Here is a 57,671-nt window from a genome sequence, read left to right as displayed (position 1 = left end):
GCAAAAACAATGGCGTTAGCAAAACGTTGCAGTTCCTGTTCGTCTAGCGACTCCCTGTCCCTTTTGACCATGTGCCTTTTAAAATTCTCGAAAGGGTCATGGCTCATCCAGTTATTCTTGATTGCGATTCCGATGAGTTTCTTCAAGCGTTCCATATGCTTCATCACCGTATTGTTGGTACAGGGACGCTGCCCCTTGTCAGGGGTACGCAGACGGAGGAACAGACCGAAGTCGGTGATGAACTTATAATCCAGCTGGGCCAGGATGAGGTTTTTCTTTTTACGCTTGGCTTGAAGGAATTCATAGAGGAAACGTTCGGAGGTGTAATAATTTTTCATGGTGCCCTCCGAGAGGAGCTTGCCAAGTTCTTGGTTGTGATAGTCGAGCAGGTCTTTTAAGCTGTGCTGCTGCTCGTCGGTGCCTTCGACCTTGGCTTTAATGGCTTCGGCGGTAAGGGGCTGTTTGGCGTAGCGGATTTCGTCGTAGGCTTGATTGATCTCGCCGGAAAGTGTGCGCATTTTTTCACGGACGTCATTTTGGTGGTCTGAGTCTCCGCTGATTTTTTGTTGCTTTTGGTTCCAGTCGCTAATGGCTAGCCGACGTTTTGCGGATAGATGGGTGAACTGTCCATTGACGGTGATCTTGGCGTACAGGGGAGCGTTGCCGTTTGTTTGTTTGTCCTTCTTCAGAAAAAATAATGTTGTGAAGGTGTGCTGCGTTTTCATAAAATCCCTTTCTTTTTTCTTACCCTTTTCTACCGTTTTAACTGGTGTGCAAGTCAAAGTGTATCAAATGGATGATTTAATTCAAATATTAAGACAAGTATAGGAAGAAAGAACAGGGTGTTAAATAGGGGTAATTTTCTTTGGTTTTGGTTACTCTATCGTGATATGACTTAAACGAAAAAACCCTCTAACTGATGTAATTAGAGGGTTTTTAATAGAGTTTGCACGCTATGTGGTCGGGGTGGCAGGATTACCTTCGCTACGCTCGGTGATCCTGGGGAGGGAATTTAGCGCAAAATCAAGCCCCCGCTTCTCCTTCGTCGAAGCTTGCTTTGTTGCTTACAGTTCGTGCTTCAAGCGAGCTTGGCACTTCCTGAAAACAATAAAGCCCCGATAAATCGGGGCTTTCGTTTGTCGGGGTGGCAGGATTCGAACCTACGACCTCCTGCTCCCAAAGCAGGCGCGATACCGGGCTACGCTACACCCCGAACTGGTATCGATCTTTTAAATGTTATAAAACCTTTCGATTTTATAAGCAGCGGAGGAAGAGGGATTCGAACCCTCGGTACCGTTGCCAGTACGACAGTTTAGCAAACTGTTCCTTTCGGCCACTCAGGCATCCCTCCAATTCTCAAAATGTCCCTTTTGAGGATGCAAATATAGCAATTCATCTAAGTTTGCAAAAAAAAATTACGTTGTTTGTTGATAATCTATTCGAACATGATAAATACTCATCAGCATCGTCTTGAAAATCAGCTTTATAGTTTCTAGATCTTTTAACGTTAAATCGCAATTATCTAATTGATCTTGATCCAATTTATAATTTATGATCCTTTCAACAAGGTCATTTATACTCTGGGCATCGGGATTTTTCAAACTTCTCGACGCAGCTTCCACCGAGTCCGCCAACATCAATACACCCGTTTCCTTAGAAAATGGAATGGGTCCTGGATAACGGAAAATATTTTCATCAACAAACTTTTCTGGAGAATTCTTTAAAAAAGACTGATAAAAATAATCAACCCTTGTATTGCCATGGTGTGTTCTAATAAAATCAATAACATTTTCTGGCAATTTATGGCGCCGTGTAATTTCAATGCCCTTATGTACATGCTTAATGATAATTTGAGCGCTTTGTTCATAAGGCAGCTTGTCGTGCGGACTTACAGCAGTATTCTGGTTTTCTATGAAATATTGCGGGTTTTCCATTTTACCAATATCATGGTATAAAGCCCCTGCCCTTACCAATAACGAATTACCCCCAATTTTAAAAATTGCTGCCTCTGCCAAATTAGCCACCTGTAATGAATGCTGGAATGTACCTGGCGCCTTAAATGCTAACTCACGGAGTAATTTATTATTAGTGTTGGTGAGCTCAATTAAAGCAACATCAGATGTGATACCAAAAACCCTTTCAAAACCGTAAATTAATGGGTAAGCCAACAAAGAAAGTAAAACACTAAAAACAAAAGGCAAAAATCTCTCCCATTCAATCTGATTTAAAGATCCTTCCCTGAGCAATGCGATCCCAACAAACGAAACAAAATAAGCAGCCAATATAAAAGATGCGGAAATGAGTAGTTGTTCTCGCTTAATTAAATTCTTAATGCTGTATATAGCTACCATACCAGCGGTAGTTTGGTAAAACACAAACTCGAAGCTATTAGGTACAAAAAAACCAGCAATCAAGATTACCAATAAATGGAGGTTTAGCGCTAAACGGGTATCAAATAAGATCCGGATGATAATTGGTACAATACAAAAAGGGATGTAATAAAGACTTGGTAAATTAACCTTGATAGCCCATGTTAAGGCAAATAACATCGATGTGATCACTAATAAAAGCAACGACAATTGCCTATTATCGCCAAAAATATCCTTCCTAAATAGAAAGAGAAATACCATTAACAAGGTAATAATAAAACCGACAAGAAACACCTGCCCAACGTAAACTAACCTATTATCTCCGATAGTTTTTGTCTGAGCTTCATAGGTTTCTTTAAAGGAAAGCAGTTTTTGATAGACTTCGTCATTAATAACCATTCCTTTAGCTACAATCAGTTCATCTTTCTGGACCATGCCTTTTGTAGTAGATAAGCTATTGAGTGTATTCCGCTGCACAATAGCCGTAAGATTTTCATCAAAAAGAAGATTTGGCTTTAAATGACTTTCTATTAAATCTATGACGGCATCTTTGACTTTAAGGTTTGTAGATTTAAAGTTATTTTTAAAATAATTCAGTGCACTTTCAGTAGTATAAACATCCTGAGAACTGCTTTTTTTGGAAACATTTTGCTTAAGTAGCGAAAAGTCATAATATTTCTGCCCTTTCTGATGTTTGGCAACTATGCCAATAATTCCCTTCTCATAAACCGACCGCAACATGTTAAGGGCCTGCTTCTTGGTGCCCTCTTTTTCAGTCTCTGCTAGGTCATTCGACTTCCATTTAACATCAAACTCATTCAAAAAAGCCTCATTTTGGCTCTCAAAAACCTCGCTGTTATACTTATAAATAGGTAAAATGTTATCTAAAGCCTCAGTTTTATCGGTCGTTAACTGGGGATCAGTTTTTAAAATAGCAAAGCTGAAAGGCGAAATTAAATCCTTGTTTAACCAAGTCTTTCCCTTTTCAAATTCATACCTAAATCGCGGTTGTTTGGGTAAAAAAAGGGTAACAGCAAGCACACAAACAATCATCATTAAATACTTAATATTTGATGAATACTTGCGATAAAGTACTTTAGGATTTTTTCTGATTTTAGCCAAAAGATTATAAATTGATTTAATTCAAAAATAAGATTATTTCATCAAAATTAGCTAAATAACTAATTAGCTACTGAATCAATTAGGAAATCTCAATTATTATTCCTTAATTTATGATATCAAATTAATATCAATTATGTATCAGGAAAAAATTATAAAGCCAGTATCTGGTTATTTGGCAGCTGCCATGTTCTTTGTGCTTTTATGCATAGCCGTTATTTGCTTCACCTCCGAGAACTTTGCTTTGGGAGGAGTCTTGCTAACGGTGAATTTTGTTCTCGTTATGCCAGGGTTAATCATTGTAAACCCAAACGAATCGAAAGTGCTGACTTTATTTGGACAATATGTTGGCACCGTGAAAACAGATGGTTTTTATTGGGTGAACCCTTTTACTAGCAAAACAAAGCTATCATTAAGAGCTAGAAATTTAAACGGGCAGCAATTAAAGGTAAATGACAAAATGGGTAATCCTATTGAAATTGCTGCGGTAATTGTTTGGCAGGTAAACGAAACCGCTAAGGCAACGTTTGCGGTGGAGAATTATTTGCAGTATGTTAATATACAAAGCGAGGCAGCGGTAAGGCATTTAGCTAACAGTTTTGCATACGACCATATGGAAGATGAAAGCGCAGAAATTACCTTAAAAGACGGCGCCGATAAAGTGAGTGTACTTTTAGAACAAGAACTAAATGAACGTTTGTCTAGAGCTGGTATTGACGTAATTGAGGCCAGAATATCTCACTTAGCTTACGCACAGGAAATTGCTAGCGCCATGCTACAGCGTCAACAAGCAACTGCAGTTATTGCCGCACGTAAACTAATTGTTGAAGGAGCGGTTGGCATGGTAGAAATGGCTTTAGAACGTCTATCGGAAAAAAATATCGTTGATTTAGACGAAGAACGTAAAGCTGCAATGGTAAGTAATTTACTGGTTGTATTATGCGGAGACAGGAATGTACAGCCTGTTGTAAACACGGGCACATTATACAACTAAATGGAATTCGAAGAAAAACAACAGCTTAAATTATGGTGGCTATATATCCTCCTCGCTATTGAATCGATAGTGATAGGAAGTATTGTATTTTTAGATAAGGGAGGAATAACTTTAGAAACCTTAAAAGAGAGTTATTTTGCGCCTATCTGGGCTTTACTACTCCCGTTTGTTATAATTTATTTTGTGACCAAAAATTCTCTAACACTCATAATAAACCCGGCTGGCGTTATTTATCACTATTGGCCATTCTCCAAAAAAAGGATGATCACTTGGACAGACATCGACAAGATCTACCTCAGAAGATACGATGCGCTGGGGGAGTATGGCGGCTGGGGTGTAAAACATCGCCTGTGGTTTAAATTTAATGACAAGGCCTATATCTTTAATGACGAAAATATAGGTTTACAACTAGAACTATCCAATCGTAAAAAAATTCTCTTCAGCACCGCAAAAGCAAATGAACTTAACCTCTTTTTAATTAATTTAAAACGAACCAACAACATAGGAGCCATTGAAACCGATGTCAGAGAAAGATAAAAAAGCCTTTGTGCTACGCATCAATCCAGCACTTCTTAAAGAGATTGAGCGATGGGCAAGCAGTGAGTTTAGAAGCACGAACGGGCAAATAGAATTCCTTTTGAATGAAGCGATAAAGAGGCAAAAAAAGACTAAAATTTCGAAGATCAATAAAACTGAAGAATTGTAGCATTACTAGGATTGCGTGATTAATACTATATTTGCCCCACCAAATATTAGAGAAAGACATGAAAGAAGTAGTAATTATAGCTGCGGTTAGAACACCTATTGGCAGTTTTGGCGGGTCACTTGCCTCATTTTCAGCTACCCAGCTAGGGGGTTTTGCTATTAAGGCAGCAATTGAAAAAGCAGGAATAAAATCGGAAAGCGTTCAGGAAGTATATATGGGTAATGTATTATCGGCCAACCTTGGCCAGGCCCCAGCAACCCAGGCTGCAAAATTTGCCGGATTACACGACTTACCTACCACTACGATTAACAAGGTTTGTGCATCTGGCACCAAAGCAATCATGCTTGCCGCGCAAAGTATTGCTTTAGGGCAAAATGAAATTGTGGTAGCGGGCGGCATGGAAAGCATGAGCAATGTTCCTTATTATTTAGATAAAGCACGGAATGGTTATCGCCTCGGCCACGGACAAATTACGGATGGACTGGTAAAAGATGGCCTGTGGGACGTGTATAATGATTATCATATGGGGTCGGCAGCAGAACTTTGCGCCGAAACCTGTAATATTAGCCGGGAAGCCCAAGATAATTTCGCCATAGAATCATATAAAAGAGCGCAAGCTGCACAGACTTCAGGTAAATTCACTGATGAAATTGCACCGATTGAAGTAAAAGACCGAAAGGGGGAAATAACCTTAATCAGCAATGACGAAGAGCCCAATTTGGTGAAATTTGATAAAATACCAGGTTTAAAACCTGTTTTCAAAAAAGATGGAACCGTAACAGCCGCGAATGCATCGAGCTTAAATGATGGTGCAGCAGCGCTGGTACTTATGAGTGCAGAAAGAGCCAGTCAACTGGGTCTAAAACCTTTAGCGAAAATTTTAGCTTACGCTGATGCGCAACAGGCGGCAGAGTGGTTCACAACAGCCCCCTCAAAAGCTATTCCCCTCGCTTTAAATAAGGCTAATTTAACTATAGCGGATGTGGATTATTTCGAGATTAATGAAGCATTTTCGGTTGTATCATTAGCTAATAACCAAGAGTTAAATCTTAAAAACGAACAAGTTAACCTAAACGGCGGAGCAGTGGCTATTGGGCATCCACTAGGTGCTTCTGGCGCTCGAATAGTAGTCACCCTCCTTTCAGTATTGGCACAAAACAATGGTAAAATTGGTGTGGCTGGAATTTGCAATGGTGGCGGTGGCGCAAGTGCAATAGTTATTGAAAATCTGCGTTAGTATATATGGTTAAACAATTTATGTTGCTAGTTGTAATTGTATGCTGTGCATTCAAATCGGATGCACAGCATACTTACAATAACGTTAACAGTTCTCAGTTAAATAAATACCAGGATTCTCTCCTTATTTTAAGCGAAGAGACTTTTGCGCCGCAGGAAGATTTTTCACGTTTAGAAAAGAATGCGGCATTCATTAAGAAATTTATAACTGCACTAAAAATTACTGGATCATTCGATTATGGATTCGATTCATTAAAAAGAATATCCATATTAAAGCCTTCCGACAATTCATTCAGAATTATTACTTGGTTTGTTCCATTAAATGATGGCACCTATCGTTATTATGGAACCATTCAAATACCTACTAGTGATGGCGCATTAAAACTCTTTCCTCTTAATGACGCCACAAACACCATCAACAATCCAAATGCCCTAACCACCCATAAAGAATGGTTTGGCGCCCGCTATTATGAAATAATACCCGTATCAGCAAAGGGCAAACAACCTTACTATGTTTTATTAGGTTGGAAAGGGAACACCTTAAAAACTTCTAAAAAAGTAATTGAAGTATTATCGTTCGAGAAAAATGAACCGGTGTTTGGCAAGAATATTTTTGAAACCGAGAAAAACAAACCGCTAAAAAATAGGGTAATCTTTGAATACAGCAAGCAAAATGCGATGACATTAATCTGGGACAAAAAGGTAAACATGATTGTTTTTGACCATTTAGTTCCTTACGAGCCAAAAATGACAGGTAACTTCGAATTTTATGGCAGTGATTTAACTTTCGATGCCTATCCAATTGTATGGGGCAAATTGTCACTCTCTGAAAATGTAGCTTTAAAAAATGAGGCTACTGCAAATGAAGATTTATACAAAGCACCAAAAAAAGCTTCTGAAGTAATTGTAAACCCTAGACAATAACGACATCCCTCACACAAATTATGGCTCAAGCAACTTCGTTAAAACACCCTAAAGGTCTGAAATTTCTATTTCTCTCAGAAATGTGGGAAAGATTTGGTTACTATTTAATGATCGGAATTTTTACACTCTACTTAAAGGATGTAAAAGCTGGTTTTGCGATGACGGAAGCCGAATCTGCAGATCTTTATGGAACATTTATAGCGTTAGTTTTTTTGACACCGTTTCTGGGAGGGTTAATTGCAGATCGATATCTGGGTTACGCGAAATCTATTATTATGGGTGGCTTAATGATGGGCGTTGGCTATTGCTTAATGGGTGTACACAATTTAGCAGCACTGTATGTTGCAATGACGCTCGTGATACTGGGAAACGGTTTTTTTAAACCCAATATCTCCACTTTATTGGGAAATATTTACTCCACACCGGAGTATCAGGATAAAAAAGACGATGGCTACAATATATTTTACATGGGCATAAATGTGGGTGCCTTCATCTGCAACTTTTTTGGCGCTGCTTTGTATATTTTATTAGGTTGGGAGTATGCCTTCCTGGCTGCTGGTATTGGAATGTTTATTGGCGTAGTGGTGTTTATAAGTGGGTTGAAACATTATCGTGCCTTTGATATTAAAAAAGGCGTGCAAGAAGGCGACATGTCATTCACCAGAATTACAATGCTCATCCTCGCACCTGCCATTTTAGCTGGTATTGTTGGATGGATATTACCGCAAAAACTGCTTGGCCATGCTTTAGTTGGGTCGAATTCTACAGACGCTTTTATATTTGCCTGTATTCCAGTAATATATTTCTATAGCACCCTTTACTTTAAGGCAAACAAAATAGAAAAACGTCCGATAGCTGCGTTATTAACCATTTTTATGGTAGTAATTTTATTTTGGGCGGTATTTAAGCAAAATGGTTCAGCTCTTAACACCTGGGCCGATCGTTATACAGATAGGGAGGTAAGTAATCCAACTGCAAAGCAAATATTTTCAGGTCTAAGCTTGTCGCAAAATGTAACTTATCAAAAAGACAGTATTGCGCTTTATGATGATGCCTTTCGATTACAAAAAAATAATGGAGTAGTTATGAAAGAGTACAATTACCCTCCTTACTTTAAAAATGTACCTTCCGAAAAACTACCTGCAGAAGGTGCAGAAATTGAACTCTGGGCTACAAACCTAACCCAATCTATAAATCCAGCTTGGGTAATTATCCTTACTCCGCTCATCGTAGCATTTTTTACCTGGCTTAGACGCCGAGACAAAGAACCTAGTACAGCTACAAAAATTATCTTTGGAGTGTTCGTATCTGCAATTTCCGTACTGGTGATGGTAGCCGCTGTTTACGCAGGCAACAATGGTTCAGAAAAAGTTTCTGTACTATGGCTTATGGCGGGTTATGGGGTAATTACCATAGGTGAACTTTTGTTAAGTCCGATGGGTTTATCTTTAGTGTCAAAACTAAGCCCCGTAAGAATTACTTCGCTCATGATGGGAGGTTGGTTCCTATCAACATCCATTGGCAATAAACTCTCTGGCGTATTGGCAACACTCTGGGATACTTATAGCGATAAAGCGAATTTCTTCTGGGTTAATTTTATTTTACTCCTATCTTCCGCTATCATAGGATTTATCCTTTTAAAATGGTTAAATGGAATTATGAAGGAAATGGGTATAAAATAGTTACGATGAAATACGAATAAACTTACTTAATTTGCATACAACTAAACACTCATACACACTAAATTAAAAAAATGGCAAATGAAACTACTAGCCTAAGTCAAGATCAGGCACTAGATTTACACCTCCAAAAAAGTGGTGTCGAAACAGATAGATTAATTAACCACCCAGTTGGATTATTTGTCTTATTCTTTACCGAGATGTGGGAAAGGTTCAGCTATTACGGCATGAGGGCACTTTTGGTTCTTTTCTTAGTAAGTGAAGCAAGCAAAGGCGGTTGGGAATGGACTAGACCTGAAGCTTTGAGCTTATACGGATGGTATACGGGCTTGGTTTATTTAACCCCAATTATTGGTGGATTAATAGCAGATAAACTAACTGGATATCGTAAAGCCGTTATTTTAGGAGCTTTAATTATGACAATGGGACATGCCTCAATGGCAATGGAAGGAATAAGCATGAGCTTCTTTTATGCTGGTCTGGTTCTGATGATGGTGGGTAATGGGTTGTTTAAACCAAATATCTCCTCAATGGTAGGGAAATTATATCCTGCAATAAGCGATAAGAAAGACGCAGCTTATACAATTTTCTATATGGGAATTAACTCTGGTGCCTTTTTAGGAATTTTAATGTGCGGTTATGTTGGTGAAAAAATTGGCTGGCATTGGGGATTTGGATTAGCTGGTATATTTATGTTCTTCGGAATGTTGCAATTTTATTTCGGACAGAAAATATTTGGCGTTATTGGTCAGAAAAATGATAATAAAGCAAAAGTTGTTGCCGGTGAAGCAGAATTGCCTAAAAAAGTTGTAACTGAGCGATTGATGGTCATCTTTGTACTTTCTATCTTTACCATTTTCTTTTGGATGGTATTTGAGCAGGCTGGTGGTTCAATGACGATTTTTGCAAAAGATTATACCTTACGAAGTTTAACTGGAAGTTCCGGAACCCTTTTTAAATGGGCGGATGCAGCGCTGACTATTTTCCCGCTAATTGCAGTAAGCGTTGTTTTATTCGGGTTAGCAAAGAAAATTGCAAAAAAATATCCTGCAACGATATTGTTTACTGGTCTCAGTTTTGTAATTATGTGGGGTTTAGCTATCTGGAAAGTAGAGAAAGAGTTCACTGCGGTGAGCACCGAAGTTCCAGCATCTTGGTTCGGGATTTTAAATTCATTCTTCATCGTTTCATTGGCACCATTTTTCTCTAAACTTTGGGAAGCTAAGTTCAATCCAAGCGGACCGATTAAGTTTGGATTAGGTTTAATATTTGTAGGCTTAGGCTTCGCCGGATTAGCCTATGGCGGATCTGACATACCTCAAGGTGCAACAGTAGCACAAGTGAGTATGTTCTGGCTAGTCTTCGCATATTTCTTCCATACTATTGGCGAATTATGTGTTTCTCCGGTAGGATTATCATATGTTAGTAAACTAGCCCCAGCAAAATTAGTGGGCTTAATGTTCGGCGTATGGTTTACTTGTACGGCTATCGGAAACTGGCTGGCGGGAGCAACCGGAGGTTTAATTGACAAAATAAGTACTGAATATTCGATTTCCTATTTCTTCTTGATTTTTACCATCATCCCAATTATAGCAGGTTTATTGTTATTTGCGCTAAACCCATTGTTAAAAAAATGGATGAACGGAGTTCATTAAAATATTTAACATCATTTAACCAAAAGCCCGTGAAGAAATTTCGGGCTTTTGGTTTTTAATAGGTATTTTTACCAAACAAATAAACCAACCCGTGCCAGATAGCCTAGTCATTATTCCGACCTATAACGAAAAAGAAAACATTGAGAAAATTATTCGAAAAGTTTTTTCCCTTTCCTTTGCCTTCGAAGTTTTAATTATCGACGATGGCTCGCCGGATGGCACTGCAAGCATTGTAAAAGCTCTTCAAATAGAATTCCCAGAACGATTGCATCTCGAGCAACGAAGCGGCAAACTGGGCTTAGGTACAGCTTATATTCATGGATTTAAATGGGCCTTGGCGAGAAAATACGACTATATCTTTGAAATGGATGCTGATTTTTCTCATAACCCAGAAGACCTCATCCGACTAAGAGAAGCTTGTGTAAATGGCGCCGATTTAGCCATTGGTTCACGGTATGTAAGAGGCGTAAATGTAGTAAATTGGCCTATGGGACGTGTTTTAATGTCTTATTTCGCCTCTATGTATGTAAGATGGGTTACACGCATCAATATTCAAGATGCAACAGCGGGATTTAAATGCTACCGTAGGGTTGTATTAGAAACTATCCCAATGGAGAAAATCAAATTTGTGGGTTATGCTTTTCAAATTGAAATGAAATTCACCGCAATTAAATATGGTTTTAATGTGGTAGAAGTACCCATTATATTTACTGATCGTACGGAAGGGGAATCTAAAATGAGTACCAAGATTTTTAGGGAAGCCTTTCTCGGCGTAATACAGATGAAGATTAATAGCTGGTTCCGTTCCTATTAGCTCTTAACATACCTCCAAAATCCAATTTATTGGCCATTGCATTCACGATCATCACTAACCTCTTTGTACGGGTTGCTTCTGTTTTCGCAGTATTTAGCCAGTTGATAAAATAGTTTTGATGTGATTTTGGCATGGCTAAAAAGTTCTTTAAAAGTACTTCTTCATCTGCCAAACAGATTTCAAGGTCATCTGGCATATCGATTTTAAAATCAGCATCAAACGCCAACTGTAATACCGCCTTTGCACCAGCCTCTTTTCTTAAAAGCCTACGTAAAGGCTTATTGAGGGCCATGATAAAATCTCCGTGTCCCATTGGCATTAAACCGATGCCGCTAATCTCAACATCATCAATTTTACCTTTTACCCTAATACTCCTGCGTTCGCCCGGCCTAATTTGTTCGGCTATCTCATGGGGTATAAAAATATAAGTCCAACCGGTTTTCTCGCCATTGGCTTCAAATCGTTCTATTTCGGCTTCTAGGGTTATCATGTAGCTAAATTAAGAAGAAAATAGAATATATATAAAGACAGAGGTTAAGATTGCTAGGTTCCTCGCAATGACGCACCTAAAAAGATTTCCTTAATCTTACTTTTCAAAATTTCTCCTCTACCCCCAGCCCAAACAACGCAAAATCGTATTTTACCGGATCATCGGCATCAAATTCCTTTAATTTCTCTGTTAATTCAACAGCAGTTAGCCAATCGGTTTGTTTACGTGTAATGAGTCCAAGTCTTCTGGAAACACGATCTACATGGACATCGCAGGGACAAACTAAAGCTGAGGTAGGAATAGCATTCCATAAACCAAAATCAACGCCACAATTGTCCTTTCTAACCATCCATCGCAAAAACATGTTTAGGCGTTTACAGGTCGATTTTTGTTTGGGAGAGGAAATATGCTTAATCGTTCTTCTTGGAAAATCTTCTAAGCTGAAAAAATAAGCTCTGAAATGATTCAAAGCCTTCTCGGCCGTAAAATATTCCAGTTCACCTAACATACATGCTGAAGAAGAAAGTTTTACTTCTGATTCCAGCTCTCCTGAAAGATATGCAGGATTAAATTCTTGTTGTGGAAGAAATGCTGTTTCTAAACTTGTTGAGTGTAGGTAATGCTGCTTAAAGAAAGCAACAAAGTATAGCAAATCAGTATCATTAAATGTGCGGTGCTTAAAGCCGAGCAAATTTTTCAGATCAGTATCGCTATGATTGAGCATAAACTGATGAGGATCGTTATCCATCCTAGCCAACAATTCATTGCACTTGTTGATGATGGTTTTACGTTGCCCCCAAGCTAAAATTGCTGCAAAAAATGCAGCAATTTCGATGTTTTGTTTGCCGGTGTATTGATGTGGAATACAAATTGGATCATTAACAATAAAATCGGGTTGGTTGTATTGATCAACTTTAAAATCCAGAAAGTCTTTTAGTTCTGAAAAATCCATTTTTTGGTTACCAGCTGTTTTTTAACGGGTTAACTGTGAAATTATATAAACTGGTTAAGAAAGTGCCTGCTCCAAATCTGCCAACAAATCATCAATATCTTCCACGCCAACGCTTAAACGTAATAGATTATCTGTTACACCCACTTTTTCACGTTCTGCTTTTGGAATAGAACCATGCGTCATCGTAGTTGGGTGATTTATCAACGACTCAACTCCTCCTAATGATTCAGCCAAAGAGAAAACTCTAAAACGAGAAGCAACTCTAAATGTCTCTGTTAAATCGGCTCCTTTCAAAGTTATAGAGACCATACCACCAAAGCCCCGCATTTGCTTTTTCGCAATAGCGTGATTAGGATGATCTTCAAAACCTGGCCAGTAAATTTTATCAATTTTCGGATGATTTTTCAAATAATGTGCAACTTTTTCTCCATTCTCACAATGTGCTTTCATTCTCAGATGAAGCGTTTTAATTCCTCTCAAAACCAAAAAAGCATCTTGCGGACCAGGGGTAGCCCCACAGGCGTTATATACAAAGAATAAATTTTTATATAGCTGTTCATTATTTGTTAAAAGTGCTCCCATAACTACATCAGAGTGACCTCCAATATACTTAGTTACCGAATGCATCACGATATCTGCCCCCAAGTCAATTGGATTTTGAAGATAAGGGGAAGCAAAGGTATTGTCGACCGTTAACAGTACATTATTTGCTTTGGTGATTTTAGCAACACCCTCAATATCAATAATCCGCATGGTAGGATTCGTTGGCGTTTCTATCCAAACAAGCTTCGTATTTGCATTAATATAGGGTTTAAGATGCTCTGGATCCGACAGATCTATAAAATGAAACTTGATGCCATAATTTTCATATACCTTGGTAAAAATTCGGTAGGAGCCGCCGTACAAATCGTTTCCAGTTATTACTTCATCACCTGGCCTCAACAACCTTAAAACGGCATCTGTAGCTCCCATCCCACTGCTGAATGCCAATCCATATTTACAATTTTCAAGGGCAGCTAAGCAATCTTCCAATGCCTTTCGCGTTGGGTTCGTACCTCTGGAATACTCATAACCTTTATGTGCACCTGGCGATTTTTGCCAATATGTTGAAGTTTGATAAATTGGCGTCATGATCGCACCTGTGGTAGGATCTGGCTCTTGACCGGCATGAATCGCTTTGGTTGCAAATTTCATCTCTTTTATATTATTCATATAACTATAACGTATTATTTTGTATCTCCGAATTAAACAAATATCCTAGACGTTTCCCCGTCGGATAACCACTTGCAGCCACGATTGATTGCTTCTGATGAAGCGTAACATCTTTTACCTGAGCAAAAGTAGGCAGTAATAAATCCGTATTGATACAGATAAGGATTGCTCGTTCCAGAATATCGTTTAGAATTTCCTCTGTAACGATATTCGTAGCAAGATCATCATATAAAAAACCTAATGCACCTTCTCCTTCTACAATAAAATGTTTTTCTTTATTAATTAGTATTCTCGCTATCAATGTCCCTTCGTCTGAAAGGCGATTATATTTGATAGAATCTGCTAAAAAATTATGGACATAAATAACGCTACAATAACTTAAATCTTCATTTGCTTTTACGTACTGACTTTGTAAGATGGAATGTCCATCGCTAAAGTTGAAAATGTTACTGTGCATAGAAATCATCAATACATCGCCAGAAAACTTTAAATGCGATTCGAATTGATTAATTTCTTTGTAACTCACTTCTACTGAAGGATCTTTAATCGTATAATCTTGATACAACTTGGCTGCAATCTTGGAGAGCGCTGTCTTCATTTGCCCAAACACCTCTGAGGAGCTCCTATATATTGCTTGTTTTAAGGAAGCTTTGCGCTCTAACTTAGTCAGTATTTCTTTATAGTTTTCTTCTAGCATTTTCTAAAATTCTTAATAGGCTCTAGCAAAAAGTACCCGCTGTGTAGAAGGTTTTCCTGTTACCATACAAACGCCGTCTTCCTGTTTATTATTTAAAGGAATGCACCTAATTGTTGCTTTTGTTTCATCCTTAATCCTTTTTTCTGTTTCAGGTGTCCCATCCCAGTGCGCAGCTATGAAGCCTGTCTTGTCATCGAGTAACGATTTAAATTCTTCGTAAGAGTTAGCTTCTGTAATGTGCTCATTTCTAAACTGAAGCGCCTTATTAAAAATATTAGCCTGGATCTCATCAAGCAGATTGGCAATATATAAATCTAATCCTTCCTGAGGTACAGTAGATTTTTCCTTCGTATCTCTTCTTGCTAGCTCAACAGTGCCATTTTCCATATCTCTACCGCCTATAGCTAAACGAATAGGCACTCCTTTTAGTTCATATTCAGCAAATTTAAAGCCCGGACGTTGGCTATCTCTGTCATCATATTTAACTGAAATGCCTATGCCCTTTAGTTTAACAATTAATTCATCAACAAACAATGAGATTTTCTGAAGATCTTCGTCGCCTTTATAAATTGGCACAATAACAACCTGTATTGGTGCTAATTTCGGAGGTAAAACCAGACCTGCATCGTCACTATGGGCCATTATTAAAGCGCCCATTAGTCTGGTTGACACTCCCCATGAAGTGGCCCAAACATGTTCTAACTTCCCTTCTTTACTGGTAAACTTAACATCAAAAGCTTTGGCGAAATTCTGCCCTAAAAAATGAGATGTACCTGCTTGTAATGCCTTTCCATCCTGCATTAAAGCTTCGATACAATAGGTTTCTAAGGCGCCGGCAAAACGCTCATTTGCGGTTTTCTTACCTTTTACTACTGGAACAGCCATCCAATTTTCAGAAAAATCTGCATAAACATCTAACATTCTTTCCGTTTCTTCAATCGCTTCTTGAGAAGTTGCGTGGGCAGTATGTCCTTCTTGCCATAAAAACTCTGTAGTACGCAGAAATAAGCGTGTTCTCATTTCCCAGCGAACAACATTTGCCCATTGATTAATTAGCAAAGGCAAATCACGATATGATTCAATCCAGCCTTTATAAGTGTTCCATATGATGGTTTCTGAGGTCGGACGAACAATGAGCTCTTCTTCCAATTTTGCAGTTTCGTCGACCACAATATTTCCATTTCCATCATTTTTTAAACGATAGTGCGTTACAACCGCACATTCAGTTGCAAACCCTTCAACATGAGCAGCTTCCTTTGAAAAATAAGATTTAGGAATAAATAAGGGAAAATAGGCATTACTGTGTCCGGTATCTTTAAACTTTTGATCTAAAACGGCCTGCATTTTTTCCCAAATGGAGTACCCATATGGCTTGATCACCATACAGCCCTTCACGGAAGAGTGCTCAGCTAGGTCGGCTTTTATAACAATTTCGTTATACCACTGTGAATAATCATCATTTTTACTTGTAAGGCCTTTGCTCATAACTATTTGGAACGTTTTTTGTGTTAAATTACTTGTATAATAGATTACAAATCTATAAATTTATACCTACAATTTGGTTGCACACACAAACAAAACACACATAATATGAAACCTAACCATTTATTCACCAGTATGCTCGTAGTAACGGCCTTGTTCGTTGCTTCGTGCTCAACATCAAAATTGGCACAAAATGATGCCATTCAAGATGATGTTTATAATACAACTGCTCAGGCAAAAGAGTATAAGGAGGTGGCACAACCACAGATTTTAGCGCAGGATAATACCCAGGCAGACGATTATTACGGAACCAGTGATCCTTATTATGACATGGATTATGCTACAAGAATTAATCGATTTTATTACGCCAATCCATGGAGAACATATTATGATGGTTATTACGGCTATAACTCCGTTCTATTTAACCCATACTTCGATTCGTATGCCTATGGATTCGGAATGGGGGTATTTGGAGGTTTAAATAGTTGGTTCAGCCCCTATTCGTATTGGGGTTTATATGGATCGCCTTACTACAATAACTACTGGGGGCCATATTCTTATCATAACCCATATTATGGGGGAGGCTTTATCGGCGGTGGTGGATATTATGGTTCTATTGGAGGTAGGGGAACGACCAATGGCAACTATGGTCCGCGCCCAGCACGAGGTAGTGAAAATGGGGTAAATAGGGCAAATGGCACAAGATATAATGGAAATCCCAACGGCATAAGCGACAGAACCTCAGCTAGTAGAGCAGAGCGCTATAATCCAAATAATAATGGTTCAACGGGCAGTGCACGCCGTCCTACCGGAACGACAAGTTCTACGCCAAGTAGAGCATCAAACGGTTCTGATTCTCGACCAACACGACAAAACGACGCTCCTCCACCGGCAAGAACATACTCTCCACCTCGTCAAAGTACTCCTCCTCCTTCCAGCAGTAGTAGTGGCTCTAGTTCTAGAAGTGGAAGCGGTAGTTCATCATCAAGCAGCGGTGGCGGCCGTCCAACCAGAGGTGGTGGCAGATAATCTAATTAACTTAATTGGAAAATTCCTATAAGATTTAATTAATCTTATAGGAACAATCCTATCTTTTCAAAAACAGACCGTAAGACTGATGAAAAAAATTATAACAATAGTACTGGTAGCTATAGTAGCCACCACTAGCTCTACTTATGCCCAATATGCAAGTGATGCATTACGTTTCTCCCAAACTAATTATGGAAGTTCTGCCCGTTTTAAAGCAATGGGTAACGCTCAAATAGGTGTCGGAGGTGATATGAGTTCTCTAGGAGGGAACCCTGCTGGTTTGGGTCTTTTTACTAAATCTGAGTTTAGTTTAACACCCGAGTTTAATCAAACAGGCGTTAATGCAACTTATCTTAGTCAAAATCAAAATACCGATAAGAATCAGTTAAATGTAAACCAACTGGGTGCAGTATTTTTTAGCCCGGCTTATAAAAGAAAGGGACAGGATACGAAAAACGGATTGGTAAGTATGGTGTTCGGCTTAGGATATCATAGAAATAATGATTTTAGCATGGAAAGTAACTATGGGGGTTCAAATAATGTTTCTTCAATTACAGATTATTTCGCTGAAATTGCAGGCTCCTCTAATCCAAATTCTCTGATTGCAGGTACACCTGAACGAATTGCGTATGATGACTATTTGATAAGTTACGATAATGTAGCGAATAATTACTTCTCTGAAACCTTTGCCAACGGTTCTGATTACAATACACAAAGCAAAAATGAAATGAGAACTGGCTCAGTGTCAGAATTTAATTTTGCTGCAGCTGCAAATATCAGTAACCAAATCTACATTGGAGCTAGCATAGGTCTATTAAATATCAGGTATAATAGCGATGCCCAGTACATGGAAACAGGAAAGGCTAGAGAATATTTGAATGATAATTTAACAGGTAACAACATTAATTATAAATTATTATTTAATCAAAACCAAATTACCAAAGGCTCGGGTATAAATGGCAGATTGGGTTTAATTTTTAGAGCAGCTGAAGGATTAAGACTTGGTGCAACTTTACAAACACCGTCTTGGTTTGTAATAGATGATAGTACAACTGAGCAGCTAGATAATAGAGGAACGATTAGAGGCAGTAGCGATAGCAAAACTTATGATTTCACCTATAATTTAAGAACTCCGTTAAAAGGTTCATTAGGGGGCAGTTATATTATTGGCGGCCAAGCCTTAATTTCTGCCGATGTAGATTTTATTGATTATAGCAGTACTCGTTTTTCTTCAAATGGCGGCGGTTATAGCGATGTGATTAATGATAATAATGCATCCGTTAGAAAAAATTTCCAAAGTGCTATAAATTACAGATTTGGACTAGAGTATAAGATTGATTTAATAAGTTTAAGAGGTGGTTACGCTGTAAATGGAAGTCCTTATAAAACGGACGAAACCGGAATGTTTGATACTAAAATTTATAGTGGTGGTATAGGTTATCGAACTAATAAATACTCGTTAGATTTAGCCTATCAAAGATTAGAGAACACCAATATACTGAGTCCCTATACCTTAAATAACGGAAATGAGCCTCTTGCTACCACCATAAATACAAAAAATAATGTATTCCTAACTTTTGGATTGAGGTTTTAGGTTGCGTCAACTATTTATTTGTCAATTGTATTAAAATAATTTATCCTTTTATATTGAAATTGTTATCTTCACTGTTTAATTTAATAATAAGAAGTTATGACAGGTACAGTAAAATGGTTTAACGATGCTAAAGGCTTTGGTTTTATAACCCCAGAAGAAGGCGGTAAAGATATATTTTGCCACCATTCTGCAATTAAGGCTACAGGACAAAGATCGTTGCAAGAAGGACAAACAGTGGAATATGAAGTGAAAGAAGGCAAAAAAGGTCCAGAAGCTGAAAACGTAAGAGTAACCGGATAATAAGTAATATTTTTTATTTATTTATTTGATGCAAAAAATGCCACTAAAAATTAGTGGCATTTTTGTTTTTATGATAAACCTACCACAGCCAGGGACACTAATAAGGCCAAACCAAAGCTTAGTAAAGTGCCTATTAACACATATTCGGTCAATTTAATATCGTGTGCTTCTTTTAAATCTCCAAATCTAAAAATCGACTTTGCTGCTAATAAAAAACCCACTGCCTCAAAATGATGGGTACAAACAAATAGGAAAATGAGCAATCTCTCCAACATGCCAATATATCTCCCTGCTTCTTGTAAAGAACTTGCTTTTTTACTATCGCCAGTAGGCAGCCATTTCGCTATAATCATTTTAATGACCATGGCGGTTGGTGAGGTAAGAACCAATGCTCCAACAACAAAAACCCATATCTTCTGTTCATATATAAACAAACTGCTTAAATCTGGTTGAATATAATTTATCCAGCATGCCAGAATTACCAGTAGATGTAAACCCTGATCGATGAAGAACCAACGTCTTTTAGTTTTTGCCCGTTGATAAATTAACTTAATGCTATCGATTACCAAATGAGTAATTCCTATTGCTAGGGCTATTTTCCAAACTCCAAACGAAAGAAAAATTAAAAAAACCAGTACCGTATGAATGATTACGTGCCAATAGAGCTTAAGTGATTTTAATTTCTTCCTTTCTTTTTCCAGCACCCATGAATTTGGCTGAAAGAAAAAATCACCAAGTATATGAGCTAATAAGAGCTTGAGCAAAGTAATTTCCATCTCTATTTTTCTATCAAGTTAGTAATTTTACTCCTGTATTTACCTTCCACTGCTAAAATTTCTGTATAGTAGGCTCTTTTTAGAGCTTCACTTACAGAAGATTGGCTCCTACCCGATATCTCTGCGATTTTATCTTGCTTCATGTTTTTGTTTTCAATCGCATATTTTACCATTTCTGCCGCTATTTGACCCCAGTTGTCCATTGCAATTAACGCCAGTCGTAAATAAAGATTAATTTCCTCATCAAAATCTTGCCATGGTGTTACAAAAGCCATGTTTACCTTTGCAGTCTTTAAATTATCGAATGCTCTCCCCGAATTAATGAATGCTTCACCATTAGCCTCGGTTAGTTTTGGAGCGTTCCCGCTTTTTTTCCCTAGGCCAATCCCTATTCTAACATCTCCCTTTTTGAAAGTTTTGATACAAGCTTTGATGTAGATAGCATTTAACAGAGCATCGTCAGGATCCAGTTCGATTTGAAAACTATCTCCTCTAAAAATTTCCCATTTATTATGTCTGCCCTTTAGGTTTGTTAAAGAACTTTTCAAGACGTTAATCCAACCTTCTGGTAACTTTCTCGAATTAATAATATCACCTGTTATTACTGCTATCATACTGCTAATATCGGGTATATAACCGATAAATCAAAATATCGGTCAATTAACCGATAAATAACAATATCGGGTATATGACCGATCTCATGGAGAAAACTAATTTAATCAAATAACTGTTATATTGAACATGAGCCTAATTAATTTCACAAACAAAGGAATATATTGCAAACAAGGTAACTTTTACATCGACCCCTGGCAACCAGTAGATTACGCTGTTACAACCCACGGACATGCAGATCACGTAAAATGGGGCAACAAACATTACCTTTGTCACGAGTTAACAAAGCCCATTTTAAGGCAACGATATGGCCTTGAAGAAAACGTCCAAACGCTCCCCTATCATCAAACAATCAATATAAATGGCGTAAAACTAAGCCTGCATCCAGCGGGTCATGTCATAGGATCTTCCCAAATAAGATTAGAGTATAAAGGCGAAGTTTGTGTGGTTTCAGGAGATTACAAATTAGAATATGATGGGATTAGCACAGCATTTGAGCCCGTTAAATGCCATACTTTTGTATCTGAAAGTACTTTTGGACTCCCAATATATCATTGGGAGCCGCAATATCAAATTTTCGAACAAATTAAAAACTGGTTATCAGCCAATAATGCTAAGCAAAAAACCAGTATACTGATCGCCTATAGTTTAGGAAAAGCACAACGGTTAATTAAAAATCTAGCTGGAAGCTATCCAATTTATGTACATCAATCTGTAGCCAAATTAAATGAAGGTTTTGTAAAAGCAGGAATTAACTTACCTGAAACGATAACCATAACCCCTCTGATTAAAAAAGAAGAACTCCAAAAAGGACTAATCATCATTCCCCCTGCACTCGCAGATGGTAAATGGGTTAAAAGCTTAATCCAGCCTGCTACGGCAATATGCTCTGGGTGGATGATGGTTAGAGCTGGAAGAAGATGGAGAAGCGCAGATGCTGGATTTACCCTAAGCGATCACGCTGATTGGCCAAGCTTACTCGAAGCAATTAAAGCAACTCAAGCCGAAAAAGTTTTTGTAACGCACGGTTATACAGCCATCTTTTCGAAATACCTGAATGAAATTGGGATAACAGCAGAAGAAGTTAATACAAAATATGGTTCGGAAGAAAATGATGACGATAACCAAATTAAACAAAACGAAATCTCTTGAAACACTTTGCAGCATTAATACAGCAACTTGAACTTAGCAACAAAACGAACGACAAAATTGCCGCGCTCGTGGACTATTTTAGTAGTGCCAACGAAAAAGATAAACCGTATGTTATCGCAATGTTTACTGGTAAAAAGCCAAAACGTCCGGTTAGTACTGCACTAATTAAAGAATGGGCAATCGCAGAAAGTAACATTCCATCCTGGCTATTTACCGAAAGTTACCATAATGTAGGAGATTTAAGTGAAACCATTGCATTGGTTTTGCCACCCGCAAAAACTGAAATAGATAAGCCGCTGCAAGAATGGATGAGCGACCTTGCAGCTATATCGTCACAAAATGAGGAACAAAAAAAAGAATATATCTTAAGTACATGGAATGGATTAAATACATCAGAAAGATTTATTTTCAATAAGTTAATTTCTGGCAACTTCCGGATTGGCGTTTCCAATAAAATGTTAGTGAATGCGATTGCAAAACAAAGCGGCATCGAAAGCAGTAAGATTATGCATGCGATTATGGGAAAATGGGACCCCAGCAAAATTACCTACCAACAACTCATTGATGGTGCACACGTAAATACCGACAATTCGTGGCCATATCCTTTTTGTTTGGCTTATGCACTCGATACTGAACCAGAAAACATAGGAAAACCCTCCCAATGGCAAGCAGAATGGAAATGGGACGGCATTCGTGGACAAATCATCAAGCGAAACGGGGAACTTTTTATCTGGTCGAGAGGAGAAGAGCTCGTAACAGATCAGTTTCCGGAGCTTCACTTTTTAAAAAACGAACTACCAGATGGAACCGTTTTAGACGGTGAGATACTCTCCATTAAAAATGGGCAGGTACAATCCTTTAGTACGCTTCAACAACGCTTAAATAGAAAAACAATTACCAAAGATCAGCTAATTAATGCACCCATTGGATTTTACGTCTATGATATATTAGAATATAAAACAGAAGACATTCGGTTAAAAAAATTACAAGAGCGAAGAAAGATTTTAGAAAAGGTTATAGCTGATTTAATTACTACTGATATTGTAAAAATCTCTCCCGTAATACCCTTCGAAACCTGGGAAAATCTAGGGGCACTTCGACTAACTGCAAGGCAAATAAATAGCGAAGGCATCATGCTAAAAAATATAAACTCTACGTTTCATAGTGGGCGAAAGCGTGGAGACTGGTGGAAATGGAAAATAAACCCTTATACCATCGACGCTGTAATGATTTATGCACAGAAAGGAAGTGGCAGGCGTGCGAATTTTTATACTGATTATACTTTTGCAGTGAGTGACGGTGAAAAATTAATTACCATAGCAAAGGCCTATTCAGGGTTAACCGATAAAGAAATAAAAGAAGTAAACGCGTTTGTAAATAAAAATGCTATAGAAAAATTTGGTCCGGTAAGAACCGTAAAACCTGAACTTGTGTTTGAAATAGCCTTTGAAGGAATCGCAGAAAGCAAACGCCACAAAGCGGGTCTTGCCTTACGTTTCCCCCGTATCGCGAGATGGCGAAAAGATAAAAAAGTAAGCGAAATAAATACGTTAGATGATTTAAAACAGCTAATTTCCTCGGTGAGTTTAGCACCTGAAGAAAAATAATAATTCATTATGCAACAAACCATCGGCTATAAAAAAGTACAAGACTGGCTAAAAGCCGATAAAAAAAAGCCATTTGATTTTCAAGAGGAAGCCTGGCAATATTATGCCGATGGTTACAGTGGATTGGTAAACGCACCGACCGGGTTTGGCAAAACTTTTTCCTTGTTTTTAGCGGTTGTGATGGAAGGGTTGAGTCAAGAAAAGTCAAAGAAAAATGCAAAAGAGAGATTACAATTAATTTGGATCACCCCTCTTAGATCACTTGCAAAAGATATCGCCAGAGCAATGAATGAAACGTTGCAAGCATTAAACCTAGATTGGCATGTCGGTGTTAGAAATGGAGATACTAGCCAAAATGAGAAATTAAAGCAAAAAAAATCCATGCCTGAAATCTTGCTCATTACTCCTGAAAGCCTCCATCTCTTACTCGCCCAAAAAGGTTCTTCCATTTTATTTAATAATCTTAAATGTATCGTTGCGGATGAGTGGCATGAACTACTCGGCAGCAAGCGAGGTGTAATGGTTGAATTGGCAATTTCGCGGATCAAAGCATTAAATAAGAACAATTTATTAAGAATATGGGGGATTTCAGCGACAATAGGAAACTTAGATGAAGCCCTGGATGTAATAGAACCAGATTTAACGGCAAAACGAGTCATTATTAGAGCAAAACTATCTAAGAAGATTACGATTAAGTCTATTTTACCTGATGACATAGAAACTTTACCATGGGCCGGTCACCTAGGCTTAAAGTTAGCTTACAAACTGCTGCCCATTATAAAAAAAAGCAAAACCACGCTTATTTTTATCAATACCAGGGGCCAATCAGAAATGTGGTATCAGCACCTGCTAAATATAGAACCTGATTTAGCAGGGCGACTTGCGATCCATCATGGATCGATAGACTTCGAGCTACGCAACTGGATAGAAGAGTCATTACATACAGGTTTACTAAAGGCTGTGATTGCGACTTCATCTTTGGATCTGGGGGTGGATTTTAAGCCCGTAGACACGGTGGTTCAAGTCGGATCTCCGAAAGGCGTTGCGCGCTTTCTGCAACGGGCTGGTCGGTCAGGCCATTCTCCTGGCGCTACTTCTAAGATCTATTTTTTGCCCACCCACGCACTGGAATTAGTTGAAGCTGCAGCAATTAAAGAAGCAGCTAAAAACAATAACATAGAAAGCAGAGAACCTATGGTTATGGTATTTGATACTTTAATCCAATATCTGGTGAGTTTAGCCGTAGGTGATGGATTTGATGATCAACAAATCTATCAAGAGGTAAAAAATACACATGCCTTCAAATTATTACTTCCTGAAGAATGGTCGTGGATAATGCAATTTATAACAACTGGTGGCGACAGCTTAACAGCCTATCAAGAATTTAATAAAGTAGTTAAAGACGAACAAGATGGCCTTTGGAAAGTAAAAAGCAGACAGATAGCCATGCGCCATCGGCTGCATATCGGAACGATAATAAGTGATGCCATGCTAAAGGTCAAGTTCCTCTCAGGAGGCTACATAGGGATGGTAGAAGAATATTTCATCTCTAAGCTTAAACCGAATGATAGCTTTACGCTTGCAGGAAGAATTTTAGATTTTGTACAGCTCAAAGATATGACGGTAATTGTACGCCGAAGTAAGAAAAAAAGGGCGATGTCACCGAGTTGGTTAGGCGGGCGCTTACCCTTATCTTCCAATCTGGGGGCGGTACTGAGAAAAAAATATAACGAAGTTTTGGATCAACACCATGAAGACGAGGAACTGGATACCGTTTATCCATTATTCTTAAAGCAACAGGAAAAATCTCATGTTCCAAAAGAAAATGAACTTTTAATTGAATTAATAAATAATAGAGAAGGCTTTCATCTGTTTTCATATCCTTTTGAGGGAAGATTAGTGCATGAAATACTTGCTGCTCTGGTTGCTTATAGATTGAGTCGCTTGGTGCCTATCACCTTCTCAATTGCCATGAATGATTATGGTTTTGAATTATTGAGTGACACCGAAATACCAATGGATGATGCTATTGCCTATGATATTTTTTCACCAGTTAATCTGGCCCAAGATATTAAATTGAGCATTAATTCAACTGAAATGGCCAGAAGAAAATTTAGGGATATTGCCTGTATTGCAGGTCTTGTTTTCCAGGGATATCCCGGGAAATATGTGGCAAATAAACACCTCCAATCTTCGGCTGGATTATTTTTTAATGTGTTTAGCGATTTCGATAAACATAATTTACTTTTGCGTCAGGCATACGATGAGGTGTTTTACCAACAATTGGAAGAACCACGTCTGTTGGCAGCACTACACCGGATACAGCAAAGCAATATTGTAATTACACATCCCAAAAGCTTTACTCCGCTCTCATTCCCTATTAAAGTAGACAGTTTAAGAGCTAATATGAGTTCAGAAGAATTAGATAATAGAATTGAAAGAATGAAGGCAGAAGCAGCAAAATTTTAAATAATGACGATTACAGTTTGCGACGAAGAGTTTATTTTAATTAAGGAAAGGGCACTATTTTTACCTGAAAAGCAGCTTTTGGTCATCAGCGATTTGCATCTTGGCAAATCAGCTCATTTTAGGAGAGCTGGCCTACAAGTACCTTCTACAGTAGCACAAAGTGATTTACAACGGTTGTCTTTAATCATTGAGCGTTATGCGCCGCAAACATTACTTATTAATGGCGATATGTTTCATCATCAACTAAATAGCGATGTTGATGATTTTAGCAGATGGAAGAGCTATTATCGGAACCTTGAATTTATATTAGTCAAGGGTAATCATGATCGATTGGCAGATAAACATTACCAAGATTTAGGCATCCATGTGTACGAACCCAGTTACTGCACGGATAAACTTTGCTTTATTCATGATTCTACAGCTTGCAAAGAAGAAACCTTATATCCTATTAGTGGTCACATCCATCCTGGAGTAACCATTATAGGTAAGGCTAAACAAAGACTACGATTTCCTTGCTTCTATTTTGGAAAAGAATATGCCATTTTACCTGCATTTAGTGCTTTTACGGGGCTTTTCAACATCAAGCCCAATAAAGGAGAGGATGTTTATGCGATTACCCCCACAAAGGTATTAAAGGTATAACTGTTATTTAAAAAAGCATCAAACGACTTTTTTTTATAATCCGTGCAACAATAATAGAGAAATTGCGACTACCTTATAGAAACAATTTTATTTATATCCACAATACTAAATCATTGGCATCCACAGAGAAAAAAACGGATCTTGAATTAATTGCACTGTGCCAAGCCAACAATGACTTGGGGTATAGCGAATTATATGGAAAATATGCTAGACGTATCTATAATTCGATCCATAGAATCGTTTCTCATACTGCCGAAGCTGAAGACATTCTTCAGGAAACATTTCTAACTGTTTTTAAGGAAATTAACAAGTTAAGTAATGTGGTGAATTTTGAGGCTTGGGTAAAACGAATTGCTATCAATAGAGCTATATCTCATTTAAGAAAAAAGAAAATTGAATTTTCTAATATAGATACCACGGACATAGTAGCAGAAGACGAATATGACATACAGGAAAATGAATTATTTGAAACCCGAATAGAAGATGTTAGAAACAGTATAGAAAATTTGCCGCAAGGTTATAAAACGATAGTTTGCTTATACCTATTTGAAAATATTTCTCAAGAAGATATAGGTGCTATGTTAGGAATATCACATAACACGGTAAGAACCCAGTACCATCGCGCAAAAAAGAAAGTTTTATTATCACTAAAAGATAAAATTTATGAATGACCCTTTAAAAAAATATATCCAAGAAAACCGTGAGGATTTTGATCATCTCGAGCCCTCCGTGGATATTCTTTTTAAGATAAAAGCACAACTAAAAAGCTCCCCAAAAGAAAGGAAAGGAGTAACACGATTAATTGTGCAGCATAAATGGTTGGTCGCAGCTGCTATCTTATTATTGGTGTCGGCAACTTACTTGCTTGTTTCTAATCATAAGGTGCGGAACGAGCAGCTCGTAAAAAAAGAAGTTACTAAAGATAACAGCAGACTATTAGCTAAAAACAAAAAAGATATTGGAGTCAAGATTGTGCAAAAGGTTTCAAAACCTACTATTAATTACCTAAAGAAAAAGCGTAAAAAACTATTTCAACATAACCCCTTACTAGCAGCCTATCGTAATTTAACAGACAGTAGTTCAGCAAGCACTAGATTAGCAGCAATACTTGAAATTCAAGAATCAACAATGATGAGTTATGACATCATTGATAAGTTAACACAGACATTAAATCACGATTCCAACAGTAATGTTCGTTTAGCTGCACTTAATCTGATGAGCAAATATGCACAAGATAATTATGTTAACAATGCATTTATGACATCACTTTCAAATCAGAGCGACCCCTTATTGCAATTGAACTTAATCCAATTACTTAGTCAAACCGACAACCCTAAGCTAGATGATAAATTATACGCCCTTGCAAACGACCCTACAACGTTTGCACAAGTTAAAGATCAAGCTTATTTAGTATTACTTAATCAAAACAAACTTTAAAAACATACAACAATATGAAAAAGCAATTTATTATCCTCTTAGTGCTCTTAAGTGCAAACTTCATTGTTAAAGCTCAACAAGAGTATCGATTAGCAAAATCAAGTGGGAACCTAAAAATCAATATGTCTAGTGTCAACGTAGAAGGCTATGATGGCAAAGAGATAATCTTTTCTGGTCAAAAAATCGTAATAGACGAGCCGACTGATGAGCGCGCAAAAGGTCTCGTACCCATAAGCTCATCAAGATACATAGATAACACCGGAATTGGTATTAACGTAAGTGAAAACGGCCAAAATGTTACGGTTAATTTAGTTTCAAAAAAACCAGTCGGCGTAGTCACTATCAAAGTCCCACAAAACATGAAAGTGTCAATTATGAACAATTTCAATACCGGAAATTTTGTTTTTAGCTACAATTCCTCTGTAAATATGAGTAACACAACTAACGATAACAAAACGGTGGAGAAAGTTTCTGATGAAATTGTTCTGAAAAACCTGAAAAATGAAATTGAAGTATCGGTTTACAATAGTAAGATTAAACTAGAGAATAATACTGGCCCAATGAATATTAAAACGGTATCGGGTTCTGTTGATGCCATATTTAATGGCGATATTAAGGGGCCAGTTTCAATTGTTTCAGCTACAAATTATGTAGATGTGACCATGCCAGCGACCACCAAAGCAAATATAGAAATGGGAAGTAGTTACGGAAAACTTTTTGCTGGTAAAGAGTTCAAATTCGATCTTGACAAAACAGAGACAGAAAGCTTTTCAAATGTAGCAACAATAGGAAGTCGTGTTGCAGGCAGACAAATTTATACAGCTGCGAAAGTAGATACCGCCACTAGTTCAGCTACTAAAGCAAAAACTTCTAGTAGTGGTGGAAAAAATAAAACCGAAGTTATCGTAGTCAAAGGCTTTCCAACTGCTAGATTGTCTGGCACTACTAAAGGCACAGGAGTTCAAATATTAAATGGCGCTGTTTTCACAGACGGCAATAACCTCTTTACTAGAAGTTACGCTTTAGGTGGTGATAGAATTAAGGGCAAACTCAATGGAGGTGGAGTTGATCTCATTTTCAAATCGACCAACAAGAACGTTTATTTAAGAGAAAAATAGCAATTATTCATTAGCTAATTGGCCAATTGATTAATTAGCTAATGAATTTCTTCTCGTAAACCTGCCGTCCAATCGCCAAACATCCTTTGCTCTATTTTGATGATCTCTTTTGCATGATCCTCCCAATCAGGAGAGAATTCTTTCAATTGGTTAAGCATCTCTTCCAGGTGCCCCTCTTCTTCTAAAATAATTGACTTTACGGTAACTTTACTTTCATTTGCAGTGAGTACGCTTTGATAGATGGGATAAAGTTCATCGGCCCGAACCTCAATTGCATAAGTCACAAATAAATAGGCAGCGAACTTTAAATCAGCACCTGACAAATTAAAATGCTCTTTCAAATACCTACAAACTTTGACATCGAGGGTATTAAGGTAAAAACGGGTGTGGTTTGGTGCGAGCAGTTCAGTATTATGGTAAGTTTTACATATATTATCGTCCAACTTAGCTAATTGCTTCTTTAAATAATAAGCGTGACGATGCTCTTCCGCAGCATGTTTTAAAATCAATAAGGTTACCTCTTCTTTGTGTTCGGCTGCAGAAATTTTTCTCGCGCCAGCATTTTCCATGAAGGAGAGCGTGTTTAACCACTTTGAGTGTAAAGTATTATCTTTAACGATGCTTGATAGAAGGGTGTTTAAGTGCATATTATAGGTCATCTAGGGCTTGACTAATTGTGCTGTAAATATACGCCAGTTCTTCATTAGTGATAATATATGGCGGCAAAATATAAACAATATTCCCTAATGGCCTGAGTACAATACCTTTATTTAAGAAATAAGTATACAAATTATCTCTTAACGAGCTCAAATACGAAGTAGAATCCTCAGTTTGCCATTCTATTGCGATAATTGTTCCGGTGTGCCTTATCGTTTTTACTTTTGCATGACCTGCAATTTTATTCATAAAAAGCGAATGTTGGGCTTCTATCCGTTTAATATTTGCTAATGTTTGAGGCTCTAATAAGATAGCCAGACTTGCTAATGAAGCCGCACAAGCTACAGGATTAGCTGTAAACGAATGTCCGTGATATAAAGTCTTTAATTTATCATCACTTAAAAAAGCCTCAAAAATTTTGCTATTGCAGGTAGTTACACCTAAAGGCATAGTACCCCCGGTTAAACCCTTGCTCAGACAAAACAGATCGGGCTTTTCATTTAATTGCTCGCTGGCAAAATAGGTTCCTGTACGACCAAATCCTGTCATCACCTCATCCGCAATACACAAAATCTCACTCTCCTGGCAAATTTTAATTAATTTATCCAAATACTTTGCCTCGTACATCTGCATTCCTCCAGCTCCTAAAATTAAAGGCTCAAAAATGAAACAGGCTAACTGAGATTTTAAACTTAGGATCCGAGATTTCAGATCTTCAATGTTTTCAGCACAGGGCAAATCAATAAATTCAACGTCAAACAGTAGTTCGTTAAATGGATCAGTAAAAATGCTCCTCCCACTTACCGACATAGCGCCAAAAGTATCTCCGTGGTAAGCATCTCTAAAAGCTAATACTTTTTTACGGCTAGTATTTCCTAGATTACGCCAATATTGAAAAGTCATTTTTAAAGCCACTTCAACAGCTGTCGATCCGTTATCACTATAAAACACCTTCTCTTGCCTGCCTGGCAGCAATGGCAATAATTGCTCGGCCAATAAAACGGCCGGCTCATGAGTGAAGCCAGCAAATATCACGTGTTCTAATTTCAGTAACTGTTCTGATACTTTTGCCGCAATTCGGGCATTAGCGTGCCCATGAATATTTACCCACCAGGAAGAAACAGCATCAATATAGCGCTTTCCCTCTTCATCTATTAAATAAACACCTCTTCCTTCTACAATGGGAAGTTGAGGTAGTGCACCTTTCATTTGTGTATAAGGATGCCAGATTACTTTTTTATCTCTTTCTTGTAAGTTCATATTCCAATTGGTTCTATTTTATGTTTCATAAAGAAATAACTTATGATCAGCATCATTACCATTGTACAAATCACAGACCCCTCTATTCCGAACTCGCCACCTGAAAGATGGCGGGGCCCAATTGGCTTTGTGTTAAGTAAGCCAGTCGTTTTATTTCCACTAACGTTAAAGCCAAACAAAACACCTTGAGCAAAGTTCCAGCCCAAATGAATACCGATGGCCCAACTTATATTGCGATGGTATAAAGTAACCATGGAGAATAATATACCAGCCAAACTAATATTGAGCATTGCCAGCCAGGTAAAACCCGCATTCCCTGTATGAAGAAGTCCAAAAAGTACACCATTAATCAACACAGAAACAGTTAAGGGATATGTTTCTGCAAGAACAAACAAAGCATATGTTCTAAAAAATAGTTCCTCAAACAAGGCAACAATTAAAAAGTATAAGATGTAAAAGAAAAACAAACCGATATTTATACTTCCCATCATAAAAGAAGCATTTCCAGTTAATGCCATCAACATAACACAAATTGTCATTATAATAACCCCAATAACAGTTCCCTTTAAAAGACCACTAAACGCGCCTTTTTTTGTAATAAAAAAATCGTGAAACGTTATAGGATAAAAAATTTTGGTAAGAAGAAACAATGCTCCGAAAACTGAAAATATGAGGAAAAACTCTAAAAAAACAATGGAGTGCTCTGTAGGTAATCCTTTAACAAAGGGTATTTGTTGAATAAGTCCGACCGGTAACGCAAAGAGTAAAACACAAAATAGGAATAAAACTAATTTTGCTATTGGCAAGACCGCATGTAATAAATGTTTATGCATTGTTTAAACTCTTAAGCAATCGAACTACAGCTTGATCGGTTTTAAAAGTGAGCTTATGTTCATCTAGTTGAGCTATTTTTTCCCATCTGAAGGATTGGGCTGAATCTGCGTCAAAATCAAAGACATTGGTTTTAAAATTCAGTTGCAATGGCGAAATAGATTTTACCAAATAATAAATACTAATTACCTGGCTTTCATTGAATGCAGATTTCTCATAAAAGTCAGTCGTATAAAAATGTTGTAGTACCTCAATTTCAGCATTACATTCTTCTAAAAACTCGCGTTTTAAAGCTTCAATAAGTCCTTCACCCAATTCAACTCCTCCTCCAGGAAACTTTGTAAAGTCCATTCCAAACTCTCGCTCATCGCTTAGTAGAACTTCTTCGTAATCGTTGATCAGCAATCCATAAACTCTTAGATTAAAATAGCTCATTGACTAAAATGTTTTTGATTTTTAGTTACATTTTCCATTGTCCAGACAATTTCTCCCTTAAAAGCTTCCTGTCTGACAGGGCAATTTGGCATTTTACAATAATTACAACAAGCGGGGAGGCATGGATCAGCATGTATAAATAGCTCTGTTTCGTAAACTCCAGATAGATTAATTAATTGATCGATATTTGAAATCTGCTGATGAACGACATTTAGATCAAAGTAATATGGTAACGTTACGTGACAATCTATATGCAAATCAGCGCCATATTGTTGCGCCCTTAAATTATGTACGTCAATCCAACTATCCTGCCTATTGTCTTGTAGAACCTTCACAATATCTTTTACTAATTCGATATTGCTTTCGTCCATTAAGCCTCCAACCGATCTCCGAGTTAATTTATATCCGTTAAAAATGATGTATATGCCCATGGCAATAGATATCACCCCATCAAGCCAATAAATTTGTGTAAGTTGAATTAAAATAATTCCTAAAACTAAACCACCACTGGTGATCGCATCTGATAGTAAGTGTTTGCCATCTGCTTCTAACGTAATTGAATGATGTTTTTTTCCAGTAGAGATCAAATAAAACCCGACAATCAAATTAATCAACCCTGTTGCACCAATAATAATTGCACCATCATACAACTTCCCGATTTCATTTGTATAAAGTAAATCGTATGACGATTTTAAAATAATGATAATTCCAGCCACACTAATGAGCACACCCTCTACAAAAGCTGAAAAAAACTCTACTTTACCATGCCCATATGGATGATTTTCGTCCTTCGGCAATGTAGTTAGATAAATGCTATAGAACGCAAATGCACTAGCTAGCACATTTACAATACTCTCAGCAGCATCTGTTAAAATAGCATTTGAGTGGGTTAGAAAATAAGCCACGAATTTTGCCAGCATTAAAATAATACTCACACAAAGAGAAATCAGAATGGCTTTCTTTTTTGGATGCAATTTGGAGAATTTTGATTCAAAAGTACAGTTTAGGCGTTAAATTATCTCAAAAAGTATTTTTTTTACCCGCTAATTGTAATCGATGTTTATATTTGCTATTTCACAGCAACATTATGACATTTTTATCCGAAAGAATCAATAACTTATCAGAATCTGCAACACTTAAAATGACGAAGCTTGGCCGCGAATTAACGGCTAAGGGCATAAACGTTATAAGTTTGAGTATTGGCGAGCCAGATTTCAACACTCCTGAACACGTAAAAGACGCTGCAAAAAAAGCGCTTGACGAAAATTACACTCGTTATTCACCAGTTCCTGGCTATCCAGAATTACGTAAAGCAATTTGCGAGAAGCTAAAGAATGAAAACAATTTAACTTATGATATTTCTCAAATTGTTGTTTCGACAGGTGCAAAGCAATCACTTTCTAACGTGATTTTAACACTCATCAATCCTGGAGAAGAAGTTATTATCCCAACTCCTTATTGGGTTTCCTATTCAGAAATGGTAGTATTGGCAGAGGGAAAATCTGTTTTTATCGATACCGATATTGAAAGTGATTTTAAAATTACTCCTGCGCAACTTGAAGCTGCAATAACACCAAAAACCAAGCTGTTCATGTTTTCTTCTCCTTGTAACCCAACTGGATCTGTTTACAGTAAAGAAGAATTAGCTGGCTTAGTTAAAGTGTTCGAGAAATATCCCAATATTTTCATCCTATCGGATGAGATCTATGAGCATATTAACTTTATTGACAAACATGAGTCTATCGCGCAGTTTGAAAGTATTAAAGATCGGGTAATTATTGTGAATGGCTTCTCAAAAGCATTCGCAATGACTGGCTGGCGACTTGGCTATATTGCGGCAAGTAAGGAAATAGCAGCTGCTAATGATAAAATGCAAGGACAAACCACTTCTGGAACATGCTCAATAGCACAACGTGCTGGAATAGCCGCTTACGAACAGGGTTTAGAAACTGTTTTAGAAATGAAAAAAGCTTTCAAAAGACGCAGGCAACTGGTGTATGATTTATTAAATGATATACCTGGAGTTAAAACCAACCTGCCAGACGGAGCATTTTATTTTTTTCCAGAAATAAGTTCTTTCTTCGGTAAAAGAGATGCGGAAGGAAACATAATTAAAGACTCTGCTGATCTAGCCTTATATTTACTAAATGTTGGTCACGTAGCAACTGTTGGCGGCGATTCATTTGGCAACAATAACTATATCCGTCTTTCTTATGCCGCATCAGACGAAAGTCTGATTGAAGCATTACGAAGAATTAGAGAAGCATTAGGAAAGCTAAATTAATATCAATTAGCTAATTAGTAAATATACTAATTAGCTAATTAACTAATTAACTTCGTATCGCTTCTACAGGATCTAACCTGGAAGCAGAAAATGCTGGCCAAAATCCAGAGATCATACCGATGATTACCGAGATCCCAATACCGAGCACGATATTTTTGAAGTAAAGAATAATTTCAATATCAGCGCCATAGGTAAACAAAAGGGTAATTCCATATACAAGTCCTAAACCCAATGCGCCACCCATAATACAAAGCGCTATCGCCTCGAACATAAATTGTAGCAAAATAAAATAGTTTTTTGCGCCTAGCGATTTTTGAATACCAATGATGTTGGTTCTTTCCTTAACGGAAACAAACATGATATTTGCTATTCCAAATCCACCTACCAAAATCGAAAATCCCCCGATTACCCAACCGGCCACATTCACCATTCCAAACATTAAATCCAGCTGGTTAGATATCATGGTGGTTTTATTAAGTGAGAAGTCATCTTCTTCCCCGGGTTGCAAGCGATGAATAGACCTCATCATACCTTTAAGCTCACTTTCAACGTCCTCCAAACTTACATTTTCTTTTCCCCTAACCGTTACTTGCGGATTATAACGTTGATTGTTTATATCAAAAATTCCCTTGGCAAAATTCAACGGTATCAATACATTCTTATCCTGCGACATTCCCATCATGTCCTCCCCCTCGCGTTTAAAAACACCAACAACTGTTACCCTCCTACCCATTATCTTAACCTGTTTACCAACAGGATCCGTACCATCAAATAATCCGTCAGCAACCTCAGCCCCAACGATACAGACTGGGCTACCAGATCTACCTTCAGTTTCTGTAAAATATCTACCGTCTTGAAACTCTAAATTCCACGTCAGATTATATTCCTGTGAAGCAGCATTTAAACCAATACCCTCTACAGAATTACTTCTATATTTAATGGTACGATTATTAGTCGAAACCTCAAAACAAATCCCACGGGCGAGTTCCAACCGATCCTTTAAACCGTTATAATCTCTTAATGAGGGCTCAGGACGGTTTACATATTTCCACCAAGGAAAATTGTCACTGAAAATCCAGGGCCATTTCTGAACAAACAAAGTATTTGATCCCAGTTTGTCAACGCTAGCCTGAAGTTTGTCTCGCAAAGTATCAACCGCCGTAAAAACAGTTATAATGGTAAAAATACCAATAGTAATGCCCAATAAAGAGAGCATTGTCCTGAGTTTGTTTTGGCGAAGTGCATCAAATGCAAATCTAAAACTTTCGCCTATTAGCCTGAAAATTATCATAATTAATATTTAGACCAAAAATAGCAGAAAAGGTTACAGATTAAGTAGTATAATATAAAAAATACAAAGATTACAAAAACTCCTTTCTACTCTTACTGTTTATTTATTAGAAAAACAAAATTATAATTCGTAAATTTGCGCCCTAATTTACTACATCAAGAAATAGTGATACGATGGCTTAAAATAAATTATTTTAAGCATTAAAAACTCTTTCTTACAAATAAAGACATAAAGAAAAATAGATGAAATTATCTCAATTTAAGTTTAATTTACCAGAGTCGCTATTAGCGAATAATCCTGCAGAACATAGAGACGAAGCCCGTTTAATGGTTTTACATAAAGACAGCGGCAAGATTGAGCATAAGATTTTTAAAGATGTTTTAGGTTATTTTGATGATCAGGACGTAATGATCTTGAACAATACTAAAGTATTTCCTGCTCGGTTATACGGAAATAAAGAAAAAACTGGCGCAACCATTGAAGTTTTTTTATTGCGGGAACTGAATAAGGAATTACGCTTATGGGACGTCCTAGTTGATCCAGCACGTAAAATACGAGTAGGTAATAAGTTATATTTTGGCGATGATGATCTTCTAGTTGCTGAGGTAGTAGACAATACAACTTCGCGTGGACGTACCATTCGTTTCTTATTTGATGGAACCGATGAAGAGTTCCGTAAGAATGTAGAAATTTTAGGAGAAACGCCGCTTCCGAAATACATTAAACGTAAGGCAACAGCTGAAGATAAAGAACGTTATCAAACTATTTTCGCTAAGCATGAAGGTGCGGTAGCTGCGCCAACAGCGGGATTGCATTTTAGCAGGGAGTTAATGAAACGATTAGAATTAAAGGGAGTTGATTTTGCGGAAGTTACACTGCATGTGGGCTTGGGAACCTTTAGACCGGTAGAAGTAGAGGATTTAACTAAACATAAAATGGATTCAGAGCAGTTTATCATTGATCAAACAGCGGTTGATGTAGTAAACAAAGCTTTAGATAATAAAAAGAAAATTTGCGCGGTTGGTACTACTTCCATGCGAGCAATCGAGTCTGCAGTTTCCTCTGGAAGAAAACTAAAAGCAGCAAACGATTGGACTAGTAAATTTATTTTCCCTCCTTATGACTTTAGTATAGCAAATTGTATGATTACCAATTTCCACACTCCAGAATCAACTTTATTGATGATGGTAAGTGCATTTGGTGGTTATGAGAATGTAATGAATGCTTATCAAGTGGCAGTTAAAGAAAAATATCGCTTCTACAGCTTTGGTGACGCGATGTTGATTATATAATAGACAAAGTATTTCTACCAAGTACCTCGACACTACATCCTGATACTTGGTATACCTTAATGCTATTAACATGGAGTATTATGCAATTATAGTAGGTGGAGGATCTGGAAAAAGGATGCAGAATGTAATTGCTAAGCAGTTTCTATTGCTTAATAACAAGCCAATATTAATGCATACTTTAACGGCTTTTTACAATTCCCCCTTCAAACCAGAACTGATTTTAGTATTGCATCCAGACTCGCACGCCCAGTGGCAAGAACTCTGCCTTACTTACAATTTCGATATACCTCATTTAGTAATTAGAGGGGGCGAGCAGCGCTTCCATTCTGTAAGAAATGGATTAATGGCTATCAAAGGAGAAGGCATAGTTGCTGTGCATGATGGTGTTAGGCCCCTTGTAAGTGCTAAATTAATTACTCAGACTTATGAAATAGCGGAAAGAGAGGGGAACGCTATCGCATGCGTTAAACCAAGTGACTCTATTAGGAAAGTTAAAAATGGAGAAAGCAAGGTATTAAACCGCGAAGATATCGTATTGATACAAACTCCTCAAACCTTCGAGATCACTCAATTGAGGAAAGCTTATCAACAGCATTATAAACCTAAATTCACCGATGATGCAAGCATTGTGGAGAAGGCTGGTTTTAAGATAAATTTAATAGAAGGAGAAAGAAGTAATTTAAAAATAACTTATCCAGAAGATTTAGAATTAGCTCATTTTTTATTAAAAGCCTGATTTCAAAACTTTGACAACCTTTATAGATTGTCAAAGTATGATTGCTATATTAGGCTGCGCCTCTAATCACCCTTAATATGATAGCAATAATTGCAATCACTAATAACGTGTGAATGATACCTCCGGTGTAATAACCACCCAAGAAGCTAATAGCCCAAATAATGACTAATATAACTGCGATTACATAAAGTAGATTTCCCATAATTTTCTAGATTAGTTAATGTTGCTTTTATTTATAACTCATTAACAAAGACTAAGCTAAAATTGTTCTCAAAAAAAAATCCCGATTAAAATCGGGATTAAATGATATGATTAATATTCGTCTTCATTGAAGAAAAAATCATCTTTTGTGGGATAATCTGGCCATATTTCTTCTATTGTTTCGTAAGGCTCACCATCATCTTCTAGTGCTTGTAAATTTTCAATCACCTCAACAGGTGCACCAGAACGTATACCGTAATCAATTAATTCGTCTTTTGTTGCAGGCCAAGGAGCGTCTTCCAAGTGCGATGCAAGTTCTAATGTCCAATACATATTCTTATTATTAAATTATTGCTATTTCTGTTTGCGCAAAAGTATGGTAAAAAAAATGAGCAAAACAAATATTTTTTTCCACTATTTACATCCTAGGTTTCCACACATTTTCAGGCGTCCCACCATCAGCATTAAGTTTCCTTCCCAAAACAAATAAATAATCACTTAATCTGTTTAAATAAATTGTAATATTGCTGTCAACAAAACTCTGTTCAGCTAGGTGAACAGCTGATCTTTCTGCCCTTCTACAAACACAACGAGCTAAATGACAATAAGATACCACAGTACTGCCACCAGGTAAGATAAAATGTTTCAGTTCAGGTAGGGCTTCATTCATCTCATCCATTTCTTTCTCTAACAATGCAATATCATTGTCCCCTAAGTCGGGTATTTTCATTTTAGAACGTTCGGGATCTGATGCCAAAGAAGCACCAATTGTGAATAACCTATCTTGAATTTCTTTTAATATCTGCTGATAGTGAACGGCAATCTGCTGGCACATAATTAAACCGATATAAGAATTTAATTCATCAACCGTTCCATAGGTTTCGATACGGATATGATGCTTAGGAACTCGAGTACCCCCAATGAGTGAGGTTTGCCCCTTATCGCCAGTCTTAGTATATATTTTCAATTTATTAATTTATCTTCTCAAAATCATCACCCTTTGCCTCCAGATTATTCAATCTTGGCGAAACAGTTTTTACATCATCATTTAGATAATCCTTTTCAATTAGCCCATCGCGCATACGTACAATTCGATGAGCATGCTGTGCGATATCTTCCTCATGGGTAACCAGAATAATCGTATTCCCTTTACGATGAATTTCTTCCAGCAGACCCATAATCTCTATTGATGTCTTAGTATCTAAGTTACCAGTTGGCTCATCAGCCAATATAATAGATGGATTATTAATCAACGCTCTTGCAACTGCCACACGTTGGCGCTGCCCACCTGATAATTCATTTGGTTTATGTGTAACACGGTTGCCCAAACCAACATTCTCTAAAGCTTGTGTAGCCCGTTGATCTCTTTCTTTTTTGCTTGCACCGGCATAAATTAATGGCAAAGCCACATTGTCCAATGAAGTAGAACGAGGCAATAGATTAAAAGTTTGAAATACAAACCCAATTTCCTTATTCCTAACTTCGGCTAACTCATTGTCAGTCATCTGACTTACATTGACTCCATTTAAAATATAATCGCCCTTACTAGGTGTATCCAAACAGCCTAAAATATTCATTAATGTAGACTTTCCAGAACCCGACGGTCCCATTAGCGCTACAAATTCGCCCTTACTGATCTCCAAGCTAACTGATTTCAAAGCATGTATAACTTCTGAACCTATGACGTATTTACGGCCTATATCTTTAATGGTAATGAGTGCTTTTTTCATCAGTTGAATTTGTTTTTTTGTTTTTTAGACCAATGTGGCCTAGTCAATGTTACAGTTAACGCTACTTTTTTAGTAACCGAATCCGAATTACCGAAATGTTATTCTTTCTAAACTATTTCGAAGTTTCAATAATTTTAGGAACGTGAAAGAAATGCTCATCATGAATAGCCGCATTCTTAAGACCTTCAGTCGTGGAAATTTCATTTATCACAAAATCTTCGCGCCAAACATTCGGTTTTTCATTCATATATACAAGAGGTCTTACAGCACTTGTATCCAATTCATTAAGCTTCTCCATAAAAGTAAGAATCTTATTCATTTCTACCGTCAATGCATCAACTTCGTTATCTTTAATATCTATTCTTGCTAAGTCAGCAACTTTGTGTACAATAGCGCTATTTATTTTCATCTTTGCAATTTACTGTTAATTTTATTAAACACCTCTTTTCTTAAATCCTCAGCACTCTCAACACCTAATGTACGGGTTGAAATGGGTTCGTGAATATAAATATTTCCAATGCCCGGTCTGGTGCCATGTTTAAAACCGTCGTCCCACATTAATTTCCAAACATTTATGCTGCTAACAGGAACAATCGGAATACTTTTCTCGATGGCCAACCGAAACGGACCGTTCTTAAATTCATGTAGAACGGGCGGATATTGATCATCGATTTTCCCTTCAGGAAATATAATGAGACTCATCCCCTTTTCTAAATTCTCTCCCGCCCTTTTAAAAGCTCTAAAGGCAGAAATCTTGCTTTCCCTTGAGACTGCAATGTCTATTGTTCTAAAAAACATTCCTAACACAGGATTCTTTATTAACTCTTCCTTCCCCATAAAATGAAATCGACCCTTTGCCAAAAGACAAAATAGCACTATATCCAAATTTGATGTATGATTGGCGCAATAGATGTAGGTTTGACTGGAATCAAGCTCCTTTTGAAAATCGAACTTAAAAAACACGCCAGCAATTGCTGTGCATAAAAAAGCATTTAGGGCTCTTAACTTATTAAGTGTCGTATAATACTTTGGGTGCTTAGTAAAAATGAAATATAACGGCGAAAAAAGCAAGAAAAACAATAAGATCCAAAAGATAAAATAGAAATAATGTAGCCGTTTTAGTATGCTCATAATGAATCCAAAATTACATTTTTTTTCTTTGTTCCTTTATCTTTGTTCCAACTCCTTAAAAATATTACCTTAGCGTCTCATGCTAACCGTTAAAGATCTATCCATAAGTTTTTATAACCAAGAAGACAAAACTTGGTTTGAAGCCGTTCATAATGTAAATTTTTCTCTGGCAAAAGGAAAAATTTTAGGCATAGTAGGCGAATCCGGTTCTGGAAAATCTGTTACGTCCTTTTCTATTATGCGCCTGCATGATACAAAAAACACCGCTATTAATGGTGAAGTTGATTTCGAGAAAATCAATCTTTTAAATTTATCACCCGCAGCAATAAGAAACTATAGAGGGAATAAGATTTCGATGATTTTTCAGGAACCAATGACCTCTTTAAACCCTGTATTTACCTGTGGATACCAGGTTCAAGAAGCTATTATACTTCATCAAAACACAGATAAACAAACCGCTAAGCAGCAAACTATTAATTTATTTAAAGAGGTTCAGCTGCCACGACCCGAAAGCATCTTCGATAGTTATCCACATCAACTTTCTGGCGGGCAAAAGCAGCGGGTAATGATCGCTATGGCGCTCAGCTGTAATCCCGAATTGCTTATCGCTGACGAGCCCACTACAGCTTTAGATGTAACTGTTCAGAAAACGATTTTAGAGCTGCTCTTGCGGTTAAAAGAAGAACGTAACATGGGCATGATTTTCATCTCTCATGATTTAGCTGTAATGAGCGAAATAGCTGATGATTTGTTGGTGATGCATAAAGGTCAGATCGTTGAACAAGGGGCTGCAAAACAGCTTTTCGAGAACCCGCAACATCCATATACCAAGGGTTTATTGGCTTGCCGACCAAGTCCACAAAGACTTTTAAAAAAATTACCTGTTGTTGCAGATTTCTTAGAGAAAGATCAAAATGTAGGACTAAAACATCTACTCGAAATAAATAGTTATTCTGACCAGGAAATTCAACAGAGACGGGACAAACTGTATGCACAAAAACCATTGCTCCAAGTTAAGCATCTAAATACTTGGTATCCTATAAAAAATGGGTTATTTGGGAAACCAACTGAATTCATTAAAGCTGTAAATGATATCAGCTTTGAGGTTTTTCCAGGCGAAACTTTAGGCTTAGTTGGAGAATCTGGTTGTGGTAAAACTACGTTAGGGAGAAGTATCTTGAGATTAGTAGAACCCACGTCTGGAAACATCATTTTCAATGACACCGAACTAACAACTTTAAACAAAACAGCACTCACCAAAATGAGGCGGCATGTGCAAATTATATTTCAAGACCCCTATTCTTCTCTAAATCCAAGAGTGACGGTGGGAAATGCAATAATGGAGCCATTAGAAGTGCATAAGGTATTTACCAATGATAATGAACGAAAGGCTCATGTAATCAACCTGCTAGAAAAAGTAAATCTCAAAGCAGAACATTTTAATCGTTATCCACATGAATTTTCTGGTGGTCAACGACAACGAATTGTAATCGCCAGAGCACTGGCATTACAACCCAAATTTATTATTTGTGACGAGTCGGTTTCGGCACTGGATGTTTCGGTTCAGGCACAAGTATTAAATCTATTGAGAGAACTACAAGAAGAGTTCGGGCTTACATACATTTTCATTTCACATGATTTAGCAGTTGTAAAACATATTTCGGATAGAATGATCGTAATGAATAAAGGAAAAATTGAAGAAGAGGGCTTTCCAGAGGTTATTTACCATACACCTACAGCAGAATATACTAAAAAACTCATTGCTGCTATCCCTGGAAAATAACTTCCCACTACCTCTTCCATCTCATAAAGGTGCTCGAAATCCCAAATCTAGCATAGGCATATTTATCCTTAAAGTAAATATTATACGGATCTTCCCCATAATATCCAATTGTAGCCATTAAAAATACATTTTGCATAAAAGGAAAGCTATAATTAGCAGATAATTCCGAATTTAACCGTCTTTTTGGAGCAAAGATGGCATAGTTTGTCAAAGAATTTATCGCATATGAAACTGAACCGTTAAATCTCCACTTCTCCTTTTCTACCTTATTTTTCGAAATATGATATATACGAAATGAAAGGTCATAGTTTATTCTTGTAAATCCATATACTCCTGTTAAAGCGGTTTCGTAGTCAAACCATTTATGCCATTGAAAACCAACTTTGTGATGAAAACCAGCATAATCGCCATTGATTGACCTATTGGTAAAATAACCAAATCGGTAGGCAGCTATTAAATAATTGGTATTAAAATTTCCATCTGTAGTATTAATGCTTCCATCTTTTAATAGCGCTTCTCCGTCTTGCCCATTTGAATGATGAATAAAACTTAGCTCGGCGTATCGATAACGATGGGCGTGTAGCGATAAACGTAAAAATAAACTTCCGCCCAACTTAAAACTAGGTGTCCTAACTCCAGCAGATCGCTCGTTTCTAACACGAACCGTAAAGTCAGGAATGATCGAAAACGCAAGAGGCAAACTTTGTGAAGCTACAACCAAATAATTTGTTGTTAACCTTCCATTAATGATATATTTAGAAGGCGCTCCTATTTCGCCAACGGGCGAAGTATAAGAAAGTTCACTGTTTTCCTTGTAAATTAAAGAATAGGTTAAATTTGCGTTATGTCTTTTTAGAATTACAGAATCTATTTCTTTTGTTTGTGAAAAAACAAGTATTGCATGCAATACAAAAATAGTGAAAAGTATAGGTAGCTTCATTTGATTATGATATACGTTAATTCAAACCCTAGGGTTTTATAAAAATTCTCCTACCTCTGTCTTGACACTATTCCTTAAAATTTACACTATTTAAACCGCTTTCTTTTAAAAAATTCCCTATCCTACCCATACATTTGCTATCTTCGATACCATAGAGGAATAGTTATGGCCAAAAATAAAAATTCGCAGGTAAAACTCGTTTTAACACAAATGATTAGTGATATTTTCGAGAAAAATAAAAATGTTGCGCTTAATCACAAGCAGATTGCATCTAAGTTGAACTTGAAAGACGCGGATTCTGCTAATACCATATTAGAGATCCTCGTAGAGCAAACAAATAAAGGTTTATTTATTAGACCAGAAAGAGGAAAGTTTCGTTTAAAAGACCTTAAAACGTTTGTAACCGGCACAGTGGATATGACCGCAGATGGTTCTGCTTTTATCATTCCCGATGATGAGTTTGAAAAAGATATTTTTGTGGCCCCACGTAAACTGAGAAATGCCTTAGATGGTGATAAAGTAAAAGTTTATGTATTTGCTAAAAAAACCAGCGGTCGCAAAAAAGAAGGTGAAGTTGTCGAAATTATTAGCCGGGCAAAAACAGAGTTTATCGGAGTTGCGAAAATTTCTGAGCGCTTTGCCTTTATTATTCCAGACGACCGTAAAATGTTACATGACATTTTTGTACCGCTTAGCGATTTAAATGGGGCCAAAAATGGCCAGAAAGTTCAAGTATCTATAACGGACTGGCCGGAAGGAGCCAAAAATCCAATTGGTAAAATTATTAATGTTTTAGGTACACAGGGAGAAAACAATACTGAAATGAATGCCATATTGGCCCAGTACGGCTTTCCTTTAAGTTTTCCGGCTGATGTTGAACAAGAAGCTAATGAAATTCCAGAAAATGTAACTGAAATAGAGATTAAAGGCAGAAGAGACTTTAGGGATACGATTACTTTTACAATTGATCCCGCAGATGCTAAAGATTTTGATGACGCGATCTCCTTTAAAAAATTAACGAATGGTAATTATGAGATCGGGGTCCACATTGCTGACGTTTCGCATTATGTAAAACCTAATACCAAATTAGATAAAGAAGCCTATGAGCGCGCCACTTCTGTATATCTGGTGGACAGAGTAATTCCTATGCTTCCAGAACGCTTAAGTAATGGTGTATGTTCATTACGTCCTAATGAAGACAAACTTTGTTTCGCTGCTGTATTTGAGTTAGATGAGCAGGCAAACGTTTTATCTCAATGGTTTGGAAGAACTGTCATCCACTCAAATCGTAGGTTTAGTTACGAAGAGGCACAAGAGGTGATAGAAACTAAACAGGGAGACTTTGCACAAGAAATACTCAAGTTAAATGAGCTGGCTTACATACTGAGAGATAAAAAATTTAAGGAAGGCGCCATTAGCTTTGAAAGCACGGAAGTGAAATTTAAACTTGACGAACATGGCAAACCTACGGGTGTGTATGTTAAGGAAAGGAAAGATGCTCATAAATTGATCGAAGATTATATGTTGTTAGCAAATCGAAAAGTTGCCGAATTCATTGCTAAAAAAGGAAAAGGAAAGCAAAAATATACTTTTGTTTACCGGTCGCATGATACACCAAATTTAGAAAACCTTAATAACTTTGCAGCCTTTGCTTCGCGTTTTGGTTATAAAATTAATATGAAAACCGACAAAGAAATTGCTAAGTCGCTAAATCACTTGATGGACGATGTGGAGGGAAAAAAGGAACAGAACATTCTTACGCAACTAGCTATTCGTTCCATGGCAAAGGCAATTTACACCACTAAAAAAACTAGTCATTACGGTTTAGCATTCGATTATTATACCCATTTCACGTCCCCCATCAGAAGATATCCAGATGTGATGGTCCACCGTTTATTAGCGCTATATCTAGATGGGGGTAAGTCTACTAATGAGGAAGAATATGAAACCGCAAGCTCACATTCATCTGCGATGGAAAAACGAGCTTCCGATGCCGAACGAGCGTCTATCAAATACAAACAAGCAGAATACTTGGAGGATAATGTTGGCAATGTATTTACAGGAATCATATCTGGTGTAACCGAATGGGGTATGTATGTAGAAATTATTGAGAATAAATGCGAGGGAATGATCAGGCTTAGAGATATTACTGATGATTTCTACGTACTTGATGAAAAAAATTATTGTATCATCGGACAACGAAAACACAAGAAGTATCAATTGGGAGACGAAGTGCAAGTGCGCGTTAAAAAAGTAGATCTTTCCAAACGTCAGATCGATTTCTCGTTAATACAAGAATAAAATGAGATCACTGTTGCCCCTTCTGTTAATATTTGCCTCGTCTATTAGCGTTTGTAATGCACAAACTATGCAAGGCAGGATTACAGATGCGAAGACAAGCCTGCCAATCCCGTTTGTTTCGATAGGGATTATCGGCACAAATACAGCAACGGTTACAAATGAAAATGGAGAATTTGTGATTCAGACCGCAAAATTTCCTGCTAAGTTTAGGTTTAGTCATGTGAGCTACCAACAATTTGAAACCACTATTCACAACGAAAAGGTTATACATATTAAACTTGTTCCGGCCGCTATTAGCCTCCGCGAAATAGTAATTAAGCCCAATGAGGGTAAAAATTTATTAAAATCGGCTCTCCTATATGCTAGAGAATATATAGACTCCTCATTTTATGCGAAGGCTTTTTATAGACAACTTACTGCTACAAATAATAAAGCGACTGAAATCCATGAACTATTTTATGATATAGCCTGGAATATAAAACATATACAGGGCTGGGCAGCAACACAGAGTAGATTTGCTGAGTTAAATGATCCCTTTAAATTTTCATTAAGCAACCAATCTTTTTTGACTTTTTCGTATGCCGGCTACCTATTTCCAGATAAGAGAAGAAGATATGTTAGCGTTAAGTATTTAGATGATTATGATATTGAAATAGATCGATATATTGAACAGAAAGATCAAAATATTGCAGTTATTAGCTGCAAATTAAAAAAAACCAGAAAGAATCTCTTCTATGCAAATTCCACCTATTACGTTGGCGTAAAAGACTTGAAAATTTATCGTCTAGAGAACAAAATTTATAATTTGCCGCTCAGCCTCTCCCCGAACCTGAGTTTCAAATTTCCTCCAATTGCGTCCACTATCGCTACTTTCAATGGAAATAATTCTCCTATCCCCATGTTGGAAAGTATTTCAACAAAGGTATATGTAAGTTTATATGCAAATGACCGCGAATTAAATTCTTCTATTAGTTCATTGTTAACAGTATTTGCAATTGACCCCCAATTAAAAGAACAGCGCTTTCAAAATGTAAATAGTAGTATAAAAGACAAAAAAATTATAGAATCCCTGAAATATGATGATGATTTTTGGAGAAACAACCCCATAGTTAAGCAAACAGCTTTAGAAGATAATTTTATTAAATTGATGGAAAGCAAGAATGCTTTCGGTACCATGACTAACCCATAAATAATGCACAACCCAGTACAATTACAAGAAATTATAGAAAAAGCTATTCCGCTAATTAAATACCCAAAACATCCTGCCAACTTATATGAGCCAATACGTTACATCATGAATTTAGGAGGCAAAAGAATTAGGCCAGTGATGGTTTTAATGGCCTCAGAATTATTTAACGACAATGTAACTATAGCACTCGATGTAGCTTTGGCAATTGAAACCTTTCATAATTTCACTTTAGTTCATGATGACATTATGGACAATGCTCCATTACGACGGGGCGCTCAAACAGTACATGAAAGATGGGGAAATAACAACGCTATTTTAAGTGGTGATGTCATGATGGTTGAATCAAACAAGCACTTATCAAAAGTAGCCGTAAATGTACTAAAAGCAGTTTTGGACACATTCAATGCAACAGCACAAGGTGTTTGTGAAGGGCAACAGTTAGACATGGAATTCGAACAGCGAAGTGATGTAAGTATCAGCGAGTACCTAGAAATGATCAGGTTAAAAACTGCTGTTCTGTTAGGAGGAGCCATGAAATTAGGCGCAATTGTTGGAGGTGCTAGTGAGCATAATGCAAACCTCTTATATAATTTCGGAGAGAATTTAGGGGTAGCCTTTCAACTTCAGGATGACATCTTGGATGTTTATGGAAACCCTGAAAAATTTGGGAAACAGGTTGGTGGTGATATTATTGCTAACAAAAAAACCTTCCTACATTTAAAAGCTTTAAAATTAGCTCAAAAGGAAGAAGCTAGCTTATTGTTATCCGAAAATTTTAAACCAGAAATCAAAGTTGGAATGGTTACTAATTTGTATAATAAATACGAAATTAAAGAACTTGCAACTGCCGAAATGGAGAAACACCTGGCTTTAGCAAATGAAGCGCTAGCAGCACTAGAAGTCGAAGATTATAAAAAAACAAACTTTAGGGCACTTGTAAAGCAAATATTGGAAAGGGAGCATTAACCTTTTAAAAAAAAGGCCTCAACAAAACTGCTGAGGCCTTTTTTTTAGTCAAATAAATCCTACTCAGCGGTAGCATCATCAGCTTTCGCTGCTTTTTTAACAGGTGCTGCTTTAGCTTTTTTAGGTGCTGCTGCTTCAGCAACAGACGCATCTTCTACTTTTGCTTTCGGGGCTGCTGCTTTTTTAGCAGCTACAGTCTTAACAGGCGCATCTTCCACTGTAACAGGCAATACTGATACATAAGATTTATTGTCTTGTTTCTTTTTGAAAGTTACGATACCTGGTACTAATGCAAATAAAGTATGATCCTTACCAATACCCACACCCTTATCTGGATGGTGTTTAGTACCACGTTGACGAACGATAATGTTTCCAGCGATAGCCTCTTGACCACCAAAGATCTTGATACCTAGACGCTTGCTATGTGATTCGCGTCCGTTCCTAGAACTACCGGCTCCTTTTTTATGTGCCATTTTTTTATAATTTGTACAATTAGCTAATTAGCTAATTAGTGAATTTACTAATTAATTAAACTACAGAGTGATACTCTCAATCTGGATTTTGGTGAAATACTGGCGGTGACCATTTTTCTTTTTGTAACCTTTTCTACGTTTCTTTTTGAAAACGATTACTTTATCACCTTTTAAATGAGACACGATTTTAGCTGTAACCGATGCACCTTTTACCGCAGGAACTCCCACTGTAATTTTACCACCATTATCAACCAACAATACATTGTCAAATTCAATACTAGCGCCTTCATCTCCCTGTAAACGGTGTACAAAAAGATGCTGGTCTTTTGCAACTTTGAATTGCTGTCCTGCTATATTTACTATTGCGTACATTGTTAAATAATTATTTTTTAAATTGTATATTTTTTATCGAGGTGCAAATATAGAACAAATACTATTCAAACACAAGCGGATAAGGAAAAAAGTTATTTAGAACTTTTAATAACTTAAATATTGAATTTATTTGCATCACCTCTCCCAGCTAAAGTCAGAATCATAGCCTATTACTAAATAAGTGAAATATTATCTTTTTTTTACGAATATTTCGTAGATTTACGGATATGTAGAAATTAATCTTAACAATCAAACCACAAATGAGAAATGAAAACAATCATTAAACTTCTATTCTTCTTATCAGTAATTACTTTAAATTCTTTTGCACAAGATGCAGACAAAGTTTTAGCGAGAGTCCGTTACACGTATTCGAACAATTCAGATACGCTCAAATAAAAAAAACCCACACTGAGAATATGATGCTCTTTATAGGCAAAAATGCCTCATTATATACCAGTTATGACAAAATAAGATTCGAAATTTCCGAAGATCAAAAAAGCCAAGCTCGGGCATTGTCTAGGGCAACGGGTAGTAATGCTCCAACCGTGATTAGAATCGACAGATCGGCGGGCGATTGGCTCACCAAAACAAATCATTTATCATTTGCGAAAGAAAAAAAGTCAATCATAAAAGAAGATATCCTTGGTATGGGTTATTTGATTAATGAAACTCTACCTGAGCTTAAATGGAAGATTACAAAAGATACGATTACACTTTCTGGCGTTGTCTGTCAAAAAGCAATGACTAAACTTGATGAAAAAAATTGGACAGCATGGTTTGCGCCTAACTTGCCTTTTCAAAGTGGGCCTTGGAAATTACAAGGACTACCTGGGTTAATACTAGAAGCTTATGATGAAAATAAAGATACGTATTTTCAATTTGCTGGTTTCGAAACAGCGAGAGATGGCGATTTTAAAAGAACAACAGACATTCGGACAAAACCTGGCGTAAGTCCTGGAGCCATTAACACGCTAAATTACCCACTTATCGCATGTCAACTACCACTAGAAAAGAGTTCGACAAACTAAAAGCTGCTTATGAAAAAGACCCAAAAGGTTTCAGCAAAACTCAGTTCGGATTTTAATTTATACTTAACAACCTTAAAATTAAATGAAAACTATATTAATTACCAGTGCAGCAATTTTTATATCAGTAAATACGTATTCACAAAAAGGTGATCCCGTTTTGGCAAGAGTACGATATACGTATACAAATAAAAGCGATACGCTCACGAATGAAAAACCCCGTATCGAAAACATGTTATTGTTTTTCGGAAAAAATACATCCTTATACACAAGCTATGATAAAATAAGGCACGAAATCTCTGAAGAACAAAAATTTTGGGCGATGATTGAAAGTGGCGCAGGCAAAGGCAATGGTGTATTTGTAGTAGATGATAGTAACAGTAAATGGATGACCACCACCTCCTACTCCTTCTTTGTTAAAGAGAACAAGCTATTTACCAAAGAGATGTTTTTTTATCGCAGCTACCTTGTTGAAGAAACACCTCCAATAATAGACTGGAAATTAAGCAAAGACACACTTAGCTTCTCGGGGTTAACTTGTCAAAAAGCAACCGCAAATTTCGAGGGCAAGAACTGGACTGTATGGTATGCACAAAGCGTTCCTTTTCCTGGAGGGCCATGGAAATTGAATGGTTTACCCGGATTAATCATTGAAGCCTACGATACAAATAAAGACATCTATTTTAAGTTTGCAGGGATGGAAAATGCAAAAATTGGTGATCATGTTCGTGATCGCGATGTCACAAAACAACCGGGCGCAAGTCCAAGCACCTACAACTCAATCGACCAAGCAATTGGCCGCGATGTTGGCAATGCGTATTTCGAAAACATTATTCGCTTACCCATCGGAGCAGTTAAAATTTCGAAAAGCCAAATGGAAAAATTCAAGGAGGCTTTCAAAAAAGACCCCAAAGGTTTTAACAAAGCGTTATCGGGAAATTAGTACTCCATTCTTAGCAGAGATAAGGAAATCATTCACAAACGTTAAGAACCACAACCAACTCACCGGACTTCCTACAGTTGCCAATATGAAAACAAGATATACATATATTAATACGAAAGACACTATCAAAGAGAAAAAAAACGGGTTTTAGTCCAAGAAACAATACCACTACTAAATTGAAAAATATGAGACGTCACTAACTGTCTTTGAGATAGTGAAATTCTATACGTTAAAAAATGTTAAATTGGTTCTTGAATTACGAATTATTCGTAGATTTACGATTAATTAATTGTTTATAATCAACCATAACACAACATGAAAACATTTTTTACCTCAATTATTGCCATTGTAATTACCACAAGTTCTTTTGCACAAAACCCCGACAAAGCATTAGCTAGAGTAAGGTATTCCTTTAGTCATATCCAAGACACTACTCAAAAAGACAAACCATATACTGAAAACATGTTATTAGTGATTGGGAAAAATGCTTCCGTATATACTAGCTATGATAAAATAAATCGTAACCTTGAAATGGAGAGACAAATTCAAGAACAGCTTAAAAATCAAGCTGGAAGCGGGTCAATGAAGATTACAATAGGCTCCCCTTTAGCACCAAATAAGCAAACTAATCCATTAGATTATTTTTTCTTTGCAAGTGAAAACAAATTCTTTACTAAAGAACGCATATTTAATAACTATTTAGTGGAAGAAGAGGCCCCTAAGATAAATTGGAAAATTACAAAAGATACTGCTAATTTCTCTGGCGTAAAGTGCCAAAAGGCAATTGCTAACTTTAAAGGCAGAACCTGGACGGCATGGTTTGCCCCTGATATGCCTTTCCAAAGCGGTCCTTGGAAATTAAATGGTCTTCCAGGGTTAATTATTGAAGCAGTTGACCAAACTGGAACTGTGAAATTTCAGTTTGCTGGCATCGATGATGTGAAAACCGAGGAAACAAAAACGCCGGAGAAAGAAGGGCCAAAAATCTTAACACCGGGAGGTGGGGCAATGCCGATGGCTAGTATTATGGGTATGGACGGGAACTCATATCTCGGAGCTGAAATTAAACTCCCAACCGATGCTATTAAAACCAATAAAAAAGAATTAGACAAACTTAAAGCCGCAAGAGATAAGAACCCTCAGGGCTTTATGAATGCACAAATGGCCTCTCAGGGTATTCAAATGGGTGTAAGCAGAACAGCAAAAGTGGTCACAAACAGTGATGTAAAAAAAATCGTGATAAATAATCCGATTGAACTTCCTGAAACGAAATAAGTTAAATTTTTAACTGCAAAACCAAACACACAAATGAAAAAACAATATATAGTTACTTTACTTTTCTTTTTGATAGGTGTCCCATCTCTATTCGCCCAAAAACAAATAAAAGGAAAAGTAAAAGATGCGAAGGGCGCCCCAATCGTATCTGCAAATATTAATTTAAAGGACAAAGAAGGAAGTATCTTAAGTTTTACCAGAACCAATGCTAAAGGAGAATTTACACTTTCATTTACAGAAGATACAAAGGATATCACACTTGAGGCAACCATCATCGGTTTTGCAAAAAAAATAGTTAGCGTAACCGAATTAAACAAAACTTACGATTTAACCTTAGAAGAGGAGCAGATTAATCTAAAAACCGTTGTGGTTAAAAATAGACCTTCACTAGCGGTAAACGGGGATACTTTAAGCTATAAAACATCAGATTTCGCCGACAAGCAAGACAGGAGTATAGGCGATGTATTAAAGAAAATGCCAGGTATTGAAGTTGCAGAAAATGGAAAGATAACCTATAATGGAAAAGGGATTTCTGCATTATACCAAGACGGTGATAATTTATTGGACGACAAATACAGTATCGGTACGAAAGCCATCCCCCACGCTGCAGTTGACAAAGTACAGGTGATAGAAAATGATCAACCCATTAAAATGCTCCGAAAAAATAACATGAGCGACGACGTAGCAATAAACCTGGTGATTAAAGATGAAGCAAAACTTAAGGTCATGGGAGATATAAAAGCAGGACTTGGAACTCCGAGTCGGTTCGATAGCGAAGCTAATGCCATGCTGTTTAAGAAGAAGATAAAATTTATCAATAATATTAAGGGGAACAATATTGGAATAGATCCCGGAAATGACCTTACTTCTTTTAATATGTCTGACTATATGAGGAGAATTGATAATGATAAACCTGGAAGCTTTCTTTCGGCCGGTGCCGCCGGTGTGCCCACGCTTCCACAAAATAGATCATTGTTCAATAAAGCAGGTTTAACTAACTTAAATAATCTCTTTAAATTAAATAAAGATTTACAGATTAGAGCTAATGTTTCTTATTTATACGATAAAAGGAACCAGGAATACAATAAATTTTCCGAAACGTACTTACCGGAGCAAACTATTCGTTACACCGAATTACAGGAAAACATCATTAATCCCCAGAAATTTCAGTCAAAGATTAATATCAATTCAAACGCCGAAATGTATTATTTGAATAACAATTTTATTGTGGATTATGCTCCAAATAAAATTAATTCTAACGTAGTCATCAATGGTACTGGGGCAGGACAGTCGCTCTCTCAAAAAACCTTCGACATATCTAATGAGTTTAACTATAGAAAGAGACTAAAATCAGAAAATACGATAAATTTATATTCTTACTTAAATCGTTCAACTCAGCCCGAAGTTCTAAATATCAGACCTGGCTTAAATGAGGATATTTTAAACAATGGAACTCCTTTCGCAGGATTGGACCAATATGTTAAATTACCTTCATGGTATACCAATAACTATATGTCATTCGGCTTGGTGAACGGAAAATTCACACAATCTTATCGAACTGGTTTCAATTTGCAGCATCAACAATTAAACTCAGAATTATATCGTATACAGAATAATCAAACCACTGAATTAATCTCATCTGAAATGACCAATAATTTAGAATGGCTAAAAGGCAAAGTCTATATAGATGGATCTTATGAATATAGTGGCGAAAAATTAAAGACAAGTTTAAGCTTACCTTTAAGCTATCAAAGCATTTCGTATAACGACCCATCAAAAGGTGTCGATAAAAAGCTGAACAAAGTATTTTTAAATCCTTCATTTAGCGCGAAATATCAAACGAGCCCTGAAAATTACGTATCCGCTAATTATTCTTTCAGAAATGAATTAGGTGGCTTGGATGATGTTTATACAGGAACGATCTTAAAAAATTATCGATCGCTCTTTGCCAATAATGCGCCTATCTCTGAACGCAAAACCCATGGTATGGGAGCAGCTTTCAACTTCCGAAGAGCCATGCAGATGTTCTTTTTTAATGCTGGCATTAATTATTCAAACACGACCCTAAACACTATTTCTTCTTTTACGTTAAGTAATAATATTCAACAACGTGTGGTGTTACCTTTAGAAAATCATGTGAAATCACTTTCCGGTCAGGCCAATGCCAGCAAGTATCTTTTTAGCTTAAGAAGTACAATTAACGCTGGATTTAGTTATACAAACAGTCAATTCGATCAACTTCAGAACAATAGGTTACTCCCTTTCGATTCTAAAACGATGGCTTATAAAGCTGGTATCGATTCTAAAATCACTAATTTTATGACCTGGTCTTATACAGCTAATTATTCGGTTACAGCGAATAGATTGGTTAATGCAAATGCTGTAAAAACGAATTATCAGCAAATTAGACAGCAATCAAACTTAACATTTACGGCATTTAAAAGTGTGTTTATGAAAATTTCGGCCGAACACATGTACACTAAACAATCGAGCCAGAGCGATTTAAGCTATCTATTTGCAGATTTTAACATGCGGTACAAATTCACTAAACTTAAAACAGATTTAGAATTTGGCGTAACCAATTTAGCAAATATTAAGAAATTTGAAGCGATTAACATATCGGCCAATGCTTTAACTAACGGAACTTATTATATTCCAGGACGAGTGGCAATGTTAAAAGCTACCTTTAATTACTAATATTAATAAACCAAATAATAGTTAAATGATGACCCTTAGGCTGTAAAAGGCTTAAGGGTTTTTTGGTAATTACTCCTTGATTTTTTTACCCACTAAAATTAACTTAGTTGTTTTGCTCGGAGCCCTTTCTATAAGAACCGATTTTATATCTTCGGGACTGATTTTACGAAGCTCCTCTTCAGTAATTTGCCTACCATTAAATTGAATTACCGATTTACCTCCGCCAACATTCGCACTATCGGCCAGCTTCATGGATTTACCTTTCGTTGCATATCCCTGAACAATTACCTCATTTAAATTATGATCATCAGTATTCGGAAATGGCATACCCGGCTTTCTTAGGGCAATTTTAATATTTTCTATTTTGGTCGTGCCATTCGCGTACACAGAGTCAGGGTTAACCCTCATTCCTCTTACAATGCCCTTCAACGCCACCGAACTTGGCACACTTCTTTCTAATCGGATCCCTTCCGGTAAATCTTGTAATATCTTTACCGAATCATTGTCCAAAGTGATTGTGGTTATCACATAGTGAAAGATTTTCACCGTATCCTTTGGTGTTACACTTAATTCCTTTGGAAAAATTTTGGCCTTTGGTTCCTTACGTTCGATTTTCGAAACTTCTTCTTTAAGCAGATCTACTTTTACCAATGCCTTAGTTAGCGGGTTTAGATGCTCTTTTAATTCTCTTTTATTTACCGTAAAGGCTAAAGTAGTGATCAATAAAATGGGTAGTACAAATGCGTAAATTATTAACTTCTTTGGTGAGGAACGTTTTGTGTTCATCATTTTGATCCGCTTTTTTAAATCTGATAGATTAAAATTATTAACTAATCCCACACTAGCTTGCAAACTACCAACGCCTAATAAACTGTACTGATAAGCCTTTTTGTCCACCCCTTTTTTAACGATTCTTGCATCGGTAATGAACTCTATATTCTCTTTAATTGCCTTTTTCATTAACCAAATACCTGGATTAAACCAATAAAAAACGACACTAATTTCGGCTAGAATAATATCTAAAGTATGCCACTCCTTAACATGAACCTGTTCGTGGGCCAAAATGGTATCCAATTCGTTCGCAGAATGGATATTGGGATTAATATATACAGTTTGCCAGAAAGAAAATGGACTAACCTGACCCTCCAAAATTCGAACATTTAGGTTTCGAACTGCTCCTGGCTTTGAACGCCTATGGACACGATACAAAGAAAAAAATTGAGCAATTAAGCGCATGGCCATAAACAAGACGCCGACATAAAAAATCACAACTACGATTTGCCAATAATCGACTATCCCAGCATCGCGAACAAACTGATTAACATCAATTGTTGGCATCATAGCAATTTGTTCTTGCCGATTCAAAAAATTAGTTAGATCGATAAATGGATAAACGGTTGAAAAAATTATTCCTATTACTAAAAATGCACGATTTACTGTATAAAATGTTAACCTACGTAAAACTAGATAATAAGCCGCAGCAAAAAGCAGCAAAACCAAGTTTATTTTAAAAAGCACCAATATTAGCTCGGGCATAACTATACTATTTATCTGGACTTTCGATCAAATCGATAATTTCCTTCAATTCCTCTGCGCTTATTTTTTTATCCTTCGCAAAAAAAGCAACGAGTTCTTTGTAGGAACTTTGAAAATAATTATCCACAAAACCAGTCATGAAACGCTTTTTGTAGTCACTTTCTTTTACCTTAGCACTATATCGATAGGCATTAGCAAATTTCTCACTTTTAAGAAAGCCCTTACGCTCTAAATTTTTAATGGTAGAGGCTAAAGTAGTATATGGAGGTGCAGGATCTGGCATAACATCCATAAAATCCTTAATAAAACCCTTACCTACCTGCCAAACAGCAAGCATTGCTTCTTCCTCCTGTATTGTTAATTTTTCCATATTTACGATTCAATCGTAAAGTTACGACTTAAACGTTGATTTAGCAAATATTTTATACTTAATGATACCTTGTTTCAGCCTCATTTATAGTTTGTTGTATTAATTCAACAATTCTCATAGCAGAATCAAGCAACTGAGGATCTTGATCAAAATCACTATATATGGTAATTTTTTTAGACTTTTGTTCGTAGTTAAATTGTAGTTCATAAACTGGCGAATTACCCTTTGAATTGGGTTTTCCAACAATATTGGGAAGCTCCCATAAACCGAGCTCATTGATCTTGTTATGAATAAAAATAATATCGTTTGTACGCAATTTAACGCGGGTTTCAATAAGGGAGTCTCTATTGTTCAGATAATGATAGCTCCCATCACTTGAAAGGTATGCATTTTCTAAATTGCTACTAGTCCCCCATTTAAAAGTGAAAGATTTGAAGCTAGCGACGGTATAAGGCGCTTTTTTGAGACTGATGAAATAATAACTTACAATAACGGCACTTACAATTATAGCAAATGTTGCAACCAGCGATAAATTCTGTTTAATTTTGAAAGTCATAACCGTTATTTAATTGGCCAATTGACGTTTTTGTTCAGTATCGATAATAAGTTGTTCAATCACCTTTTGCATTTGCGCCGCAGCACTTCTCATTCTGTCGTTTCGATCATAATTGCTTAAAAAAAGAACAGATTTTGTGGCATCTTTATAAACAAACTTCATATCATAACGTAAAATCTTCCGATTGTTCAGATCAGCCTCAACATTTGCTAGTACAGAAGGTAAATTCCAAAACCCTTGGACATCGGCAATACTATCAAGATTTTTGAAGTCAGCATTCGATAGCTTTACATTTGTTATAATTAATGAATCTCTGTCATTATGATATTTGA

58 protein-coding genes and 2 tRNA genes (2 of these 60 only partly in view) are annotated in these 57,671 nt (G+C 36.9%); 30 read left to right on the top strand and 30 right to left on the bottom strand.

The features are described from left to right. From BM207_RS04470 to BM207_RS04455, 4 genes are all read right to left on the bottom strand, one after another. Positions 1 to 725: the 5' portion of a site-specific integrase gene (locus BM207_RS04470; RefSeq protein WP_090992513.1), read on the bottom strand. Its footprint begins 529 nt before the window's first position; only the first 725 of its 1,254 coding nucleotides appear in the window; the start codon lies at positions 723 to 725; its stop codon lies off the left edge, out of view. Between the two features lie 414 nt (positions 726 to 1,139). Continuing rightward, positions 1,140 to 1,213 (bottom strand) — tRNA-Pro (locus BM207_RS04465). 51 nt (positions 1,214 to 1,264) lie between these two features. Next, positions 1,265 to 1,351 (bottom strand) — tRNA-Ser (locus tag BM207_RS04460). 64 nt (positions 1,352 to 1,415) lie between these two features. Then, entirely contained in the window at positions 1,416 to 3,422 is a 2,007-nt protein-coding gene (locus BM207_RS04455; RefSeq protein ID WP_090992512.1) for an HD family phosphohydrolase, read from the bottom strand. A gap of 202 nt (positions 3,423 to 3,624) precedes the next feature. On the opposite strand from BM207_RS04455, the gene BM207_RS04450 reads away from it, so the two are divergent. The 8 genes from BM207_RS04450 (at position 3,625) to BM207_RS04415 (ending at position 11,496) form a co-directional block, all read left to right on the top strand. Then, complete coding sequence (locus BM207_RS04450) at positions 3,625 to 4,482, top strand: SPFH domain-containing protein (RefSeq protein ID WP_090992366.1); 858 nt, start codon at positions 3,625 to 3,627, stop codon at positions 4,480 to 4,482. Next, positions 4,483 to 5,019: a hypothetical protein gene (locus BM207_RS04445; protein ID WP_090992365.1), complete on the top strand. Its 537-nt coding sequence runs from the start codon at positions 4,483 to 4,485 to the stop codon at positions 5,017 to 5,019. Then, complete coding sequence (locus tag BM207_RS04440) at positions 5,003 to 5,188, top strand: type II toxin-antitoxin system antitoxin (RefSeq protein WP_090992364.1); 186 nt, start codon at positions 5,003 to 5,005, stop codon at positions 5,186 to 5,188. Before BM207_RS04445 ends, BM207_RS04440 begins: the two co-directional genes overlap by 17 nt. Positions 5,189 to 5,246: 58 nt before the next feature. Then, on the top strand, positions 5,247 to 6,425 hold the full coding sequence (locus BM207_RS04435) for an acetyl-CoA C-acyltransferase (protein WP_090992363.1): 1,179 nt from the start codon (positions 5,247 to 5,249) through the stop codon (positions 6,423 to 6,425). Between the two features lie 5 nt (positions 6,426 to 6,430). Beyond that, positions 6,431 to 7,348 (top strand): hypothetical protein, encoded by a 918-nt coding sequence (locus BM207_RS04430; RefSeq protein WP_245768023.1) that lies wholly within the window; start codon positions 6,431 to 6,433, stop codon positions 7,346 to 7,348. A 20-nt stretch (positions 7,349 to 7,368) separates the two neighbouring features. After that, complete coding sequence (locus tag BM207_RS04425) at positions 7,369 to 9,030, top strand: peptide MFS transporter (protein WP_090992362.1); 1,662 nt, start codon at positions 7,369 to 7,371, stop codon at positions 9,028 to 9,030. Positions 9,031 to 9,101: 71 nt separating this feature from the next. Continuing rightward, complete coding sequence (locus BM207_RS04420) at positions 9,102 to 10,682, top strand: peptide MFS transporter (RefSeq protein WP_090992361.1); 1,581 nt, start codon at positions 9,102 to 9,104, stop codon at positions 10,680 to 10,682. A gap of 91 nt (positions 10,683 to 10,773) precedes the next feature. After that, on the top strand, positions 10,774 to 11,496 hold the full coding sequence (locus tag BM207_RS04415; RefSeq protein ID WP_090992360.1) for a polyprenol monophosphomannose synthase: 723 nt from the start codon (positions 10,774 to 10,776) through the stop codon (positions 11,494 to 11,496). Here BM207_RS04415 and BM207_RS04410 read toward each other — a convergent pair. From BM207_RS04410 to proS, 5 genes are all read right to left on the bottom strand, one after another. Then, entirely contained in the window at positions 11,471 to 11,986 is a 516-nt protein-coding gene (locus BM207_RS04410; RefSeq protein WP_090992359.1) for a YdeI/OmpD-associated family protein, read from the bottom strand. The two genes, BM207_RS04415 and BM207_RS04410, sit on opposite strands and share 26 nt — an antisense overlap. 103 nt (positions 11,987 to 12,089) lie before the next feature. After that, positions 12,090 to 12,938: a TIGR02757 family protein gene (locus tag BM207_RS04405; RefSeq protein WP_090992358.1), complete on the bottom strand. Its 849-nt coding sequence runs from the start codon at positions 12,936 to 12,938 to the stop codon at positions 12,090 to 12,092. 54 nt (positions 12,939 to 12,992) lie between these two features. Continuing rightward, complete coding sequence (locus tag BM207_RS04400) at positions 12,993 to 14,150, bottom strand: cystathionine gamma-synthase (RefSeq protein WP_090992357.1); 1,158 nt, start codon at positions 14,148 to 14,150, stop codon at positions 12,993 to 12,995. A 4-nt stretch (positions 14,151 to 14,154) separates the two neighbouring features. After that, a complete protein-coding gene (locus tag BM207_RS04395; protein ID WP_090992356.1) occupies positions 14,155 to 14,847 on the bottom strand; it encodes a hypothetical protein in 693 nt (230 codons plus the stop codon). Positions 14,848 to 14,859: 12 nt separating this feature from the next. Further along, on the bottom strand, positions 14,860 to 16,332 hold the full coding sequence (gene proS / locus BM207_RS04390) for a proline--tRNA ligase (protein WP_090992355.1): 1,473 nt from the start codon (positions 16,330 to 16,332) through the stop codon (positions 14,860 to 14,862). Positions 16,333 to 16,437: 105 nt separating this feature from the next. On the opposite strand from proS, the gene BM207_RS04385 reads away from it, so the two are divergent. The 3 genes from BM207_RS04385 (at position 16,438) to BM207_RS04375 (ending at position 19,252) form a co-directional block, all read left to right on the top strand. Then, positions 16,438 to 17,358: a hypothetical protein gene (locus tag BM207_RS04385; RefSeq protein ID WP_090992354.1), complete on the top strand. Its 921-nt coding sequence runs from the start codon at positions 16,438 to 16,440 to the stop codon at positions 17,356 to 17,358. A gap of 88 nt (positions 17,359 to 17,446) precedes the next feature. Further along, positions 17,447 to 18,952, top strand: a complete 1,506-nt coding sequence (locus tag BM207_RS04380) for an OmpP1/FadL family transporter (protein ID WP_090992353.1) — start codon at positions 17,447 to 17,449, stop codon at positions 18,950 to 18,952. Positions 18,953 to 19,048: 96 nt separating this feature from the next. After that, on the top strand, positions 19,049 to 19,252 hold the full coding sequence (locus tag BM207_RS04375) for a cold-shock protein (protein ID WP_090992352.1): 204 nt from the start codon (positions 19,049 to 19,051) through the stop codon (positions 19,250 to 19,252). Between the two features lie 68 nt (positions 19,253 to 19,320). Here BM207_RS04375 and BM207_RS04370 read toward each other — a convergent pair whose 3' ends face one another. Together BM207_RS04370 and BM207_RS04365 are read right to left on the bottom strand one after the other, a co-directional pair. Further along, positions 19,321 to 20,028 carry a DUF3307 domain-containing protein gene (locus tag BM207_RS04370; RefSeq protein WP_090992351.1) on the bottom strand — a complete coding sequence of 236 codons (708 nt, stop codon included), beginning with the start codon at positions 20,026 to 20,028 and terminating at the stop codon, positions 19,321 to 19,323. 2 nt (positions 20,029 to 20,030) lie between these two features. After that, entirely contained in the window at positions 20,031 to 20,642 is a 612-nt protein-coding gene (locus BM207_RS04365; protein WP_090992350.1) for a SatD family protein, read from the bottom strand. Positions 20,643 to 20,769: 127 nt separating this feature from the next. Between BM207_RS04365 and BM207_RS04360 the strand changes: the two genes are divergently transcribed. The 7 genes from BM207_RS04360 to BM207_RS04330 all read left to right on the top strand — a co-directional run bounded on the left by BM207_RS04360 (position 20,770) and on the right by BM207_RS04330 (position 29,065). Continuing rightward, positions 20,770 to 21,792: a ligase-associated DNA damage response exonuclease gene (locus BM207_RS04360; RefSeq protein ID WP_090992349.1), complete on the top strand. Its 1,023-nt coding sequence runs from the start codon at positions 20,770 to 20,772 to the stop codon at positions 21,790 to 21,792. After that, the gene (locus BM207_RS04355) at positions 21,789 to 23,399 is read left to right on the top strand and encodes an ATP-dependent DNA ligase (RefSeq protein WP_090992348.1); all 1,611 of its coding nucleotides are present in this window, start codon (positions 21,789 to 21,791) and stop codon (positions 23,397 to 23,399) included. The genes BM207_RS04360 and BM207_RS04355 overlap by 4 nt, the downstream gene beginning before the upstream one ends. A 9-nt stretch (positions 23,400 to 23,408) precedes the next feature. After that, a complete protein-coding gene (locus tag BM207_RS04350) occupies positions 23,409 to 25,868 on the top strand; it encodes a ligase-associated DNA damage response DEXH box helicase (RefSeq protein WP_090992347.1) in 2,460 nt (819 codons plus the stop codon). Between the two features lie 3 nt (positions 25,869 to 25,871). After that, positions 25,872 to 26,510, top strand: a complete 639-nt coding sequence (gene pdeM / locus BM207_RS04345; protein ID WP_090992346.1) for a ligase-associated DNA damage response endonuclease PdeM — start codon at positions 25,872 to 25,874, stop codon at positions 26,508 to 26,510. A gap of 113 nt (positions 26,511 to 26,623) precedes the next feature. Continuing rightward, positions 26,624 to 27,181, top strand: a complete 558-nt coding sequence (locus BM207_RS04340) for an RNA polymerase sigma factor (RefSeq protein WP_177217050.1) — start codon at positions 26,624 to 26,626, stop codon at positions 27,179 to 27,181. Further along, complete coding sequence (locus BM207_RS04335; protein ID WP_090992344.1) at positions 27,174 to 27,947, top strand: hypothetical protein; 774 nt, start codon at positions 27,174 to 27,176, stop codon at positions 27,945 to 27,947. The genes BM207_RS04340 and BM207_RS04335 overlap by 8 nt, the downstream gene beginning before the upstream one ends. A 14-nt stretch (positions 27,948 to 27,961) precedes the next feature. Beyond that, a complete protein-coding gene (locus tag BM207_RS04330) occupies positions 27,962 to 29,065 on the top strand; it encodes a DUF4097 family beta strand repeat-containing protein (protein ID WP_090992343.1) in 1,104 nt (367 codons plus the stop codon). A gap of 38 nt (positions 29,066 to 29,103) precedes the next feature. Here BM207_RS04330 and BM207_RS04325 read toward each other — a convergent pair whose 3' ends face one another. Genes BM207_RS04325 through BM207_RS04305 form a run of 5 tightly spaced genes read right to left on the bottom strand, consistent with a single transcriptional unit; the run spans position 29,104 to position 33,222 of the window. Then, positions 29,104 to 29,724, bottom strand: coding sequence for a hypothetical protein (locus tag BM207_RS04325; protein WP_245768022.1), 621 nt, complete (start codon positions 29,722 to 29,724; stop codon positions 29,104 to 29,106). Next, positions 29,714 to 30,982, bottom strand: coding sequence for an adenosylmethionine--8-amino-7-oxononanoate transaminase (gene bioA / locus BM207_RS04320; protein WP_090992342.1), 1,269 nt, complete (start codon positions 30,980 to 30,982; stop codon positions 29,714 to 29,716). The genes BM207_RS04325 and bioA overlap by 11 nt, the downstream gene beginning before the upstream one ends. Next, a complete protein-coding gene (locus tag BM207_RS04315; protein ID WP_090992341.1) occupies positions 30,979 to 31,815 on the bottom strand; it encodes a CPBP family intramembrane glutamic endopeptidase in 837 nt (278 codons plus the stop codon). The genes bioA and BM207_RS04315 overlap by 4 nt, the downstream gene beginning before the upstream one ends. Beyond that, entirely contained in the window at positions 31,808 to 32,248 is a 441-nt protein-coding gene (locus tag BM207_RS04310; RefSeq protein ID WP_090992340.1) for an NUDIX domain-containing protein, read from the bottom strand. Before BM207_RS04310 ends, BM207_RS04315 begins: the two co-directional genes overlap by 8 nt. Continuing rightward, complete coding sequence (locus tag BM207_RS04305) at positions 32,245 to 33,222, bottom strand: cation diffusion facilitator family transporter (protein ID WP_090992339.1); 978 nt, start codon at positions 33,220 to 33,222, stop codon at positions 32,245 to 32,247. Before BM207_RS04305 ends, BM207_RS04310 begins: the two co-directional genes overlap by 4 nt. A 113-nt stretch (positions 33,223 to 33,335) precedes the next feature. Between BM207_RS04305 and BM207_RS04300 the strand changes: the two genes are divergently transcribed. Beyond that, entirely contained in the window at positions 33,336 to 34,532 is a 1,197-nt protein-coding gene (locus BM207_RS04300; protein WP_177217049.1) for a pyridoxal phosphate-dependent aminotransferase, read from the top strand. 46 nt (positions 34,533 to 34,578) lie between these two features. On the opposite strand, the gene BM207_RS04295 is transcribed toward BM207_RS04300, so the two are convergent. Beyond that, positions 34,579 to 35,823: an ABC transporter permease gene (locus tag BM207_RS04295; RefSeq protein ID WP_090992338.1), complete on the bottom strand. Its 1,245-nt coding sequence runs from the start codon at positions 35,821 to 35,823 to the stop codon at positions 34,579 to 34,581. Positions 35,824 to 36,065: 242 nt separating this feature from the next. Between BM207_RS04295 and queA the strand changes: the two genes are divergently transcribed. Both queA and BM207_RS04285 read left to right on the top strand, forming a co-directional pair. Next, the gene (gene queA / locus BM207_RS04290) at positions 36,066 to 37,115 is read left to right on the top strand and encodes a tRNA preQ1(34) S-adenosylmethionine ribosyltransferase-isomerase QueA (protein WP_090992337.1); all 1,050 of its coding nucleotides are present in this window, start codon (positions 36,066 to 36,068) and stop codon (positions 37,113 to 37,115) included. Between the two features lie 70 nt (positions 37,116 to 37,185). After that, positions 37,186 to 37,851 (top strand): 2-C-methyl-D-erythritol 4-phosphate cytidylyltransferase, encoded by a 666-nt coding sequence (locus BM207_RS04285; RefSeq protein WP_090992336.1) that lies wholly within the window; start codon positions 37,186 to 37,188, stop codon positions 37,849 to 37,851. 49 nt (positions 37,852 to 37,900) lie between these two features. Here the strand turns inward: BM207_RS04285 and BM207_RS19005 are convergent, their stop codons facing one another. From BM207_RS19005 to BM207_RS04260, 6 genes are all read right to left on the bottom strand, one after another. Then, positions 37,901 to 38,053 (bottom strand): lmo0937 family membrane protein, encoded by a 153-nt coding sequence (locus tag BM207_RS19005; RefSeq protein WP_136839575.1) that lies wholly within the window; start codon positions 38,051 to 38,053, stop codon positions 37,901 to 37,903. A gap of 110 nt (positions 38,054 to 38,163) precedes the next feature. Next, positions 38,164 to 38,385, bottom strand: a complete 222-nt coding sequence (locus BM207_RS04280) for a DUF2795 domain-containing protein (RefSeq protein WP_008240955.1) — start codon at positions 38,383 to 38,385, stop codon at positions 38,164 to 38,166. Positions 38,386 to 38,470: 85 nt separating this feature from the next. Further along, positions 38,471 to 39,019 carry a cob(I)yrinic acid a,c-diamide adenosyltransferase gene (locus tag BM207_RS04275; protein WP_090992335.1) on the bottom strand — a complete coding sequence of 183 codons (549 nt, stop codon included), beginning with the start codon at positions 39,017 to 39,019 and terminating at the stop codon, positions 38,471 to 38,473. A 4-nt stretch (positions 39,020 to 39,023) separates the two neighbouring features. Further along, a complete protein-coding gene (locus BM207_RS04270) occupies positions 39,024 to 39,782 on the bottom strand; it encodes an ABC transporter ATP-binding protein (RefSeq protein ID WP_090992334.1) in 759 nt (252 codons plus the stop codon). Positions 39,783 to 39,894: 112 nt separating this feature from the next. Further along, positions 39,895 to 40,191: an Asp-tRNA(Asn)/Glu-tRNA(Gln) amidotransferase subunit GatC gene (gene gatC / locus BM207_RS04265; RefSeq protein ID WP_090992333.1), complete on the bottom strand. Its 297-nt coding sequence runs from the start codon at positions 40,189 to 40,191 to the stop codon at positions 39,895 to 39,897. Further along, positions 40,188 to 40,913 carry a lysophospholipid acyltransferase family protein gene (locus BM207_RS04260; protein WP_245768021.1) on the bottom strand — a complete coding sequence of 242 codons (726 nt, stop codon included), beginning with the start codon at positions 40,911 to 40,913 and terminating at the stop codon, positions 40,188 to 40,190. The genes gatC and BM207_RS04260 overlap by 4 nt, the downstream gene beginning before the upstream one ends. 79 nt (positions 40,914 to 40,992) lie before the next feature. On the opposite strand from BM207_RS04260, the gene BM207_RS04255 reads away from it, so the two are divergent. Then, the gene (locus tag BM207_RS04255; protein WP_090992331.1) at positions 40,993 to 42,696 is read left to right on the top strand and encodes an ABC transporter ATP-binding protein; all 1,704 of its coding nucleotides are present in this window, start codon (positions 40,993 to 40,995) and stop codon (positions 42,694 to 42,696) included. A 7-nt stretch (positions 42,697 to 42,703) separates the two neighbouring features. Here BM207_RS04255 and BM207_RS04250 read toward each other — a convergent pair whose 3' ends face one another. After that, positions 42,704 to 43,636, bottom strand: a complete 933-nt coding sequence (locus tag BM207_RS04250; protein ID WP_090992330.1) for a hypothetical protein — start codon at positions 43,634 to 43,636, stop codon at positions 42,704 to 42,706. Positions 43,637 to 43,801: 165 nt separating this feature from the next. On the opposite strand from BM207_RS04250, the gene rnr reads away from it, so the two are divergent. From rnr to BM207_RS04235, 3 genes are read left to right on the top strand one after another with little or no spacing between them, the layout of a single operon-like run. Continuing rightward, on the top strand, positions 43,802 to 45,937 hold the full coding sequence (gene rnr, locus BM207_RS04245; RefSeq protein ID WP_090992329.1) for a ribonuclease R: 2,136 nt from the start codon (positions 43,802 to 43,804) through the stop codon (positions 45,935 to 45,937). Position 45,938: 1 nt separating this feature from the next. After that, complete coding sequence (locus BM207_RS04240; RefSeq protein WP_090992328.1) at positions 45,939 to 47,126, top strand: carboxypeptidase-like regulatory domain-containing protein; 1,188 nt, start codon at positions 45,939 to 45,941, stop codon at positions 47,124 to 47,126. Between the two features lie 3 nt (positions 47,127 to 47,129). Continuing rightward, a complete protein-coding gene (locus tag BM207_RS04235; RefSeq protein ID WP_090992327.1) occupies positions 47,130 to 48,092 on the top strand; it encodes a polyprenyl synthetase family protein in 963 nt (320 codons plus the stop codon). Between the two features lie 59 nt (positions 48,093 to 48,151). Here BM207_RS04235 and rpmA read toward each other — a convergent pair whose 3' ends face one another. Then, complete coding sequence (gene rpmA / locus BM207_RS04230; protein ID WP_090992326.1) at positions 48,152 to 48,565, bottom strand: 50S ribosomal protein L27; 414 nt, start codon at positions 48,563 to 48,565, stop codon at positions 48,152 to 48,154. A gap of 60 nt (positions 48,566 to 48,625) precedes the next feature. Then, on the bottom strand, positions 48,626 to 48,937 hold the full coding sequence (rplU, locus tag BM207_RS04225) for a 50S ribosomal protein L21 (RefSeq protein WP_055133669.1): 312 nt from the start codon (positions 48,935 to 48,937) through the stop codon (positions 48,626 to 48,628). Between the two features lie 267 nt (positions 48,938 to 49,204). On the opposite strand from rplU, the gene BM207_RS19355 reads away from it, so the two are divergent. From BM207_RS19355 to BM207_RS04205, 5 genes are all read left to right on the top strand, one after another. Further along, positions 49,205 to 49,333, top strand: coding sequence for a hypothetical protein (locus BM207_RS19355; RefSeq protein WP_262497195.1), 129 nt, complete (start codon positions 49,205 to 49,207; stop codon positions 49,331 to 49,333). A gap of 20 nt (positions 49,334 to 49,353) precedes the next feature. After that, on the top strand, positions 49,354 to 49,965 hold the full coding sequence (locus BM207_RS04220) for a GLPGLI family protein (RefSeq protein ID WP_090992325.1): 612 nt from the start codon (positions 49,354 to 49,356) through the stop codon (positions 49,963 to 49,965). Between the two features lie 82 nt (positions 49,966 to 50,047). Further along, positions 50,048 to 50,905, top strand: a complete 858-nt coding sequence (locus BM207_RS04215; RefSeq protein WP_090992324.1) for a GLPGLI family protein — start codon at positions 50,048 to 50,050, stop codon at positions 50,903 to 50,905. A 315-nt stretch (positions 50,906 to 51,220) separates the two neighbouring features. Beyond that, positions 51,221 to 52,180: a GLPGLI family protein gene (locus BM207_RS04210; protein WP_090992323.1), complete on the top strand. Its 960-nt coding sequence runs from the start codon at positions 51,221 to 51,223 to the stop codon at positions 52,178 to 52,180. Positions 52,181 to 52,213: 33 nt separating this feature from the next. Further along, positions 52,214 to 54,877, top strand: coding sequence for a TonB-dependent receptor (locus BM207_RS04205; RefSeq protein ID WP_090992322.1), 2,664 nt, complete (start codon positions 52,214 to 52,216; stop codon positions 54,875 to 54,877). A gap of 69 nt (positions 54,878 to 54,946) precedes the next feature. Here the strand turns inward: BM207_RS04205 and BM207_RS04200 are convergent, their stop codons facing one another. The 4 genes in view from BM207_RS04200 to BM207_RS04185 are tightly spaced (at most 58 nt apart) and all read right to left on the bottom strand, a layout consistent with a single transcriptional unit that may run on beyond the window. After that, the gene (locus tag BM207_RS04200) at positions 54,947 to 56,413 is read right to left on the bottom strand and encodes a M56 family metallopeptidase (RefSeq protein ID WP_090992321.1); all 1,467 of its coding nucleotides are present in this window, start codon (positions 56,411 to 56,413) and stop codon (positions 54,947 to 54,949) included. 7 nt (positions 56,414 to 56,420) lie between these two features. Continuing rightward, on the bottom strand, positions 56,421 to 56,783 hold the full coding sequence (locus BM207_RS04195) for a BlaI/MecI/CopY family transcriptional regulator (protein WP_090992320.1): 363 nt from the start codon (positions 56,781 to 56,783) through the stop codon (positions 56,421 to 56,423). A gap of 58 nt (positions 56,784 to 56,841) precedes the next feature. Beyond that, positions 56,842 to 57,339 carry a hypothetical protein gene (locus tag BM207_RS04190; protein ID WP_090992319.1) on the bottom strand — a complete coding sequence of 166 codons (498 nt, stop codon included), beginning with the start codon at positions 57,337 to 57,339 and terminating at the stop codon, positions 56,842 to 56,844. Positions 57,340 to 57,348: 9 nt separating this feature from the next. Then, positions 57,349 to 57,671, bottom strand: the 3' portion of a protein-coding gene (locus tag BM207_RS04185; protein WP_090992318.1) for a hypothetical protein. The gene runs 190 nt beyond the window's last position; only the last 323 of its 513 coding nucleotides appear in the window; its start codon lies beyond the right edge, outside the window — the gene reads right to left on this strand; it ends in the stop codon at positions 57,349 to 57,351.

Source organism: Pedobacter insulae (assembly GCF_900113525.1).
GTDB lineage: Bacteria > Bacteroidota > Bacteroidia > Sphingobacteriales > Sphingobacteriaceae > Pedobacter > Pedobacter insulae.
This window is presented reverse-complemented; position numbering and strand designations above follow the sequence as displayed.

What these genes read in the sequence shown, in the direction of transcription:
- rplU (WP_055133669.1), bottom strand. Translation starts at nt 48,937, where the DNA reads ATGTACGCAATAGTAAATATAGCAGGACAGCAATTCAAAGTTGCAAAA.
- proS (WP_090992355.1), bottom strand. Translation starts at nt 16,332, where the DNA reads ATGAGCAAAGGCCTTACAAGTAAAAATGATGATTATTCACAGTGGTAT.
- BM207_RS04280 (WP_008240955.1), bottom strand. Translation starts at nt 38,385, where the DNA reads ATGTATTGGACATTAGAACTTGCATCGCACTTGGAAGACGCTCCTTGG.
- BM207_RS04405 (WP_090992358.1), bottom strand. Translation starts at nt 12,938, where the DNA reads ATGGATTTTTCAGAACTAAAAGACTTTCTGGATTTTAAAGTTGATCAA.
- BM207_RS04365 (WP_090992350.1), bottom strand. Translation starts at nt 20,642, where the DNA reads ATGATAGCAGTAATAACAGGTGATATTATTAATTCGAGAAAGTTACCA.
- BM207_RS04215 (WP_090992324.1), top strand. Translation starts at nt 50,048, where the DNA reads ATGAAAACTATATTAATTACCAGTGCAGCAATTTTTATATCAGTAAAT.
- BM207_RS04395 (WP_090992356.1), bottom strand. Translation starts at nt 14,847, where the DNA reads ATGCTAGAAGAAAACTATAAAGAAATACTGACTAAGTTAGAGCGCAAA.
- BM207_RS04205 (WP_090992322.1), top strand. Translation starts at nt 52,214, where the DNA reads ATGAAAAAACAATATATAGTTACTTTACTTTTCTTTTTGATAGGTGTC.
- BM207_RS04450 (WP_090992366.1), top strand. Translation starts at nt 3,625, where the DNA reads ATGTATCAGGAAAAAATTATAAAGCCAGTATCTGGTTATTTGGCAGCT.
- BM207_RS04375 (WP_090992352.1), top strand. Translation starts at nt 19,049, where the DNA reads ATGACAGGTACAGTAAAATGGTTTAACGATGCTAAAGGCTTTGGTTTT.
- BM207_RS04220 (WP_090992325.1), top strand. Translation starts at nt 49,354, where the DNA reads ATGATGCTCTTTATAGGCAAAAATGCCTCATTATATACCAGTTATGAC.
- BM207_RS04420 (WP_090992361.1), top strand. Translation starts at nt 9,102, where the DNA reads ATGGCAAATGAAACTACTAGCCTAAGTCAAGATCAGGCACTAGATTTA.
- gatC (WP_090992333.1), bottom strand. Translation starts at nt 40,191, where the DNA reads ATGAAAATAAATAGCGCTATTGTACACAAAGTTGCTGACTTAGCAAGA.
- BM207_RS04315 (WP_090992341.1), bottom strand. Translation starts at nt 31,815, where the DNA reads ATGCATAAACATTTATTACATGCGGTCTTGCCAATAGCAAAATTAGTT.
- BM207_RS04370 (WP_090992351.1), bottom strand. Translation starts at nt 20,028, where the DNA reads ATGGAAATTACTTTGCTCAAGCTCTTATTAGCTCATATACTTGGTGAT.
- BM207_RS04360 (WP_090992349.1), top strand. Translation starts at nt 20,770, where the DNA reads ATGAGCCTAATTAATTTCACAAACAAAGGAATATATTGCAAACAAGGT.
- BM207_RS19005 (WP_136839575.1), bottom strand. Translation starts at nt 38,053, where the DNA reads ATGGGAAATCTACTTTATGTAATCGCAGTTATATTAGTCATTATTTGG.
- BM207_RS04335 (WP_090992344.1), top strand. Translation starts at nt 27,174, where the DNA reads ATGAATGACCCTTTAAAAAAATATATCCAAGAAAACCGTGAGGATTTT.
- BM207_RS04195 (WP_090992320.1), bottom strand. Translation starts at nt 56,783, where the DNA reads ATGGAAAAATTAACAATACAGGAGGAAGAAGCAATGCTTGCTGTTTGG.
- BM207_RS04210 (WP_090992323.1), top strand. Translation starts at nt 51,221, where the DNA reads ATGAAAACATTTTTTACCTCAATTATTGCCATTGTAATTACCACAAGT.
- BM207_RS04435 (WP_090992363.1), top strand. Translation starts at nt 5,247, where the DNA reads ATGAAAGAAGTAGTAATTATAGCTGCGGTTAGAACACCTATTGGCAGT.
- BM207_RS04440 (WP_090992364.1), top strand. Translation starts at nt 5,003, where the DNA reads ATGTCAGAGAAAGATAAAAAAGCCTTTGTGCTACGCATCAATCCAGCA.
- BM207_RS04285 (WP_090992336.1), top strand. Translation starts at nt 37,186, where the DNA reads ATGGAGTATTATGCAATTATAGTAGGTGGAGGATCTGGAAAAAGGATG.
- rpmA (WP_090992326.1), bottom strand. Translation starts at nt 48,565, where the DNA reads ATGGCACATAAAAAAGGAGCCGGTAGTTCTAGGAACGGACGCGAATCA.
- BM207_RS19355 (WP_262497195.1), top strand. Translation starts at nt 49,205, where the DNA reads ATGAAAACAATCATTAAACTTCTATTCTTCTTATCAGTAATTACTTTA.
- BM207_RS04410 (WP_090992359.1), bottom strand. Translation starts at nt 11,986, where the DNA reads ATGATAACCCTAGAAGCCGAAATAGAACGATTTGAAGCCAATGGCGAG.
- BM207_RS04430 (WP_245768023.1), top strand. Translation starts at nt 6,431, where the DNA reads ATGGTTAAACAATTTATGTTGCTAGTTGTAATTGTATGCTGTGCATTC.
- BM207_RS04325 (WP_245768022.1), bottom strand. Translation starts at nt 29,724, where the DNA reads ATGACCTATAATATGCACTTAAACACCCTTCTATCAAGCATCGTTAAA.
- BM207_RS04200 (WP_090992321.1), bottom strand. Translation starts at nt 56,413, where the DNA reads ATGCCCGAGCTAATATTGGTGCTTTTTAAAATAAACTTGGTTTTGCTG.
- BM207_RS04250 (WP_090992330.1), bottom strand. Translation starts at nt 43,636, where the DNA reads ATGAAGCTACCTATACTTTTCACTATTTTTGTATTGCATGCAATACTT.
- BM207_RS04350 (WP_090992347.1), top strand. Translation starts at nt 23,409, where the DNA reads ATGCAACAAACCATCGGCTATAAAAAAGTACAAGACTGGCTAAAAGCC.
- BM207_RS04240 (WP_090992328.1), top strand. Translation starts at nt 45,939, where the DNA reads ATGAGATCACTGTTGCCCCTTCTGTTAATATTTGCCTCGTCTATTAGC.
- BM207_RS04385 (WP_090992354.1), top strand. Translation starts at nt 16,438, where the DNA reads ATGAAACCTAACCATTTATTCACCAGTATGCTCGTAGTAACGGCCTTG.
- BM207_RS04260 (WP_245768021.1), bottom strand. Translation starts at nt 40,913, where the DNA reads ATGAGCATACTAAAACGGCTACATTATTTCTATTTTATCTTTTGGATC.
- bioA (WP_090992342.1), bottom strand. Translation starts at nt 30,982, where the DNA reads ATGAACTTACAAGAAAGAGATAAAAAAGTAATCTGGCATCCTTATACA.
- BM207_RS04380 (WP_090992353.1), top strand. Translation starts at nt 17,447, where the DNA reads ATGAAAAAAATTATAACAATAGTACTGGTAGCTATAGTAGCCACCACT.
- BM207_RS04330 (WP_090992343.1), top strand. Translation starts at nt 27,962, where the DNA reads ATGAAAAAGCAATTTATTATCCTCTTAGTGCTCTTAAGTGCAAACTTC.
- BM207_RS04425 (WP_090992362.1), top strand. Translation starts at nt 7,369, where the DNA reads ATGGCTCAAGCAACTTCGTTAAAACACCCTAAAGGTCTGAAATTTCTA.
- BM207_RS04295 (WP_090992338.1), bottom strand. Translation starts at nt 35,823, where the DNA reads ATGATAATTTTCAGGCTAATAGGCGAAAGTTTTAGATTTGCATTTGAT.
- queA (WP_090992337.1), top strand. Translation starts at nt 36,066, where the DNA reads ATGAAATTATCTCAATTTAAGTTTAATTTACCAGAGTCGCTATTAGCG.
- BM207_RS04190 (WP_090992319.1), bottom strand. Translation starts at nt 57,339, where the DNA reads ATGACTTTCAAAATTAAACAGAATTTATCGCTGGTTGCAACATTTGCT.
- BM207_RS04300 (WP_177217049.1), top strand. Translation starts at nt 33,336, where the DNA reads ATGACATTTTTATCCGAAAGAATCAATAACTTATCAGAATCTGCAACA.
- BM207_RS04455 (WP_090992512.1), bottom strand. Translation starts at nt 3,422, where the DNA reads ATGATTGTTTGTGTGCTTGCTGTTACCCTTTTTTTACCCAAACAACCG.
- BM207_RS04270 (WP_090992334.1), bottom strand. Translation starts at nt 39,782, where the DNA reads ATGAAAAAAGCACTCATTACCATTAAAGATATAGGCCGTAAATACGTC.
- BM207_RS04310 (WP_090992340.1), bottom strand. Translation starts at nt 32,248, where the DNA reads ATGAGCTATTTTAATCTAAGAGTTTATGGATTGCTGATCAACGATTAC.
- BM207_RS04445 (WP_090992365.1), top strand. Translation starts at nt 4,483, where the DNA reads ATGGAATTCGAAGAAAAACAACAGCTTAAATTATGGTGGCTATATATC.
- BM207_RS04400 (WP_090992357.1), bottom strand. Translation starts at nt 14,150, where the DNA reads ATGAATAATATAAAAGAGATGAAATTTGCAACCAAAGCGATTCATGCC.
- rnr (WP_090992329.1), top strand. Translation starts at nt 43,802, where the DNA reads ATGGCCAAAAATAAAAATTCGCAGGTAAAACTCGTTTTAACACAAATG.
- BM207_RS04235 (WP_090992327.1), top strand. Translation starts at nt 47,130, where the DNA reads ATGCACAACCCAGTACAATTACAAGAAATTATAGAAAAAGCTATTCCG.
- BM207_RS04255 (WP_090992331.1), top strand. Translation starts at nt 40,993, where the DNA reads ATGCTAACCGTTAAAGATCTATCCATAAGTTTTTATAACCAAGAAGAC.
- pdeM (WP_090992346.1), top strand. Translation starts at nt 25,872, where the DNA reads ATGACGATTACAGTTTGCGACGAAGAGTTTATTTTAATTAAGGAAAGG.